The sequence below is a fragment of the Streptomyces sp. A012304 genome, from assembly GCF_026008495.1.
Classification (GTDB): Bacteria; Actinomycetota; Actinomycetes; order Streptomycetales; family Streptomycetaceae; genus Streptomyces.
In genome coordinates, this window is record NZ_BQUN01000013.1 from 97,580 (window position 1) to 143,595 (window position 46,016).

34 protein-coding genes, 1 pseudogene and 1 riboswitch are annotated in these 46,016 nt (G+C 72.8%); of the genes and pseudogenes, 21 read left to right on the forward strand and 14 right to left on the reverse strand.

What is annotated here, in order from left to right; all coding sequences use genetic code 11:
* The 3 genes and pseudogenes from ALMP_RS04570 to ALMP_RS04580 all read left to right on the forward strand — a co-directional run.
* Positions 1–1,029 (forward strand): annotated as a pseudogene (locus tag ALMP_RS04570) (serine/threonine protein kinase); the annotation flags it as partial.
* A gap of 127 nt (positions 1,030–1,156) precedes the next feature.
* On the forward strand, positions 1,157–2,770 hold the full coding sequence (locus ALMP_RS04575; RefSeq protein ID WP_264924879.1) for a succinic semialdehyde dehydrogenase: 1,614 nt from the start codon (positions 1,157–1,159) through the stop codon (positions 2,768–2,770).
* A gap of 75 nt (positions 2,771–2,845) precedes the next feature.
* On the forward strand, positions 2,846–4,624 hold the full coding sequence (locus ALMP_RS04580; protein ID WP_264924880.1) for a GMC family oxidoreductase N-terminal domain-containing protein: 1,779 nt from the start codon (positions 2,846–2,848) through the stop codon (positions 4,622–4,624).
* Between the two features lie 183 nt (positions 4,625–4,807).
* Here ALMP_RS04580 and ALMP_RS04585 read toward each other — a convergent pair whose 3' ends face one another.
* The gene (locus ALMP_RS04585) at positions 4,808–5,782 is read right to left on the reverse strand and encodes an LAETG motif-containing sortase-dependent surface protein (RefSeq protein WP_375803428.1); all 975 of its coding nucleotides are present in this window, start codon (positions 5,780–5,782) and stop codon (positions 4,808–4,810) included.
* A 364-nt stretch (positions 5,783–6,146) separates the two neighbouring features.
* Between ALMP_RS04585 and ALMP_RS04590 the strand changes: the two genes are divergently transcribed.
* Positions 6,147–7,247, forward strand: a complete 1,101-nt coding sequence (locus tag ALMP_RS04590) for a hypothetical protein (protein WP_264924882.1) — start codon at positions 6,147–6,149, stop codon at positions 7,245–7,247.
* Between the two features lie 837 nt (positions 7,248–8,084).
* Here ALMP_RS04590 and ALMP_RS04595 read toward each other — a convergent pair.
* Positions 8,085–8,387, reverse strand: a complete 303-nt coding sequence (locus tag ALMP_RS04595) for a chorismate mutase (RefSeq protein ID WP_264924883.1) — start codon at positions 8,385–8,387, stop codon at positions 8,085–8,087.
* Positions 8,388–8,678: 291 nt separating this feature from the next.
* Here ALMP_RS04595 and guaA point away from each other — a divergent pair, with 291 nt between their 5' ends.
* On the forward strand, positions 8,679–10,259 hold the full coding sequence (gene guaA, locus ALMP_RS04600) for a glutamine-hydrolyzing GMP synthase (protein ID WP_264924884.1): 1,581 nt from the start codon (positions 8,679–8,681) through the stop codon (positions 10,257–10,259).
* An 83-nt stretch (positions 10,260–10,342) separates the two neighbouring features.
* Here the strand turns inward: guaA and ALMP_RS04605 are convergent, their stop codons facing one another.
* Both ALMP_RS04605 and ALMP_RS04610 read right to left on the reverse strand, forming a co-directional pair.
* Positions 10,343–10,831, reverse strand: a complete 489-nt coding sequence (locus ALMP_RS04605; RefSeq protein ID WP_264924885.1) for a pyridoxamine 5'-phosphate oxidase family protein — start codon at positions 10,829–10,831, stop codon at positions 10,343–10,345.
* Between the two features lie 196 nt (positions 10,832–11,027).
* A complete protein-coding gene (locus ALMP_RS04610) occupies positions 11,028–11,657 on the reverse strand; it encodes a hypothetical protein (RefSeq protein WP_264924886.1) in 630 nt (209 codons plus the stop codon).
* Positions 11,658–11,767: 110 nt separating this feature from the next.
* Between ALMP_RS04610 and ALMP_RS04615 the strand changes: the two genes are divergently transcribed.
* The 3 genes from ALMP_RS04615 to ALMP_RS04625 all read left to right on the forward strand — a co-directional run bounded on the left by ALMP_RS04615 (position 11,768) and on the right by ALMP_RS04625 (position 14,840).
* Entirely contained in the window at positions 11,768–12,562 is a 795-nt protein-coding gene (locus ALMP_RS04615) for a class II aldolase/adducin family protein (protein WP_264924887.1), read from the forward strand.
* A gap of 329 nt (positions 12,563–12,891) precedes the next feature.
* Positions 12,892–14,169 carry a hypothetical protein gene (locus ALMP_RS04620; protein WP_264924888.1) on the forward strand — a complete coding sequence of 426 codons (1,278 nt, stop codon included), beginning with the start codon at positions 12,892–12,894 and terminating at the stop codon, positions 14,167–14,169.
* A 140-nt stretch (positions 14,170–14,309) separates the two neighbouring features.
* Positions 14,310–14,840: a DoxX family membrane protein gene (locus ALMP_RS04625; protein ID WP_264924889.1), complete on the forward strand. Its 531-nt coding sequence runs from the start codon at positions 14,310–14,312 to the stop codon at positions 14,838–14,840.
* A gap of 307 nt (positions 14,841–15,147) precedes the next feature.
* Here the strand turns inward: ALMP_RS04625 and ALMP_RS04630 are convergent, their stop codons facing one another.
* The gene (locus ALMP_RS04630; RefSeq protein ID WP_264924890.1) at positions 15,148–15,396 is read right to left on the reverse strand and encodes a hypothetical protein; all 249 of its coding nucleotides are present in this window, start codon (positions 15,394–15,396) and stop codon (positions 15,148–15,150) included.
* Positions 15,383–16,852 (reverse strand): PspC domain-containing protein, encoded by a 1,470-nt coding sequence (locus ALMP_RS04635; protein WP_264924891.1) that lies wholly within the window; start codon positions 16,850–16,852, stop codon positions 15,383–15,385. Before ALMP_RS04635 ends, ALMP_RS04630 begins: the two co-directional genes overlap by 14 nt.
* A 143-nt stretch (positions 16,853–16,995) precedes the next feature.
* Between ALMP_RS04635 and ALMP_RS04640 the strand changes: the two genes are divergently transcribed.
* Positions 16,996–18,324: an ATP-binding protein gene (locus tag ALMP_RS04640; protein WP_375803429.1), complete on the forward strand. Its 1,329-nt coding sequence runs from the start codon at positions 16,996–16,998 to the stop codon at positions 18,322–18,324.
* Positions 18,321–19,058 carry a response regulator transcription factor gene (locus ALMP_RS04645; RefSeq protein WP_264924893.1) on the forward strand — a complete coding sequence of 246 codons (738 nt, stop codon included), beginning with the start codon at positions 18,321–18,323 and terminating at the stop codon, positions 19,056–19,058. Before ALMP_RS04640 ends, ALMP_RS04645 begins: the two co-directional genes overlap by 4 nt.
* A gap of 19 nt (positions 19,059–19,077) precedes the next feature.
* Here the strand turns inward: ALMP_RS04645 and ALMP_RS04650 are convergent, their stop codons facing one another.
* Positions 19,078–20,148 (reverse strand): C40 family peptidase, encoded by a 1,071-nt coding sequence (locus ALMP_RS04650; RefSeq protein ID WP_264924894.1) that lies wholly within the window; start codon positions 20,146–20,148, stop codon positions 19,078–19,080.
* A 480-nt stretch (positions 20,149–20,628) separates the two neighbouring features.
* Here ALMP_RS04650 and ALMP_RS04655 point away from each other — a divergent pair, with 480 nt between their 5' ends.
* On the forward strand, positions 20,629–20,982 hold the full coding sequence (locus ALMP_RS04655) for a hypothetical protein (RefSeq protein ID WP_264924895.1): 354 nt from the start codon (positions 20,629–20,631) through the stop codon (positions 20,980–20,982).
* On the opposite strand, the gene ALMP_RS04660 is transcribed toward ALMP_RS04655, so the two are convergent.
* Both ALMP_RS04660 and ALMP_RS04665 read right to left on the reverse strand, forming a co-directional pair.
* Complete coding sequence (locus ALMP_RS04660) at positions 20,960–21,934, reverse strand: tellurite resistance/C4-dicarboxylate transporter family protein (RefSeq protein ID WP_264924896.1); 975 nt, start codon at positions 21,932–21,934, stop codon at positions 20,960–20,962. The genes ALMP_RS04655 and ALMP_RS04660 overlap by 23 nt on opposite strands.
* 114 nt (positions 21,935–22,048) lie before the next feature.
* The gene (locus ALMP_RS04665; RefSeq protein ID WP_264924897.1) at positions 22,049–23,239 is read right to left on the reverse strand and encodes a C40 family peptidase; all 1,191 of its coding nucleotides are present in this window, start codon (positions 23,237–23,239) and stop codon (positions 22,049–22,051) included.
* 8 nt (positions 23,240–23,247) lie between these two features.
* Positions 23,248–23,409: riboswitch (cyclic di-AMP (ydaO/yuaA leader) on the reverse strand.
* Between the two features lie 231 nt (positions 23,410–23,640).
* Here ALMP_RS04665 and pcrA point away from each other — a divergent pair.
* Positions 23,641–26,124: a DNA helicase PcrA gene (gene pcrA, locus ALMP_RS04670; protein ID WP_264924898.1), complete on the forward strand. Its 2,484-nt coding sequence runs from the start codon at positions 23,641–23,643 to the stop codon at positions 26,122–26,124.
* Positions 26,125–26,183: 59 nt separating this feature from the next.
* Here the strand turns inward: pcrA and ALMP_RS04675 are convergent, their stop codons facing one another.
* Entirely contained in the window at positions 26,184–27,773 is a 1,590-nt protein-coding gene (locus tag ALMP_RS04675) for a M23 family metallopeptidase (protein WP_264924899.1), read from the reverse strand.
* A 257-nt stretch (positions 27,774–28,030) separates the two neighbouring features.
* Positions 28,031–28,912 carry an alpha/beta fold hydrolase gene (locus ALMP_RS04680; RefSeq protein WP_264924900.1) on the reverse strand — a complete coding sequence of 294 codons (882 nt, stop codon included), beginning with the start codon at positions 28,910–28,912 and terminating at the stop codon, positions 28,031–28,033.
* A gap of 517 nt (positions 28,913–29,429) precedes the next feature.
* Here ALMP_RS04680 and ALMP_RS04685 point away from each other — a divergent pair.
* Positions 29,430–29,846, forward strand: a complete 417-nt coding sequence (locus ALMP_RS04685) for a cobalamin B12-binding domain-containing protein (protein WP_264924901.1) — start codon at positions 29,430–29,432, stop codon at positions 29,844–29,846.
* Between the two features lie 274 nt (positions 29,847–30,120).
* Here the strand turns inward: ALMP_RS04685 and ALMP_RS04690 are convergent, their stop codons facing one another.
* Both ALMP_RS04690 and ALMP_RS04695 read right to left on the reverse strand, forming a co-directional pair.
* The gene (locus ALMP_RS04690; RefSeq protein WP_264924902.1) at positions 30,121–31,743 is read right to left on the reverse strand and encodes a DUF5691 domain-containing protein; all 1,623 of its coding nucleotides are present in this window, start codon (positions 31,741–31,743) and stop codon (positions 30,121–30,123) included.
* A gap of 145 nt (positions 31,744–31,888) precedes the next feature.
* Complete coding sequence (locus ALMP_RS04695; protein WP_264924903.1) at positions 31,889–33,250, reverse strand: SWIM zinc finger family protein; 1,362 nt, start codon at positions 33,248–33,250, stop codon at positions 31,889–31,891.
* A 156-nt stretch (positions 33,251–33,406) separates the two neighbouring features.
* Between ALMP_RS04695 and ALMP_RS04700 the strand changes: the two genes are divergently transcribed.
* The 7 genes from ALMP_RS04700 (at position 33,407) to sucD (ending at position 43,499) form a co-directional block, all read left to right on the forward strand.
* The gene (locus ALMP_RS04700; RefSeq protein WP_264924904.1) at positions 33,407–34,537 is read left to right on the forward strand and encodes an AAA family ATPase; all 1,131 of its coding nucleotides are present in this window, start codon (positions 33,407–33,409) and stop codon (positions 34,535–34,537) included.
* 144 nt (positions 34,538–34,681) lie between these two features.
* Positions 34,682–37,156, forward strand: coding sequence for a DUF5682 family protein (locus ALMP_RS04705; protein ID WP_264924905.1), 2,475 nt, complete (start codon positions 34,682–34,684; stop codon positions 37,154–37,156).
* Complete coding sequence (locus ALMP_RS04710; protein ID WP_264924906.1) at positions 37,153–38,352, forward strand: VWA domain-containing protein; 1,200 nt, start codon at positions 37,153–37,155, stop codon at positions 38,350–38,352. The genes ALMP_RS04705 and ALMP_RS04710 overlap by 4 nt, the downstream gene beginning before the upstream one ends.
* 837 nt (positions 38,353–39,189) lie before the next feature.
* On the forward strand, positions 39,190–39,459 hold the full coding sequence (locus tag ALMP_RS04715; protein ID WP_264924907.1) for a hypothetical protein: 270 nt from the start codon (positions 39,190–39,192) through the stop codon (positions 39,457–39,459).
* Between the two features lie 168 nt (positions 39,460–39,627).
* Positions 39,628–40,998 carry a hypothetical protein gene (locus ALMP_RS04720; protein WP_264924908.1) on the forward strand — a complete coding sequence of 457 codons (1,371 nt, stop codon included), beginning with the start codon at positions 39,628–39,630 and terminating at the stop codon, positions 40,996–40,998.
* Positions 40,999–41,414: 416 nt separating this feature from the next.
* Complete coding sequence (gene sucC / locus ALMP_RS04725; RefSeq protein ID WP_264924909.1) at positions 41,415–42,593, forward strand: ADP-forming succinate--CoA ligase subunit beta; 1,179 nt, start codon at positions 41,415–41,417, stop codon at positions 42,591–42,593.
* A gap of 21 nt (positions 42,594–42,614) precedes the next feature.
* Positions 42,615–43,499 (forward strand): succinate--CoA ligase subunit alpha, encoded by an 885-nt coding sequence (gene sucD, locus ALMP_RS04730; protein ID WP_264924910.1) that lies wholly within the window; start codon positions 42,615–42,617, stop codon positions 43,497–43,499.
* 230 nt (positions 43,500–43,729) lie between these two features.
* Here the strand turns inward: sucD and ALMP_RS04735 are convergent, their stop codons facing one another.
* Positions 43,730–44,815, reverse strand: coding sequence for an RNA polymerase subunit sigma-24 (locus tag ALMP_RS04735; RefSeq protein ID WP_264924911.1), 1,086 nt, complete (start codon positions 44,813–44,815; stop codon positions 43,730–43,732).
* Between the two features lie 96 nt (positions 44,816–44,911).
* Between ALMP_RS04735 and ALMP_RS04740 the strand changes: the two genes are divergently transcribed.
* Positions 44,912–46,016: DUF6350 family protein (locus ALMP_RS04740; protein WP_375803430.1), on the forward strand; the 1,105-nt coding region annotated here is incomplete at its 3' end.

Here is a 46,016-nt window from a genome sequence, read left to right on the forward strand (position 1 = left end):
GGCGAGGACGATCCCCCCGCGACCGGCCCGGAGGACACGGTCTCCGCCCCGGAGGACACCCCGGCCACCGGCCCCGAGGGCATCAGGGTCACCGGTCCCGAGGGCATCCCGGTCATCGGCCCTGACAAAACCCCGGCCACTGCCCCCGAGGCCACCGCGGCGACCGCCACCGGCCCCGAGAGCACCCCGGACACCGGCCCCGGCGGAAGCCCTGCCACTGCCCCGCAGGAAACCCCTACGCCGACCCCCGCCCCCGGCGAAACCTCGGCGACCGCCCCCGGGAAAACCTCGGCGACCGCCCCCGACGAAACCCCGGCACTCGCCCCCCAAAGCGTCGCCGCACCCCCGTCACGCCCGGCCCCCGCGCGCCGCCCCCTCCACCGCCGCCCCCTCCCCATGGCCCTCCTCGCCGCCCTGCTCAGCGGCAGTGGTGCCTGGTTCGCCACAGCGGCGTTCGGGGGAGACGACCGGCAGGCCAAGGGGCTGACCGCGACCTACGAAGAGGCGCCACTGGCCGACGGACGCAGTCCGAGTCCGAGGCCGAGCGCGAGTCCGAGCACCAGCCCCACCCCCGACTCGTGGGTGGCGCACAGCGAGCCGGACCTGGACGCCGTCCTCTCCCTCCCCGCCCGGTACCGGGAGTCCGCCCGGCGGGGCGGCGCGAGCGAGCAGCCCCGGCAGGTGGTCTACTCGGCCGGCTCCGTCGGCGTACGCCTCACCCTGTGGGACCGGGCGCCCGCCTCCCCGACGGGCCGGGCGGCGCAGTCGCACAGGACCTGGGACGGCTATGACGGCGACGCGCGCACCCAGACCACCCGCACCAGCTTCCACGGCCACGAGGCCGTCCTCGCCGACACCACCTACGGCAGGGACGGCACCCCGAAGCGCGTCATGGAGCTGTTCGTCCGTACCGACGACGGCCGGCTGTACGAGCTGCGCGTCGACATGCCCAAGGGGACACCGGACGAGAAACAGGGCACGGCGGTCTTCAAGGCGGCCCGTGACCGCCTTCGGATCGGCACACCCTAGGAACCGGCCGCGTACGGCCCTGATCAGCGGGTTCTTGCCAGTGAACGCTGGCGTCATGTGTGCGGTCGGTGAATCCCTATTACCGGCGGGTACCCAAAGCCGACCCGCACGTCATACCCTGCGCGTCATGACGGACTCGCAGGCCCCGGAGAAGACCGGCACCAACCCCCTCGCCCCCGCCCCCGCCGGTGTGCGCACCGCCGCCGACGTGGTCACCCCCCAGCTCGTCGCCCAGCTGACCAAGGGCGTCGTCGGCTCCGGGCGCACCGCCAACCACACGCCGTTCACCGGCGAGAAGCTCGCGGACCTGCCCGAGTCCACCCCCGAGGACGTGGAGAAGGCGTACGCGGCGGCCCGTACCGCCCAGGCCGTCTGGGCCCGGACCTCGATACGCGAGCGGGCGGCCGTCCTCCTCCGCTTCCACGACCTGATCCTGGAACGCCAGGCCGAGGTGCTGGACCTGATCCAGCTGGAGACCGGCAAGGCCCGCCTGCACGCCCACGAGGAGGTCCAGGCCGTCGCCGTGGCGGCCCGCCACTACGGCCGCAAGGCCCCCGCCTACCTCAAGCCCAAGCGCCACGCGGGCGCCGTGCCGACCCTCACCAAGGTCACCGAACTCCGCCACCCGCGCGGCGTCGTCGGTCAGATCGCCCCCTGGAACTACCCGCTGGAGCTGTCGGTCGGTGACGCCCTCCCCGCCTTCGTCGCGGGCAACGCGGTCGTGATGAAGCCCGACACGGAGACCTGCCTCACCGCCCTGTGGGCGCGTGACCTGCTCATCGAGGCCGGGCTGCCCGCCGAGGTCTTCCAGGTCGTCATCGGCGACGGCCCGGTCGTCGGCCCCGAGGTCGTCCGGCACGCCGACTACGTCTCCTTCACCGGCTCCACCCGTACCGGCCGCGAGGTCGCCCAGGGCGCCGCCGCCCGCCTGGTCGGTGTCTCCCTGGAACTCGGCGGCAAGAACGCCATGCTGGTCCTGGAGGACGCCGACATCGAGCGGGCGGCCGAGGGCGCGGTCCGCGCCTGCTTCTCCTCCGCGGGCCAACTCTGCATCTCCATCGAGCGGTTGTACGTCCACGAGTCGATCGCCGCCGCCTTCCTGGAGCGCTTCGCCGCCCGCACCAAGGCCATGCGCCTGGGCACCTCCCTCGCCTACGGCGCCGACATGGGCTCCCTGGTCGGTGAACGCCAGCTGGAGACGGTCACCCGGCACGTGGAGGAGGCCGTGGCCAAGGGCGCGACGGTGGTGGCCGGCGGGGTGGCCCGCCCGGACATCGGCCCGTACTTCTTCGAACCGACCATCCTCGACGGCGTCACCGAGCCGATGGCGGTCTGCACCGAGGAGACCTTCGGCCCGGTCGTCTCGCTCTACCGCTTCCGGACCGACGACGAGGCGGTCGAACGCGCCAACGCCACGCCGTACGGCCTGAACGCCTCCGTCTGGACCAAGGACGGCCGCCGCGGCCGTGAGATCGCCTCCCGCCTGCGCACCGGCACGGTCAACGTCAACGAGGGCTACGCCCCCGCCTACGGCAGCGTCCAGTCCCCCATGGGCGGCATGAAGGACTCCGGCCTCGGCCGCCGCCACGGTTCCGAGGGCATCCTCAAGTACACCGAGGCCCAGACGATCGCCCAGCAGCGCCTGCTGCCGATGGCTCCCTCGCTGGGCATGGACGACGAGAAGTACGCGGCCTTCATGAGCCGCAGCCTCCGCCTGATGAAGGCGTTCCGGTTCAGGTGAGGGACTTCTAGGGGCGCGGCCCCGCGCGAGACACCACCAGAAGGCCCGCACGCGACACTCGAAGAGGAGAACGCCGTGCCTCAGGACACCTACGACTACGACGTCATCGTCGTCGGCTCGGGCTTCGGCGGTTCGGTGACCGCCCTGCGCCTCACGGAGAAGGGCTACCGCGTAGGCGTCCTGGAGGCCGGCCGCCGCTTCACCCGCGACACCCTGCCGAAGAACTCCTGGGACCTGAGGAACTACCTCTGGGCTCCCAGGCTCGGCTGCTACGGCATCCAGCGCATCCACCTGCTGGGCAATGTGATGGTCCTCGCCGGGGCGGGCGTCGGCGGCGGCTCGCTCAACTACGCCAACACCCTCTACGTACCGCCGAAGGCCTTCTTCGACGACCCCCAGTGGCGGGACATCACCGACTGGCAGGAGGAGCTGAAGCCGTACTACGACCAGGCGCGGCGCATGCTCGGCGTACGGCTCAACCCGACCATGACCCCCTCCGACGTGCACCTGAAGGCGGCGGCGCAGCGGATGGGCGTGGGCGACACCTTCCACATGGCGCCGGTGGGGGTCTTCTTCGGCGACGGCGAGGACGCCGACGGGTCGGTGAGGGCGCGGCCGGGGGAGGAGGTCGCGGACCCGTACTTCGGGGGTGCGGGACCGTCCCGGCGGGCCTGCTCGGAGTGCGGCGAGTGCATGACGGGCTGCCGTCACGGCGCGAAGAACACCCTGAACGAGAACTACCTGCACCTCGCCGAGAAGGCGGGCGCCACCGTGCACCCGATGACGACGGTCGTGTCGGTCACGGACGACTCACGCGGCGGCTACGCGGTCGCCACCCTGCCCACCGACCGGCCCCGCAAGGGCGAGGGGCGGACCTTCACGGCCCGCCGGGTCGTGCTGGCCGCCGGCACCTACGGCACCCAGACCCTGCTGCACCGCATGAAGGCGGGCGGCCTGCTGCCGTACCTGTCGGAACGGTTGGGCGAGCTGACCCGCACCAACTCGGAGGCACTGGTGGGTGCGCAGACCGACGACCGCCGCTACCGCAAGGCGACCGGGCGGCCGAAGGTCGACTTCACGCGCGGGGTCGCCATCACTTCCTCCATCCACCCCGACGAGAACACCCACATCGAGCCGGTCCGCTACGGCAAGGGCTCCAACTCGATGGGCGGCCTGTCGATCCTTCAGGTGCCGTACGCCGAGGGCTCGTCGAGAGTGGCCGGATGGCTGGCGAACGCCGCCCGCCATCCCCTGCTCGTGCTGCGGTCGCTCTCCAACCGCCGCTGGTCGGAGCGGACCATCATCGGACTGGTGATGCAGTCGCTGGACAACTCGCTGACGACCTATCTGAAGCCGGCGGGCGTCGGCAAGGGCCTGCTGACCGCGCGTCAGGGGCACGGCAGCCCCAACCCCAAGCAGATCAGGGCGGCTTCCGAGGCGGCCTCCGCGATCGCCGCCGACATCAACGGCTTCGCCGGGTCCAACGTGGGCGAGCTGATGGGCACCCCGCTCACCGCGCACTTCCTCGGCGGCTGCCCGATCGGCGACTCCCCCGAGACCGGCGTCATCGACCCCTACCACCGCCTGTACGGCCACCCCGGCATCTCGGTCGTGGACGGCGCGGCGGTCTCGGCGAACCTGGGCGTGAACCCGTCCCTGACGATCACCGCCCAGGCCGAGCGCGCGATGTCGTACTGGCCGAACAAGGGCGAGGAGGACCCGCGCCCGGCACAGGGCACGGCGTACGAGCGGCTGAAGCCGGTGGAGCCGAAGTCGCCGGCGGTCCCGGCGGAGGCCTTCGCGGCACTGCGGCTGCCGTTCCTGGGGCTGCCGACGGTGCCGCCGAAGCAGTAGACCGAGAGACATCCAGAGACTTCCCGCGAGCCCGTCCGCGAGACGTCCGCGTGGCGTCCGTGAGACGTCCGTGAGCCCGTCCGCGTGGCGTCTGGAAGCGGAGACGAGAAAGGGACCTGCGCCCCCCTCCGAGCGCAGGTCCCTCTGTCGCGATGAGGCTTACGCCTCCGTCTTCGTGATGGCTTACGCCTCCGCCTTGCGGCGACGCACCGCGAACACCGCGCCCGCACCGGCGACGACGGCGACACCGCCGACGAGGCCGATCATCGGCAGGGCGGAGCTGGAGCCGGTCTCGGCGAGGCTGCCGGTGACCTTCGGGGTGGTGCTGCCGGGCTTGGTGTCGGTGACGGGGGCCTTGCCGCCTTCCTGCGGCTTGGTGCCGTCCGTGTCGGTGCCCGGGGCGACGATCTTGAACTTGTAGGAGATGTCGCCGAAGCCGGTGCACTCCGCGGCGCTGTCGCCGTAGATCGTCGCGCCGAGCGAGAAGCCGGCGCCGACCGGGGCGGACTTCTTCACGTTGAGGCGCAGCGGGATCTCGACCTCGTACTCGGGCTTCAGCTCGTCGGCGTAACCGACGAAGCCGACCGCGTAGCCCTCCTCGTCCAGGGTCTCCCAGACCTTGTCGTCCGGGTTCCAGGCCTGGAGCTGGACCTGCTTGGTCTCGAAGAGCTCCTCACCGTACTCGTCGGCGGCCGCCCCGGCGAAGAAGGTCAGGTCCTGGAGGGTGGAGTCGGAGTTGTTCAGCACGTTCAGCGTGAACTTGTGCCAGCCGCTGCCGGCCGCGATCTTGCCCGGCAGGCCGTCGATGCTGACGTCGACCTTGGTGTCCGCGCAGACCGACGGCTCCGGGTCCGGCTCCTCCGTCTCGGACTGGGACGGGCTCGGGCTCGACGACGGGCTGCTGGACTGCGACGGGGAGCCGCTGCCCGAGGGGGAGGGGCTCGTCGAGTCGGACGGGGAGGGGCTGGGCGACGGGGAGGGGCTCGGCGACTGGGACACGGAGTCCGAGGGGCTCGGGGAGCCCTGGCCCGTCGAGGGCGAGGCGGTCACGGGCGGGGACGCGGAGTCGGACGCGAACGCGGCCGGCGCGGAGAGCAGCGCCAACGGCGCGATGACGGCCGTCGCGGCAGCCGCAGCCATGGCACGGCGAAGCTTCATGAAAGACCTCAAGGAGTCCAGTGGGAGGGCTCCGCGTGTGGGGCGCGGGTGTGGCCCTTGGTTCGAGAGGTTTGATCTACGAAACCTGTGAAGGGTTGTACGGTCTCTCACACGATTTTTATGTGGTCTGGATCACATCGTCTTGTGTGATGAGGGCCAGGTTCGTCCGGTGGGCCGGACGCGGCCCCCGGCTGCCGTACTGTCTTGCGCCTGACAATCGATCAAGAGGCCTGAGGGCCGGTGGAGAGGCCTTGAGGCCGGTCGAGAGGCCCGGGGGGCGATCGCGCGATCGCCCGGGGGGATCGACACACGCCTGGGGGTCGATCGGGACGCCCGGGGTCGGTCAAGAGAGGGGGCGCTCGGCATGTCCGGCATTTCCGATGAGGAGTGGGAGAAGTTCCTCCGCGACAGTGAGGACGGGGCGTCCGGCTCCGCTCCCAAGGAGCCGTCCGCCCGTGCCCGTATGGTCACCGAGCGGCTGCGGAACCAGGGGGAGCCCGAGGGCTGGCGGACCGGACCGGCCTGGCGGGAGACGGACGGCCGGGCGGCCCGGCGCCGACGGTGGTGGTCCGTCCTCGGGGTCGCCGCCGCGCTCGGTGTGGTCGCCGTGTCGCTGAAGCCGTCGCTGCTGCCCGGCGACCCCCTCGGCGCGGGCGAGCCGAAGGCGGTCGCCTCGCCCCTGCCCGCGGAGACCGCCGCCCCCACCGGGGCGCCGGGCGAGGCCCCCGACCAGGTCCCCACCCTCGACCAGCCCTTCGCCGGCTCCCCGGCCCTGCGCTGGGCCGACGGTGAGGCCGGCATCGTCCTGCCGCCCGCGAAGGCCGTCGGATCCGCGTCCGGGGAGCGGGTGGCGCAGGCCCTTCAGCTCACCAAGAAACTGCTGGTCGGCGCCAACCTCGACGCGAAGGTCCTGCGCGGCGGGCGCCCCACGGCCGCGCTCTCGGTCCTCGACCCCCAGCAGCCGGAGGTGCTCGACAACCTGAACACCTCCCTGCGCTCCCCGAGCGAGAAGTACGACCCCGTGCTGCTGTTCAGCCGCTTCGATCCCGACGAGGTCCGGCTGGTCGGCAATGTGGTCAAGACGCGCGGCCATATGACGGTCAAGAAGGGCCAGTACGCCGGCGTCGCCGTGCACGCCGATTACACCTTCGTCTACCCGGTCAGCCCTGCCGGCGGCTCCACGGAGGTCACCCGCACGATCGTGCGCCGCGTGATCGACGTCGAGCTCTCCGACCCCGCCCACTTCCGGGTCACCCCTGGCCGCCTGGTCCTCCTCGCCTACGACCAGGAGATCGGCAACTCGGCGTGCGACGTCTACGACGGTTTCCTGCACCCGCAGTTCGACAGCGCGGATCCCACGGGCCCCGCGCCGACCGGCCCGACCACGGATCCCTACGACCGCAGCAAGGGTCTCGGTGGGGCGGCGGCCGACTCCGGCGAGTGCGGGACGGTGTCCCGGGTCTGACGGCCCGGCCCTTCCGGGGGGGCGTCGGCTCTTCCAGGTGAGGGCGCCCGGCCCTTTCGTGGTGGGGGCGTCCGGTCCCGCCGGGGTGGGGGCGCCCGGTCCCGCCGGGGTTGGCGTCCAGGGAGGAGAAGGGGCTCGCGGGGCGCTCAGGCGAAGGGTTGCGCGGAGTGCACAGGCGAAGGGCCCCGCGGGACGGAACCGCGGGGCCCTTCTTTCGTCAGCACCGGCGTCAGGGCAGCGCCGGTGCCTGGGGAGCGGCGCCGGGGGGTTGCGCCGCTGGCCTGGCCTGTCGCCGAACTCGCCCGCCTCCTGCCCGCCGGGGCACGGCCTGCGTGCCGCCCTCGTGCCGCCGGCCACCACCAGATCTGGCACCCGGCTGAATCCTGTTGTCGTCCGGATTCGCGCCGGGTCGGCGCCCCGGCGCACATGGGGCGTGCGACAGGTCTGGACCTTTGGCGGTCGAGCGGGACACCGCACCACAAACCGGTGGCCCGGGAGGGGAGTTGGGTCGTTCGGGGCTTTCTACGCATCGTGCTGGATGAACGCGGCGCCCGCAACCGTTTGACCCAGCCCTTGTGCATTTTTGCAATTTCCGCCGGTCGGCCCCGGGCGTCCCCGGGGCCGACCGTTCTCTTGGGTGACCGGGCTGCTGTCCCCTGCCGTCCGGTCACGTCCCTGGAGCGAGGTCCCACGACGCACGGCACGATCCGTACGCCTCATCGCTCCAGCGAGCCACGCGTGGTTCTTCCGGGCCCGCCCCTGGCTGGAACGGACACCGGGACCAACGAAGCCGTCCGGAGCCGGTCACGCGCCGTACGGGTGAGAGGGATGCCGAACTCAGATGCGACCCCGGCACAGCTCGAGGAGCGTCATGGCGAGAGACGTACCCGGCTTGCCCAGCGCCTCGCTGTAGTGGCCGAGGACCTCCATCTCCCGGGAGAGGTTCACGCGCCGGCCGCCGGAGGCGATACGGGCGTCCTGGATCACGGCGGAGACCGCCATCCGTTCCTGGATGAGACCGATGATCCTGTCGTCCAGCGCGTCGATGCGCTCGCGGGCACCGGTGATCACGTCGGCGGCCTGGGAGGTACGGGCGCCGGTCACGTCGAGAGAGGTGTCGGTGGCGGTCGTTGCGGTCATCGGGGGCTCCTCGCGGTGGGTGGGGCGCCCGGAACGACAAGACCCGGAAAAGAACGACAGGCGCCCCGGACCTTGTCGGCCCGGGGCGCCTGGGAAGTCGCTTGTCAGTTGCTCAAGCAGCACGACCATGGCAGCCGGCGGGCCGGGTGCCATAGGTAAAGAGGAAGGTCGAGTGCGTGAGCATGCGGCGAGTATAACCCCCGCACGTTCCGGGCGACGGGACGCTCCCCACGGCCACCTCGGTAGAATTGGCCAGCACAGAGACCCCGCCCGAACCGCCGGAAGGCCCCCGTGTCATCAGCGACTCCCGCTGCCGCCGCCCCCGACACCGTCCTGGTCGTCGACTTCGGCGCGCAGTACGCCCAGCTCATCGCCCGTCGAGTCCGCGAGGCCCGGGTCTACAGTGAGATCGTCCCCAGCACCATGCCGGTCGCGGAGATGCTCGCCAAGAACCCGGCGGCGATCATCCTCTCCGGCGGCCCCTCGTCCGTGTACGAGGAGGGCGCCCCCCGCCTGGACCGCGAGCTCTTCGAGTCCGGTGTCCCCGTCTTCGGCATGTGCTACGGCTTCCAGCTGATGGCGCAGGCCCTCGGCGGCACCGTCGACAACACCGGCGCCCGCGAATACGGCCGCACCGACCTGCACGTCTCCAAGTCGTCCTCCACCCTCTTCGAGGGCACCCCCGCCGAGCAGGCCGTCTGGATGTCGCACGGCGACGCCTGCTCCGCCGCCCCCGAGGGCTTCGCCGTCACCGCGTCCACGGACGTCGTCCCGGTCGCCGCCTTCGAGAACGACGAGAAGAAGCTCTACGGCGTCCAGTACCACCCCGAGGTCATGCACTCCACGCACGGCCAGCAGGTGCTGGAGCACTTCCTCTACCGGGGCGCCGGCCTGAAGCCGGACTGGACCACCGGCAACGTCATCGAGGAGCAGGTCACCGCGATCCGCGAGCTGGTCGGCGACAAGCGCGCGATCTGCGGCCTGTCCGGCGGCGTCGACTCCGCCGTGGCCGCCGCGCTGGTCCAGAAGGCCATCGGATCCCAGCTGACCTGCGTGTACGTCGACCACGGTCTGATGCGCAAGGGCGAGACCGAGCAGGTCGAGAAGGACTTCGTGGCCGCGACCGGCGTCCAGCTGAAGGTCGTCGACGCGGAGGAGCGGTTCCTCAAGGCGCTCGCCGGGGTCTCCGACCCCGAGGAGAAGCGGAAGATCATCGGCCGCGAGTTCATCCGCGTCTTCGAGCAGGCCCAGGCGGAGATCATCGCGGACGAGGGCCCGGCGGTGGAGTTCCTCGTCCAGGGCACCCTGTACCCGGACGTGGTCGAGTCCGGTGGCGGTACCGGCACCGCCAACATCAAGTCCCACCACAACGTGGGCGGCCTCCCCGAGGACCTCGAGTTCAAGCTCATCGAGCCGCTGCGCAAGCTGTTCAAGGACGAGGTCCGCATGGTCGGCCAGGAGCTTGGCCTGCCGGAGGAGATCGTCCAGCGCCAGCCGTTCCCCGGCCCCGGCCTGGGCATCCGGATCGTCGGCGAGGTCACCAAGGAGCGGCTCGACCTGCTCCGCGAGGCCGACGCCATCGCCCGCGAGGAGCTGACGGCGGCCGGCCTCGACCGTGACATCTGGCAGTGCCCGGTGGTCCTGCTCGCGGACGTCCGTAGTGTCGGCGTCCAGGGCGACGGCCGCACCTACGGCCACCCGATCGTGCTGCGCCCGGTCTCCTCCGAGGACGCCATGACCGCCGACTGGTCGCGCCTGCCGTACGACGTGCTGGCGAGGATCTCGACGCGGATCACCAACGAGGTGCGGGACGTCAACCGGGTCGTCCTCGACGTGACGAGCAAGCCGCCGGGGACCATCGAGTGGGAGTGACCCCCCGTGAGCTCTCCTGAGCTCTGTGAGCTGCGAGGTGTGAACCCTGAGCTCGGTGCTCGGTGCTCGGTACTCGGTGAGCGCTATGTGCGCTTGATCGTGCGCACGGGCTCGCCGGGTTTCCAGACGTCGACGACCAGGTAGGTGTCGTCCTCGACGTAGGTCCGCACGACCTCCGTCAGCTCGGCCCGGAAGAGGTGGAACCGCTCAGGCGGTTCCACCTTTTCCGCGTATCCGGCCCGCGTTTCCGGGTCGTCGACCTCCACCGCCCGGCCGCTGATCCGGACGTCCCCGCCGCCCATGTCGGTCCCCTCACCGGGGTTGGCCTGGAGCGAGAAACGCGGGTCCCGGCACAGATCGAGGGCCTTGAGCGAGCCCGGCATCATGCCCAGCCACAGCTCACCGTTGAGAAAACGGATCTCCAGGCCGCTCGTGCGGGGCGAGCCGTCCTTGCGCAGAGTCGCGAGGATGTGGTGGGTGTAACCGCCGAAACGGTCCTCGACGGTCCGCGCCAGCTCGGGCTCCGCCGCCGCGAAAGCCGCCCAGTTCACTGTCGTGCCTCGTGCTGTCATACGACGAGTGTCCCGCCGATACCCGACATTTTCTGTCCGGTATCCGTCTCGGTCACCCCGACGGCTGCGGGAATCCGCCCCGCCCGCCGTCCGACACCGACTTCACACGCCGTAAGCCCCGTTCAACCGCCGTAAGGCCCCCGGTGTTCACCCGCCGTCGTAGGGCGCCGGACTCACACGCCGTAGCGCACCGGACTCACACGCCATAAGGCACCGGCCGCACGAACCGCTCCCGGCCCGTCTCCTCGTCCCGTACGGGGGTGCAGCCCGCCGCCGTGAGCTGCGCCGCGAGCTTCGCGCGCCGGGCCGTGTTGACGCGCAGGGCGCCCAGCATGCCCAGCGGCATCACGACGGCGAGCGGGAGCAGGACGACGTACTTTCCGGTCACCACCGCCAGCAGCAGGAACAGCGCCGCCGAGGCCCAGCCGAGGGTGAGGAGCTGCTTGCGGTTGCCGGCCGCGCTCAGGGCCCCGTACCGGATGAGGGCCGCGAGCAGGTCGACGTCCGCCTGCGCCTCCGGGACCGGCGTCAGCGAGCCGAGGTACATGCCGGGCACCGGGCGGCCGTGGCCCGGGTCGGGGAAGGCCGCCGAGTTGGCCGCCGCCCGCTGCCGGGCCGCCGGGCTCGGATCGCGGAACAGGTGGACGTGGACGATCCGCTGCTTGCCGATGAGCTGGACGCCCTCATAGCGGAACCCGTAGCACTCGGCGACGTAGGCCAGCGCGGCGAGGGTCTCCACCTCCGCGAACGGATGGATCAGTTCGATCGCGTCGCGCGTCGCGATCTGGCGCATGAGGGAGTCGAGGTGGCGGTCGGCGAGGCTCAAGACGTGCTCCATTGGTGACGGAAATCGTCATCTTTACATAACGGCTCTGCCCTTTTGCCCTGACCGACGGTAACTTCCGCCCCGTAAAGCCACCCAGTGCTGGAGGACCGATGCACGGGCCCACGCCGCCTGCCCCGCTGCCCACCGACCGGCTGCAGTTCGCGATGCCGCCGATGCACGAGTCGGTCGAGGACGAGCGCCGGCACCGCAAGGAACGCCTGGCCGGCGCGGTGCGCATCTTCGGACGGCTCGGCTTCGAGGACGGAGTCTCCGGGCACATCACCGCACGCGACCCCGAGTACAGCGACTGCTTCTGGGTCAACCCGTTCGGCATACCCTTCAAGCACGTCACCGTGAGCGACCTGGTGCTGGCCAACGCCGACGGGCAGGTCGTCGACGGCCGCTACCACGTCAACCAGGCCGCCTTCACCGTCCACGCCCAGGTCCACGCCGCCCGGCCCGACGTCGTCGCCGTCGCCCACTGCCACTCCGTGCACGGCCGCGCCCTCGCCGCCCTCGGCGAACTGCTCGACCCGATCACCCAGGAGAGCTGCGCCTTCTACGAGGACCACGCACTGTACGACGCCTACACGGGGGTCGCCGTCGACGCAGAGGAGGGCCGGCGCGTGGCAGCCGCACTCGGCTCCCGCAAGGCACTGGTGATGCGCAACCACGGGCTGCTGACCGTAGGCGACTCGGTCGACGCGGCGGCCTGGTGGTTCCTGTCGATGGAACGCTCCAGCCAGGTCCAGCTCACCGCACGCGCCGCCGGCCGCCCCGTCCTCATCGACCACCGGGCGGCGGTCGCCACCCGCGAACAACTCGGCGGCGACCTGGTGGCCTGGATCAACTACCAGCCGCTCTGGCAGGACATCAGCCGCAGCGAGCCGGATCTGTTGAGCTGAGTCGGTGCGTCGGTGCGTCGGTGCGTCGGTGCGTCGGCGCGCCGTGGGCGTTGGTTCGGTGCCGGTGCGCTGGGAGGCGTGGGCGTCGGCTCGGCGTGGGTTTGTTGAGGGCCGTGGAGGGCGACTCCTTGCGGGTGTGATGGGGGAATCTCGCCGCCGGGTCAACACGGCGGTCCCCGCTTCACCCGCGCTGACCACACCTGCCGATGGCCGACGGTGTGTCGTAGGGCACAATTCGCTGTCATCACTGGGGAGTTGTTCGCGGGGTGGTGGCCGGATTCCACAAGGGCCGCCGCCCGGTCGGTACGTGGGGAAGGTAGGCGTCGGACGTGGCGGTGCAGGAAGCGAGACAGGATGTGCGGCCGGGTGCGCACGAGGGCGGCTGCACCTGCGGGGACTGTCCGCACGGGGCGCGCGAGGGGCACCGGCGCGCGGTCGCCGCGTTCCTGACGAAGCGGGACGAGTTCGCCACCGGACAGGGACTGCCGGCCGCCGTCGCCCACTCGGCGTCCGCCTCCCGCCAGTGGGTGTCGGAGGAACTCGCCCAGTCCGCGGAACTCGTCGCCGAACGCGGTCGCGCCGAGGGCGAGGCCTGGCTCGCCCGCCTCTGGCTGCGGACCGCGTGCACCGTGTGGGCGGCGGTCGTCGTCCTGCTCCTCGTCCAGGCTCTCACCGCGATCGGCGCCGGCTGGAGCTCGGCCCGCACCGCGGGCCTGCTCGCCGCACTCGTCGTCGCCGGCGCGCTGAGCGCCGCCTCCTGGTTCCACCGGGCGCGCGGCGGGGTGCTCGCCCCCGTCATCGGTGAGGACAACCGCCTGTCCACCTCCCGCGCGGTCGCCGCCGCCTGGGTGCTGCTCGTGGCGTATGCCGTCCTCGTCCTGGCCGGCCGGCTGGCCGCCGCCTCCGGGCCCGCCGAGCGCGACGCTCTGCTCTCCGGACTCGACCTGGCCCGCGGCGCCGGAGTGGTGACCGTCCTCGCCGTGGTCTGTGCGATCGCCGTCCTGGTGCGGCGGGTGGTGGGGCTGCGGGTCCTCTCCCAGCGGCTGCAGAAGGTCCGCGCCCACCGTCCCCGCGCCGCCGACCTGCTGACCGACGACGCGGGCCGCGGCACCTTCGCCGACATCCAGTACGTCGTGATCAGCGCCGTAGCGCTGGCCTTCGCCGCCGTACGCCTGGCCCGCCGTCCCGACCAACTGCCCGACCTGCCCTGGGGGCTCGCCGTGGTGGTACTGGTCTCGGCCGCGACCTACCTCGCCGGCAAGTACGCGGAGGGCGGCCGCCCGGTGATCCTCTCCGTCGTCCGCTCCCGCGAGGCCGGTGATCTGGACGCCCCGATCCGCACCGGCGACGACATCGAGATCCGCGGCGCGGGCTTCGTCCCGCCCGGAGCCCAGGCCGCCGACCGTCTGTCCCGGATGGTCGTGCGCATCGGCACGGTCCATGTCCACGTGCCCCTCGTCCCCGTCACGGGCGGCTTCAGCAACCCCACAGACGCGGTCCTGACCGTGCCGGTCCCCGCGGAGGTCGAACCGGGACGGGTCGAGGTCCAGGTGATCACGGCGGCCGGAGTGGAGACGAACCGCTACACGATCGACGTGACGGACTGACCGCGCCGAGCGGCGCATCGCCCACCTGAGGGCCGACATGAGGTGAGAAAAGACCAGCCGAACCATTGAGCGCACATCCCCTTTCCTACGTATGGTCTGTTGAGGGGTCCCACCACGTCGGCGAGAGGCGGCTACGGGCGATGACTCACGGCATGCGAACGGACAGGCGCCCCCCTTACCTCGACGGCGACCGCGACTGGCGGGACACCGCAACCCGGTACGCCCTTCTCCCCCTCCGCGTCTTCCTCGGCGTCACCTTCATCTACGCCGGAGTCGACAAACTCACCGACAGCGCCTTCATCCAGGACAGCGGCGCCGGCTCGATCGGCGAGACCATGCGCGCCGTCCGGGACAGCTCCGCCATCCCCGCCCTGGTCGACCTCGCCCTGAAGAGCCCGACCGGGTTCGGCTACGCGATGGCCTTCGGTGAACTCGCCGTCGGTATCGGCACCCTTCTCGGCCTCCTCACCCGCCTTGCCGCCCTCGGCGGCGCGTTGATCTCGCTCAGCCTGTGGCTGACGGTGAGCTGGGCCTCGGACCCCTACTACTACGGCAACGACCTCCCCTATCTCATGGCCTGGCTCCCCCTCGTCCTGGCCGGCGCCCCCGTCCTCTCCCTGGACGCCGCCTGGCGCTCCAGGCGGCGACACCGAGGAGCGGCCCTCCGGTAGACCGGCCCCGAGGCCCATCGTGGTGGACCGGCCTCGCGGATCCATGAACCGGCCCTGAGGCGTCCCAATGACACGCCTTGCGGCTGCCACTGGACGCGCCTTGCGGCTTCCCTGCGGAGGGGCCTTGCGGCTCTGCCCCTGGACGCGCCTCATGGCTTCCAGCGGAAGGGGAGCCTTGCGGCTTCCCTTCCGGACGCGCCTTGCTGCCCATGGGCGGGCCTTGCGGCTGCCCTTGAACCGGCCATGAGGCTTGGGTGACCGGCTCTGCCGCTCCGGGACTGTTCCGGGTCCCGTCGTCGGGCAACGGTCAGGCCGTCGTCTCCGACCCCGCGGCCGTATCCGCCCCAGAGCCCCGGCGGATGCCGCGGCGTCTGCGCAGCGCGCGGGTCAGGACACCGGTGGCCCCGGCCAGGGAGAGACCGACCGCCACGACCGGGATGACGACGAACCACGGCGTCTCCCACAGGCCGCCCGCGTCGCCCACGTAGATGACGCCGGCCAGGGTGAAGGCCATGCCGGCGACGAGCCTGCCCGGCCGGAACTCATGACGCAGCACGGGCCACCTCCGCCTGTCCCGCCCCGACCTGGAGGTCGAGGTCGATCGTCCCGGTGTCCTTGCCGCCCTTGACCGGCGACAGGGTCACCTCCTTGTGCTTGCCCGGCTCCACGTCCACGTCCTTCTCGTCCTCGCCCGGCAACTGGATGTCGCCCAGGCCCACGTCGATCCGCACCTTCACCGTCACGTCCGGCGGCACCACCACCCGCAGCCGGCCGACCCCCACCTCGGCGTTGGTACTCACGGTCTGCCCCTTGCCCAACTCCAGCCGGGACAGGTCCAGGGTGGCTTCGCCGGTGCCGAGGTCGTAGCCCTCCCGCACGTCCGCCACCGCCGTGGGCTGCCAGGTCGTTTCCATCCAGTGCGTGCCGATGTCCTTCGGCAGGGTGGCCGCGCCGGCCAGCAGCCCCGCCGTGACGACCGCCAGGAAGATCGACCCCGCCCCGGTGCGCCCCAGGAACGAGCTGACCGCGATGCCGAGGCCCAGCACGGCGAGCGCGGTGGCCAGGCCGGCCTGGAGGCTGGTGCCCAGCGGCTCCTCTTCCCAGGTGCCCCGGGTGACGAGGCCGCCCACGAGCATCGCGAGCAGGAAGAACCAGCCGCCGATCCAGCGGGGGCCGCGCGGTCTGGCGGCTCCGCCGTGCGCCGCGCGGATGTCCTGGCGGACGCCGGTGTGGCCGGTGAGTCTGACATCGAAGACAGAGGTGACGTCCGGCGTGCGGGCGTCTCTCGGGCCCCACAGGTAGCCCGTGCCGCCGTCGTGCGTGCCGTCCTTGACTATGGGCTCGCGCCACCAGGAGGGGTAGGCGGCCGCGACCGGCGGCGCCTGGGCCTCCGGCGGGGCGTCGGCGACCGCCTGTGCGGCGAGCGGGTCGCTGTCGGAGGCGTCCCGGTGCCGCGACCAGTACCCGGCGCCGGCGAGGAGGAAGGAGAGGACGACGGCGAAGGTCAGCACGCCCCCGTTGCTCAGCATCGACAGGAACACCCCGCAGCCGACGAGCGCGAACAGCACGGCCGTGAGCGCCTGGCCGTCGACCCGGCCCGTGAGCAGCTTGCGGACCTCGTTCTCGTCGTCGTCGGCGTACGGGACGAAGAGCCAGGCGAAGCCGTAGAAGATGAGGCCGATGCCGCCGGTCGCCGAGAGCACGGCGAGCGTGATCCGGAAGATCACCGGGTCCATGTCGCACTGCCGCCCGAGGCCCGCGCACACACCGGCGAGCATCTTGTGCTCGCGGTCGCGGCGGAACCTGCGCGGGGGGTCGGCGGGAGCGGAGCCGGGGGTGGAGCCGGAGCCGGGAGCGGAGCCGGAGCCGCCCCCTTTTCCGTGCGCGCCCGCCTGCCCGTGCGCGCGAGGTTCCTCACCTGCGGCGCCCGGGGTGCCTGAGGACGGGGCGGCCGCGTCGGGCGCGGTGCCCCCGTCGGGCACGGCGTCCGCGGCGTGCTGGTGATCTGTCATGAGTCAATGGTGGCGGGCGAGACGCCCCGGCGGCAGTCGGAATGACCCTGGTCGGACCCTGATATCGGCCCTGAGCCCGGGCCCGGGAGCTGTTCGACCTGCGCGGGCCTCGAAGATCAGGGGCGTCTCGGGGGCAAACCCTGATGCCCGGGCCGGGCGCCCGTGTGACCATCGATGGCATGCCGGACGTCGCAGCAGCGCCACTCGTCGAACCGCGACCGCCGCGCAAGCTCTACCGCAGCAGCGACGGACGCTGGCTGGGTGGCGTGGCGCGGGGGCTCGCCGGGCATCTCGGGCTGCCCGTCATCTGGGTGCGGCTCGTCTTCGTCGGCCTGTTCCTGGCGGACGGCCTCGGCGCCCTGCTCTACGCGGCCTTCTGGTTCTTCGTGCCGCTGGGGATCGGCGGCGTCGGCGGACAGAAACCCCCCTCCCTCGTCACCACCGAAACCGCGCCCGACGGCCGCCGCAGACTCGTCGCCCGCAGACCGGACAAGGGCCAGATCGTCGCCCTGCTCCTCATGGTCGTCGTCGCCATGGTCTTCGTGGGCAATGTGAACCTGGGCAACGGTGCCAAGGCGTACCTCGTGCCCGCCGTCCTGGTCGGCGCGGGCGTCGCCCTGGTATGGCGCCAGGCGGACAACGCCCGCCGGGCCCGCTGGGTCGAGGTCGGCCGAAGACGTCGTACGCTCACGCTGCTGCGCGCGGGCGGTGGTGTCCTGCTGGTCACCGCGGGCGTCTCCGGCATCTTCGTCCTCCAGGGGTCCGCCGCTCACCTCGGCTCGGTCCTCCAGGCCGCCCTCGCCGTCCTCGTCGGCATCACCCTGCTCGCCGGGCCGTATCTGGTCCGGATGACGCAGGACCTCTCCGAGGAGCGTCTGATGCGCATCCGTGCCCAGGAGCGTGCCGAGGTCGCCGCGCACGTCCACGACTCGGTGCTGCACACGCTCACCCTGATCCAGCGCAACGCGGAGAACGCCGGAGAGGTGCGCCGCCTCGCCCGCGCCCAGGAGCGCGACCTGCGCACCTGGCTGTACAAGCCGGAAGGCACCGGGAAGGACGAGGCCGACGAGCCGACCACCCTCGCCGACGCGGTCCGGCGCAACGCCGCCGAGGTCGAGGACAAGCACGGCGTCCCCATCGAGGTCGTGGTCGTCGGCGACTGCCCGCTCGACGAGGGGGTGGCCGCGCAGATGCAGGCCGCGCGCGAGGCAATGGTGAACGCCGCCAAGTACGGTGGCGAGGGCGGTGCCGTGCAGGTCTACGCCGAGGTCGAGGGAAGGACGGTCTTCGTGTCCGTCCGGGACCGAGGCCCCGGCTTCGATCTGGACTCGATACCCGCCGACCGCATGGGCGTTAGAGAATCGATCATCGGCCGCATGGAGCGCAACGGCGGCACGGCGCGGCTGCGGTCGGTGCCGGGCGGCGGCACGGAGGTCGAGCTGGAGATGGAGAGGGCGGAGAAGACGTCATGAGCGACCCGACCGACACGAACGCGGCGGCGGGGGCGGCCGAGCCGGCGCGGACCTCCGACGAGGCCCCGGGCGGGCGCCACGCACGCGTGGTCCTCGTCGACGACCACCGCATGTTCCGTACCGGTGTGCAGGCGGAGATCGGCCGGACCGAGGAGACCGGCGTCGAGGTGGTGGGTGAGGCCGCGGACGTCGACCAGGCGGTCACCGTGATCACCGCCACCCGGCCCGAGGTGGTGCTGCTGGATGTGCACCTGCCAGGTGGAGGCGGTGTCGAAGTGCTGCGCCGCTGTGCGGCGTTGACGGCTGACACCGAGCGGCCCGTGCGTTTCCTCGCGCTGTCCGTGTCGGACGCGGCGGAGGACGTGATCGGGGTGATCCGTGGCGGCGCCCGCGGTTACGTCACCAAGACGATCACCGGCGCCGACCTGGTCGACTCCATCTTCCGTGTGCAGGAGGGCGACGCCGTCTTCTCGCCGCGCCTCGCCGGGTTCGTCCTCGATGCCTTCGCCTCCACCGACGCCCCGCCGGTCGACGAGGACCTCGACCGTCTCACCCAGCGCGAACGCGAAGTCCTGCGTCTCATCGCCCGTGGCTACGCCTACAAGGAGATCGCCAAGCAGCTCTTCATCTCGGTGAAGACGGTCGAGTCCCATGTCTCGGCGGTCCTGAGGAAGCTCCAGCTGTCCAACCGGCATGAACTGACGCGGTGGGCGACGGCTCGGCGGCTGGTGTGAAGGCCCTGCCGCGACCGGCTCATACGACCCGAGTGGCCCCCGCGTAAGGCATCTCGTCCAGCGGCGCCACTCGCACCGGGGCGGACGGGTTGGGAGCGTGGATCATGCGGCCGCCGCCGACATAGATGCCGACGTGAGTGATGCCTGAGTAGAAGAAAACCAGGTCACCGGGGAGGAGTTCGGAGCGGGAGACGCGGCGGCCGGCGTCGATCTGGGCGTAGGTCGTGCGGGGCAGGGAGACGCCCGCGGAGCGGTACGCGGCCAGCACGAGGCCCGAGCAGTCGAAGGCGTTCGGCCCGGTCGCCCCCCACACATAGGGGCTGCCGAGCTTGGAGTAGGCGTAGGAGACGGCGGCCGCAGCACGCGAGTGGGGGGCGGTGGCGGAGCCCGGAGCGGGGAGGCCGTCGCGGGTGCCCGTCGAGGTGCGGGAGGCGCGGGTCTCCGTCCCGGTGCCCGTGCCTCCCGTGACCCGGGCCCTTTCCTCCGCCGTCAGCTCGGACAGCAGCCGGCGTGCCGCGTCGAGCTTGCCGGTGACCGTCTTCTTGTGTCGCTTCAGCTCCGCCTGGCGGGTCTTCAGCGAGGTCAGCTCGACGCGGGCGGCGCCGCGCAGCTGCTCGATCTCCCGCAGCTGCTTGCGTACCCGGGTGACGGCGGCGGACTGGCGGTGGCCGGCCCGCTCGGCGAAGGCGGCGTTGTCCAGGTAGTGGTCGGGGTCGTCGGAGAGCGCCAGCTGCATCGCCGGGGCGAGGCCGCCGCTGCGGTACTGGGAGGCCGCCATCGAACCGAGCGCCTCCCGCGCCGTGTTGACCCGTGCCTCCCTGCGCGCGGCTTCGTCCCGCAGCGTCTTCAGCCGCCGCTGGGCCGCCGACACCTTCTCCTGTGCCCCGTTGTACTTCTCGGTGGCGGCCTCCGCCTCCTGGTACAGCTTGTCCACCTTGGCCTTGACCTGCGCCGGTGTCGGTTTCGGCTCGGCGTGTCCGGTTCCGTCGAACGCCGTCGCGCCTGCCGCGCCGGCGAGGGCGATGGTGACCGCCGTACGGGCCGAATGACCGCCGAGCGAGCGATGTCGGGGCTTGCGGTGCGCTGCCACGTGGGACTGCACGTCCTTTCGTACGACCGCCTCGTCGGTACGGCCGTCGGGTGGGTCCGGGTGGGGCCCGTGCCCGCCGGGGGAGCGGACGGACGTACGACCGCAGGGTGCGGCTGACGCGTCCGACGGCGGCCCCGCACAGGGGAGCGGGCCCGCCGCCGGACTTCTCGGCGGTGGTGTCCGACTGCCGCCCCTGGCCCGGGCGGCGGTGGGGAGCCGGTCACCTGGGGGAGGACGCTAGGCCCGTGAGTGTCACGTCGGTAACGCGATGTGCGGAAGTGACACGAGCGGACCGTCCGGTGACCGTAAGTGGTCATCGGCGCGGTTCGGGGTCGTCGACTTCGCGCGACGCGCTGACCGATGCGGCCGATCCGGGACACGGCGGAGCGCGACGGTGCTATGGCGCATATATGCATGTGGCCTCGGAGGGCCAGGGCCGGTGTCCGGGCGTGTCCGTGCGGCTGATTAGCATCCGGCTCCATGGACGTACTCATCCATCTTTTCGTCGGCCTGCACATCATCGGCATCGCGGCGCTGCTGGGCGGCTTCCTCACCCAGATGAAGGCGATGGGCCAGGGCACGGCCCGCTTCGTTCCCGCGATGCTGCACGGTGCGGCGACGATGCTGGTCACCGGTGTGATCCTGGTCGGCCTCAACCAGGCCGACGACCAGGAGGTCGACAACATCAAGATCGGCGTGAAGCTGGCCCTGCTGATCGTGATCCTCGGCCTCGTCTATGTGAAGCGGGACGACGAGAAGGTGGAGAAGCCGCTGTTCGGCCTGGTCGGCCTGCTGACCGTGGCCAACATCTTCATCGCGGTGCTCTGGACCTGACGGACGCGCGGCCGGACCGGACGGCCCTCGCGGCGACGACGAGCCATGCCGCCACCGCGATCCACAGCAGCGCCTGCCCGGGCCCCTTCAGCCACGGGACGTCGACGGCGGCGGCGACCGACAGTGTCGCCGCCGCCGTCATCCCCATCGGGAACACCGTCGCCCAGCGCCGCACGTCGTGGCGCGGGCGGCGCCACCGCACCTCGGCGGCCAGCAGAACGACATACCAGCTCAGGTCGAGCACCAGCAGTGCGACGGTCACCGTGCGCAGCACGCCGTGGTCGTCCGCGTTCCACAGGTACAGACCGCTGTCCTCGGCCGTGAGCAGCCTGGTCCCCGCGAGCGCCGAGATGGCGAGCGCGCCGCCCGCCACCCAGTGGTCCCCGGCGCCCCGGGCGACCTGCCGCGGATCGAAGCGGGTCAGCGCGAGACCGTAGAGCAGCAGCCCGAGCCAGAACAGCACGAGCGCGGCGTGTGCCAGCCAGGCCGCGGCCTCCGCGCGGGCGAGCGTCGCCCCCAGCACGGACAGCCCCTGTGTGGCCACACAACACAGGAACACCGTTCCCGGCATGCGCGGTCCCCAGTGGCGTACGACGTCCACGAGCAGTACGGGCCACAGCGCCGCCGCCAGGGCCAGCAGCGCGCCGGCGGTCGTCTGCCAGCCGAGCGCGGACAGGCGCGCGCCGAGCATGGTGGTCGCCGCCACGGCCGTGAGCGCCCCCGGCGAACCGGCCTCGGCCACCCACCGCTCCCGCTCCCACAGCAGCCGTACGGCGAAGTCCGCCGCCAGTGCCAGCCAGGCGACGCCCGTCAGCGCCAGGGCGACCCGGGAGAGGACCTCGTGCCCCGCCAGATCCAGACCGACCGACAGGACACCGGTCGCCAGCACGGCGGCCCCGGCTGCCGACGGACGTTGCGCCCGCCAGGCGCGGAGGTAAGAGGTGCCGGGCATGCCGCCGATGCTAAGGAGCACGGGGCGGCTTGCGCGGGGGCACGCGCGCGGGGGCGGCGAAATACGCGCGGGCGCAGCACAGGGGGCGGGCGGCGCGCGCCCGCCCCCTGTCGCTCAGGCCGGTCGCACCACGCTGTGGATCGACGACTCGCCGTCGTAGTAGATCGACTCCTCGCGGACGTACGTGCCGGGCTTCGGGGCGTGGATCATCATGCCGTTGCCGATGTAGATGCCGACGTGAGTGACGTCGTCGTAGAAGAACACCAGGTCACCGGGCTGGGCGTCGGCCAGGGAGACCGTCGTTCCGGCGTTCACCTGGTCGTAGGTGGTGCGCGGGAGGGAGACGCCGGCGGCCTTCCACGCGGCCTGGGTGAGGCCGGAGCAGTCGTAGGACTCCGGGCCGGTGGCGCCCCAGACGTACGGCTTGCCGATCTGCGCGCGGGCGAAGGCGAGCGCCTTCTCGGCCTTGCCGGCGTAGGTGGAATCCGTGGACGACGAAGATGACGAAGACAACGAAGGCGACGAAGGCGACGATGAGGACGACGTGCTGGAGCCGGTGGAGCTGTCGCTCTCCTGCTGCGCCGCCGCCTGTTCCGCCGCCTGCTGCCGCGCCAGTTCCGCCGCCTTGCGGGCGGCCTCCTCCTGCCGCTGCTTCTCGATCGCGGCCAGCCGCGCCTTCTCCTGGGCGGTCAGCTGTGACAGCAGCTCGCGCGCGGAGCTGAGTTTCCTCTGGACGGTGGCCTTGGCGGCCTTCAGCTCGCTCTGCGACTCGGTCAGCGTCTGGAGGCTCTGGGAGGCCTCCTGGCGCTTCTTCATCGTCTCGGCCTGCTCGGTGATGTAGTCGTCGACCGCGCCCTTCTGGCGCTCGGTCATACGGCCCATCAGCTGGGTCTGGTCGAAGTAGTCCTGCGGGGTGTCCGCGAGCAGGAACGTCGCCGTGTCGGGTGCGGAGGCGCCGGTGCGGTACTGGGCGGCGGCGAAGGAACCGAGTTCCTCCCGCGCCTCGTTCAGCTTCTGGGTGCGCTGCGCGACGTCCTGGAGGAGCGTGTCGACGCGCTTGCGCTGCTTGGTCGTCTTCTCCTTGGCGGCGTTGTACTTCTCGGTCGCCGACTCCGCCTGCCGGTAGAGGTCGTCGACCTTCTTCTCCACCTCCTCCAGGCTCGGCTTGCCGTCGTCGGCGGGTGCGGCCTCGGCTGTCTGGGAGAGGAGGGCCACCGAGGTGAGAGCGGCGGTGGCGAGGGCGGGCGTGCGTATGCCTGCTACGCGCGTGCCCGCGGGGCGCGGCTTGCGGTGCTGCGACGCCAAGAGAGGCGACTCCTTCCATGCTCCGCCTACCGGGTTAGCTGTCGGGTTCGGGCGGGAAGGGTTGCCCTACGGCCTGCCCCGATGGGGGAGGGGCCGATTCACCCCAAGGTCTCGGTGGGTCCCCGGCTCCGGCCGCCACGAGGGGGCGCCGGACTCGGCGGAGGCCGCGCGGCCCGGCGAGGCTCGCCGGTGGGGGTCGCACAGCCTGCCCGGCACGGTAGCCAACTGGTGTGGCCTCTGTGAAGGTTGATGGGTGATATGCCCGATACATTTTCGTGACCTCCGGTCGGGGCGTCGCAGCACGTGGTCGAGGGGCAGCGGGCCGTGGTGAAGGCGGTGCGTCGGGGATGTTCCCGGGACGGCGGCGGGTTGTCGGTGGGGCGCCCTAGACTCGGAGAGCGATGAGCAGCCTCTTTGACGACAGCTTCCTGGCGGACCTCCAGCCCCCTCGCGGGCACGAGGAGGAACCACCGCCGCCGCCCGAGGACGATCACACTCCGGAGCCGGTTCCGGACGATCTGTTCGGCGGGAAGTTCGACCTGCCCCCGGACCGGGACGCCTACTACCGCGACGGCGCCCCGCGCCCGGCGATCGACGCGGCAGCGCTCCTGGAGGGGCTCAACGACAACCAGCGCGCCGCCGTCGTCCACTCCGGCACCCCGCTGCTCATCGTCGCCGGTGCCGGCTCCGGCAAGACGCGCGTGCTCACCCACCGCATCGCCCACCTCCTCGCCGAGCGGCATGTGCACCCGGGCCAGATCCTCGCGATCACCTTCACCAACAAGGCCGCGGGGGAGATGAAGGAGCGCGTCGAGCAACTCGTCGGCCCGCGCGCGAACGCGATGTGGGTGATGACCTTCCACAGCGCGTGCGTGCGCATCCTCCGCCGCGAGAGCAAGAAGCTCGGCTTCACCTCCTCCTTCTCGATCTACGACGCCGCCGACTCCAAGCGCCTGATGGCCCTGGTCTGCCGCGACCTGGAGCTCGACCCCAAGCGCTTCCCGCCAAAGTCGTTCAGCGCCAAGATCAGCAACCTGAAGAACGAGCTGATCGACGAGGAGGACTTCGCCGCCCAGGCCTCCGACGGCTTCGAGAAGACCCTCGCCCAGGCCTACGCCCTCTACCAGTCCCGCCTCCGCGAGGCGAACGCGCTCGACTTCGACGACCTGATCATGACGACGGTCAACCTGTTGCGCGCGTTCCCCGACGTCGCCGAGCACTACCGCCGCCGCTTCCGGCACGTCCTGGTCGACGAGTACCAGGACACCAACCACGCCCAGTACGCCCTCGTCCGCGAGCTGGTGGGCACCGCCGAGTACGACGAGGACGTCCCGCCGAGCGAGGGCGACGTCCCGCCCGCGGAGCTGTGTGTGGTCGGTGACGCCGACCAGTCGATCTACGCCTTCCGCGGCGCGACCATCCGCAACATCCTCCAGTTCGAGGAGGACTACCCGGACGCGACGACGATCCTGCTGGAGCAGAACTACCGCTCCACCCAGACGATCCTCTCCGCCGCCAACGCGGTCATCGAGCGCAACGAGTCCCGCCGTCCCAAGAACCTGTGGACCAACGCGGGCGCGGGCGCGCGCATCACCGGGTACGTCGCGGACACCGAGCACGACGAGGCGCAGTTCGTCGCCGACGAGATAGACCGCCTCACGGACGCGGGCGAGGCCAAGGCCGGGGACGTCGCCGTCTTCTACCGCACCAACGCCCAGTCCCGTGTCTTCGAAGAGGTCTTCATCCGCGTCGGCCTGCCCTACAAGGTCGTCGGCGGCGTTCGCTTCTACGAGCGCAAGGAGGTCCGGGACGTCCTGGCCTACCTGCGGGTCCTGGCCAACCCGGAGGACTCGGTGCCGCTGCGCCGGATCCTCAACGTGCCCAAGCGCGGCATCGGTGAGCGCGCGGAGGCCATGGTCGACGCCCTCGCCCAGCGGGAGAAGATCAGCTTCCCGCAGGCGCTGAAGCGCGTCGACGAGGCTTATGGCATGGCCGCCCGCTCGACGAACGCCGTGAAGCGGTTCAACACGCTGATGGAGGAGCTGCGCACCATCGTCGAGTCCGGCGCGGGACCGGCGACCGTCCTGGAAGCCGTGCTCGAACGCACCGGCTACCTCGCGGAGCTACAGGCCTCCACCGACCCGCAGGACGAGACCCGCATCGAGAACCTCCAGGAACTCGCGGCCGTGGCCCTGGAATTCGAGCAGGAGCGCGGTGAGGGAGAGCCGGTCGGGCTGGCCGAGTTCCTGGAACAGGTCGCCCTGGTCGCCGACTCCGACCAGATCCCCGACGAGGACGAGGACGGCTCCGGCGTCATCACCCTGATGACCCTGCACACCGCCAAGGGCCTTGAGTTCCCGGTCGTGTTCCTCACCGGCATGGAGGACGGCGTCTTCCCGCACATGCGCGCCCTCGGCCAGACCAAGGAGCTGGAGGAGGAGCGCCGCCTGGCCTACGTCGGCATCACGCGCGCGCGGGAGCGGCTGTATCTGACGCGGTCCGCGATGCGCAGCGCGTGGGGGCAGCCGTCGTACAACCCGCCCTCGCGGTTCCTGGAGGAGATCCCGCCCACACATGTGGACTGGAAGCGGACGGGCGCGAGCGCACCAGTGTCCTCGGGACCGGCGGCCGGGGTCGCGGCCTCGCTGTCGTCGTCCCGTTCGCGTTCCTCGGCGTCCGGCGCCTCCGGCTTCGCCACACGGCGTACGGCGGAGAAGCCGGTGGTCGCCCTGGCGGTCGGCGATCGCGTCACCCACGACCAGTTCGGGCTGGGCACGGTCGTCGCGGTGAAGGGCACGGGCGCCAACGCCGAGGCGACGATCGACTTCGGTGACGCCAAGCCGAAGCGGCTGCTGCTGCGGTACGCGCCGGTGGAGAAGCTCTGACATGACAGGAGCCCCCGCTTCGACGGCGGGGGCTCCCGGGGAAGTCGCGGAGGCGTGGCCTACGTCGGGTCGAGCCCGTGGCTGCGCAGCCACGACAGCGGGTCGATCGGCGAGCCGCCCGGCCGGACCTCGAAGTGCAGGTGCGGGCCGGTGGAGTTGCCGGAGTTCCCGGAGTACGCGATGGGATCGCCGGCCTTCACCGTCGTACCGGAGGCGACGCGGTAGCTGGAGAGATGGCAGTACCAGGTCTCCGTGCCGTCCTTCGCCGTCACGATCATCATGTTGCCGTAGGCGCTGTTCCACTGGGTGCGGACGGTGCCGTCGGTCGCGGCCATCACCGTGGTGCCGTAGGCGACGGGGAAGTCGATGCCGGTGTGCTGGGACATCCAGTTGATGCCGGACTGGCCGTAGTAGGCGCTGAGCCCGTGCTGGGCGACCGGCAGGGCGTACTTCGGGCGCAGCCGCTCCTTGCGGGCAGCCTCCGCCGCCGCCTTCTTCTTCTCGGCCTCCTGCTGCGCCTTGAGGTCGATGCGTTCCTGCGTACGGCTGGCCCGGTCGGCGAAGTCGTCGGCCTCGGCGGTGAGGGTCTTCAGCTGGGTGTCCAGCTTGTTGTTGGCGGCGGATGGTTTCACCGGCTGCGCGTCCGACGCCGTCGCCGCGCTCTCCTTCTCGTCGCCGCCGGTCAGGGAGCCGACGGAGGCGGCGGCGATCCCGGCCACGCTCATCACGCACGCGGACGGCACGGCCACGGTCAGCAGCGCGGAGCGCTTCGCGGGCGCACGGCGCCGGGAGCGGTTCGCGTTGCGGGCCGCCGCGCGCGAGGAGGGGGCGGGGGCCGGTGTGGCCTCCTCCTGGTCGTCGAGGAGGGGGGCCGCGGAGACGACGGGCAGCTCACCCGTGTCGGCCGGCTCGCCCTCGTGCGACGGGTGTTCGTCGTAGGCGGAGGGTTCGGCGCCGGACTCGTGGTGGGCGGCGTCCTCGTACGGGGTGTGCTCGTCGTACGAGGGCTGATCGCCGTACGCCGTGTGCTCGTCGTAGGCCGTGTGCTCGTCGTACGGCGCGTGCTCGAAGCCGGTGGTGGGCTGCTGGTCGAAGGGCGGCTCGGTGGGGTGCTCGCCGTGCTGCTCGTAGGCCTCGTGGCCGGGAGCGGTGGCGTCGCCGGCGGAGTTCCACTGGGTGGCGTCGTAGGCGCCGGTGTCGAAGGCCTGCGTGCCCCATTCCCACTGCTGGGTCCGGTCGGCCGCGCCGCCGGTCTGCTCGGGCTGGGACCAGGCGCTCGCGTCCCACTGGCCGCTCGCGTCGGGCGCCGTGGCCTGCTGCGGGATGGCGGCCAGCTGCTGGTGGTCCGTGGACCAGGCGGCCGTGTCGTACGCGCCCGTGTCGTAGGCGGCGTGGTGCTGGGCCGCGTACGGGTCGTAGTTCACGGTCTGGTGGCTGCCCGTGGACCACTGGGCGGCGTCGTACGAGCCGGTGGCGGTGCCGTCGCCCGGCAGGTCGCCGAAGAGGGGGTCGGCCGCGAAGTGCCCGGTCGTGTGGACGCCGGTGTCGTAGCCGTGGTGGGCGGTGAAGTCGCCGTAGGAGGCTTCCTGGGTGCCGTACGACGCGTAGTGCGGGGAGTCGGCGTCGGAAGCCGGAGCCGGGGTGGTCATACTCCCCGACGGGTGACGGTCGTTCACCAACTTCTCTCTCGCCTCGACAACAGGGGCTGCCAGAGCAGTGCGGCGACTGTACCCGGCGGTACGCGGGCACGACAATCTTCCGTAGGTTTCGTGCCCGAGGGAAAGGGGCATTCGCTCCTGTTTCGGGGGAGGGCGGGCGTGAGTTTGGCCCTATGTTCGACGCTTGTTCGATTTGAGGGGTGGGCGTCGGTGGGTGGCCGGGGTCGTCCGGGGCGCTCCAGGGGGCGTCAGGCCACCGTCAGGTCGTCGGCGGATGCGGACTCCGCCGTCCAATCGGTGTCGAGGGCCTGGCGTATGCCTGTCGCGACGGCCGGGTGCACGGGCAGGGCGAGATGCCCGATGCCGCTCACCTGGACGTTCCGCGCGAGCAGGTCGGGGTGGTCGAGACGGGCGGTCTCCAGCGGGACCATGAGGTGATCGAGGTCACTCCAGAAGCTCACGAAGTGTGTGCGGCAGCCGGGCGCCGGGCGGGACAGCTCCTCCAGCACCTCCGAGCCGGGGCGCATCTGGCGCACGATGGGGTGCGCGTTCGCCAGGGGCACCACCCGGGTGCCGGAGTGCGGCGTCCCCAGCGTGACCAGGGTCCGCACGCGCGCGTCGCCGCCCAGGCACTGCACGTAATAACGGGCGATGAGGCCCCCGAGGCTGTGTCCGACGACATCGACCCGGCTGCTGCCCGTCCGCGTGCATATCTCCTCTATGTGCCGGCCGAGCAGCTCCGCCGCGATCCGGATGTCGCAGGTCAGCGGCGAGTAGTTGAGCGACTCCACCCGGTGCCTGCCGTGCTGGGCGAGGCTGCGGCGCAGGAGGACGAAGACGGAACGGTTGTCGATGAAGCCGTGCAGCAGGACCACTGGGGGCGGGCCCTGCGAGGGCAGCTGAACGGGTTCGGCCGGGCCGGTCGTGTCGTCCGGGGCGGGCAGCGCCGGCGGCGTCGGGCGGCGGCGCTCCTGGGCGATGCCGGAGGGGTAGAGGAGCAGGTGTCCCGCGAGGATCGCGATCTCCAGTGCCGTCGCCTTCAGCAGGGCCGCCGAGAGGCCCGCCAGCCTGCTCGGCAGCAGACGTCGGCACAACGGAAGAAAGGGCTCCACTGCCCGGGTGACCTGCATGGCCGACCTCCTGTCGGCACCCGGAATGACGCCGCCGCCCCCGTGTGCCCTCGGCCGGAAGTCGCGGCCGAAGTGGTCACGACGTGCACGAAGAGGCGCGTGGGGTGAGCGCGGCCCGAGTTCCCTGGCGTTCCTCCTTGACGCCGGTGGCCCGGCGAGGCTCCCCTGCCGGTGTGGCGACGAGGCTCCCCGCTGTCGTGCCGTACCTGCCCTGCGTGCCCATCGTGCCGGCGTCGATGCGCCGCACCGCCGTGGGGCGCGCCTGCGACGCGGCGGTGTGGCGACCTCGTTGCGGCTCCCGGTGCGGTTTTCTCCTCGAGTTCCCCGGTGGAGGAGGAGAAACCGCGTGTGGTGAACGTGTCCCACTGTGTGATTTCCCCCTCGGTCCGCACCATGAAACTGCCGGTTGCGGGATGCTGGCGATAACGTTCGTTCACTTCCCCCGGCCGGTGTGGTGGTACCTCTCGGTACGCAGGGAATCGGTACGGATGGATGTAGTCGCTTCATGGAGGCAGTGATGGGTGTGGCAGCCGGTCCGATCCGCGTGGTGGTGGCCAAGCCGGGGCTCGACGGCCACGATCGTGGGGCCAAGGTGATCGCGCGGGCGCTGCGCGACGCCGGTATGGAGGTCATCTACACCGGGCTCCACCAGACCCCCGAGCAGATCGTCGACACCGCGATCCAGGAGGACGCCGACGCGATCGGGCTGTCCATCCTGTCCGGCGCGCACAACACGCTCTTCGCCGCCGTGATCGACCTCCTCAAGGAGCGGGACGCGGCGGACATCCTGGTCTTCGGCGGGGGCATCATCCCCGAGGCGGACATCCCGCCGCTGAAGGAGAAGGGCGTCGCGGAGATCTTCACGCCCGGGGCGACGACGGCCTCGATCGTCGACTGGGTACGGGCGAACGTACGGACGCCGGCCGGCGCGTAGCGCGTGGCCCGGGGCCGCGTAGCCCGGGACCGCGTGGCGCGGGCGGTCCGGGATGACCGGCCTGGTGCCGCAGGCCGGTGGGTGGCTTCAGGCATCCGGGCTCTGCGGGGTAGTGGCTTGAACGCGGTCGGGTTCCGGGGCCGGTGGCCGCACGCGGCCGGGTCCTGCGGGCCGGCGGCCTGACTCGGCCCGGCTTCTGGAGGCCTGGTGGCTTCACGCGGCCGGGTCCTGCGGTCCGGCTTCACTCGGCCCGGGTTCCGTGGGCCCGGCGGCTTCACGCGGTCGGGCCCTGTGCCAGTTCCGCATTCATCACCGCCCGCAGCCGCAACGTCGTGCCCAGGCGCTGGAACGCCTCCGCCCAGTAGCCTCCGGCGCCGGGCGACGCGTCCTCCGGTTCGTCCGGCACCGCCAGCAGACCGTCGAGGCGGTCCGCCTCCGCGGGGTCCAGGCAGCGCTCTGCCAGGCCCATCACCCCGCTGAAGCTCCAGGGGTAACTCCCGGCGTCCCGCGCGATGTTGAGCGCGTCGACCACGGCCCGGCCGAGCGGCGGCGCCCACGGCACCGCGCACACCCCGAGCAGCTGGAACGCCTCCGACAGGCCGTGCGCCGCGATGAACCCGGCCACCCACTCGGCCCGTTCACCCGTCGGCAGCGTCCCGAGCAGCTTCGCGCGCTCGGCCAGGGAGACCGCGCCCGGACCGCCCGCCTCGGGCGCCGACGGCACCCCGAGCAGCGCCCGCGACCAGTCGGCGTCCCGCTGGCGCACGGCGGCCCGGCACCACGCGGCGTGCAGCTCGCCCAGCCAGTCGTCGGCCACCGGCAACGCCACGATCTGCTCCGGCGTACGACCGCCCAGGCGCGCCGGCCAGGCGGCGAGCGGGGCCGCCTCCACCAGCTGGCCGAACCACCACGACCGTTCGCCCCGGCCGGACGGCGCCTTGGGGACCACACCGTCGCGCTCCATGTCCGCGTCGCACTCGTGCGGTGCCTCCACGACGATCGTCGGTGTGTCCCGGGTGTGGTCGACGGCGACACAGGCGGCGGCCCGGACCGCCATCCGCGCGGCGAGCGCCGAGCCGGGCAGCGCCGACAAAAGCTCCGCGGCCGTGGCTCGGACGTTGCGGCTGCGGTCGGCCAGGGCCTGCTCCAGGAACGGTTCGTCCCGAGGGCCGAGGCCGGTGCGCAGCGAGTCGAGGAACATCAGCCGGTCCTCGGCGCGCTCCGTCGGCCAGGTCGAGGCGAGCAGCGCGCGGGCGGCGTCGGCGTCGCGGGCGCGTACAGCCGCCAGCAGGGCGACCCGCTCGGCGAACAGGCCCTCCTGCCACAGCCTCTCCACCCGGTCCGGCTCCTCGGGGCCCGGCAGGGACGCCCCTCTGCCCGGAGTGGCGCGCAGGGCGAACCGCCAGTCCGGGTTGAGCCGGGCCAGCCACAGGGCGCGCGGGCCCGCGAACTCCAGCGCCGCCGGACGCAGGTCCGTCCGTCCCCGTGCCGCGTCGAGCAGCGCGGGGAGGGCCGCAGCGGGTGCGGCGAATCGGCGGGCGTTCGCCGCCGCCAGCCACTGGGGCAGCAGCTCCATCAGATCCGGTGCCGTGCCTCTGCGGCCGCCCGAGCCCGCGCCGGGGCGGTCGGCCAGCAGCAAGGCGAGCCTGCGGGCGGCGGCGGCGGGCAGCGGCGCCCGCGGGTCCTCCGGCGCCGGTTCCGGCCGGGGCGCGGCCCGGCCGGGACGCAGCCCGGCCCGACGCCGTACGGTCTCGGCGGCCGCCGCGTCCAGCAGGGCTGTCGGGGCGCTCCGGCCGGGGGTGATGCCCGGGGGCGTACGCCGGTCCGTGCCGAGGAGGGCGGCGGTGACCAGGTCCTCCCAGGCGGGCGGCGGGGCGGCGGCCGGGGTGCCGTTCATGAGGTTCCCTTCCGTCCCATGGGGTGATCCTTTGTGGTCGGATGGTTTGGGGTGGGCGTGCCGGGGTCCACCGGCGGGTGCGAGCGGGGGCTCGGGGGCGGGCGCCGGTGCGCGTGCGGGCGTGGCGTGGTCGGGGTGCGGCCGGTCAGCACAGCCGTACCGCCTCTCCGGGGCCGGTCGGCCAGGCCGTCAGCGGGGTGAAGCCGCGGTGGCCGCACTCGCCGAAGACCTTCACGGGAGCGCCCCCCGAGAGGGCGACCAGGCGCCACAGACCGGGCCGGGCGGTCGCGGCCGGGGCGAGGGGCAGCGCCGTGTTCCCTGCCGCGTCCGCCAGTTGCCAGGCGGTGCCGTCGGGGGTCGGTATGACGTCGTCCAGGGTGACCGGCACGGAGTCCAGCCAGGGGTCGTCGCGCAGGGCCTCGCCGTAGCGGGCGGCGGCCTCGGTCGTCGTCACCCCCGGGGGGCGCACGCCGGTCGGGGCGGGCGGGGCGAACTGCTCACCCAGGGCGGCCCGCCGCTGCCCGGCGCCCGGGTAGGCGGCGACCTCCGCGTCCAGGGCCAGACCGACCGGCAGCGTGAGGTCGGGTGCGCGGCCGGCGGCGCCGTAGGAGAGGACGAGGGCCGTGCGGCGGGAGTGGGCGCCGTGGAGCCAGATGCGGCGGGTCGTCAACTTCGCGTCCGCCGTGTCGTATTGGGCGAGGACCAGCCAGTCGTCGCGCAAGGGCGGGCCGGAGGGGGACGCGGGCAGGCCGACGCGGGTGCGGACCGTCGCCGCGAGGGCCTCCGGCAACTGCTCGCGACGCAGCCAGCCCTGGTCGAGGAGGTGCAGCAGGGCGCACTCCTCCAGCAGCCGCACCGGCCAGCCGGGGCCGGACGACGGGATCGCCCCCAACTCCCGCACGCGCGACGCCAGTCCGGGAGCCTGGGCGTCGACCATGCGGGCCGCCGTCTCCTCCCACATGCCGTAGCCCGCCTGCTCGGCCGCGGCCAGGCCGGAGCGCAGGAGGTCGGCGAGGCGTTGCTCCAGCTCCGTCGCCCCCGCCGTGACACGCTCGGCCCGGCGCTCCGCTCTCCGGCGCGCGCCCTCCTGATCAGCGGAACCCGCACCCGAGCCGGAACCCTGAAGGTCCGTCGCCCGTTCTCCCCGCGCACGTCCGCGCCGGTCCGCGATCCACTGCTCGGCCCAGTCCGGTGCCTCTCCCGCGGGCACCGCGCCCTCCCCGCCCGACCAGAGCAGCAGCAGCCCGAGCGCGTGCTTACACGGGAATTTGCGGCTCGGACAACTGCACTTGTACGCCGGCCCCGACGCGTCCGCGACGTCGACGACCGTCTGATACGGCCTGCTGCCGCTGCCCTTGCACAGTCCCCACACCGCCCCCTCGTCCGAACTCCCCGTCCCCGACCACGGACCGGCCGCGCCGAGCCTGCTGCCCGCCTTGCGCGACACGGCGTCGGGCGCCAGTGCCAACACCTGGTCCGTGGTCCAGCGCACCCCCTGCTGAGTCATGTCGTCGAAGGTAGATCCACCCACTGACAATCGGCCCCGCGAACCCGCCCGCCAGCACGTTTTCGCAGGTCGGAACGGATTGTCAGTGCCGTGGTGCACGGTGGACACCAGATCCGAACCGGATCCGAAACCGGCCGAGCTGGAGGGGGCCTCAGCATGTCCGTGTCCGCCGACCCGACATTCGCGGAACCGAGCGAGCAGCAGCCGAGCGAGGCGCTGCGGCCGCACGCCGAGGACGCCTTCGCCCATGAACTCACCGCGCTGGCCGCGCAGGACGACCGCCCGCGCCCGGTCCGCTGGAAGCTGTCGCCGTGGGCGGTCGCGACCTACCTGCTCGGCGGCACGCTGCCCGACGGCACGGTGATCACACCGAAGTACGTGGGCCCGCGCCGCCTTGTCGAGGTCGCCGTCACCACCCTCGCCACCGACCGCGCCCTGCTGCTGCTCGGCGTGCCCGGCACCGCCAAGACCTGGGTCTCCGAGCACCTGGCCGCGGCCGTCAACGGCGACTCCACCCTGCTGGTGCAGGGCACGGCCGGCACCCCGGAGGAGGCGATCCGCTACGGCTGGAACTACGCGCAGCTGCTGGCGCACGGCCCGAGCCGCCACGCGCTGGTGCCCAGCCCGGTCATGCGGGCCATGGCGGAGGGGATGACGGCGCGCGTCGAGGAACTGACCCGTATCCCGGCGGACGTGCAGGACTCGCTCATCACCATCCTGTCGGAGAAGACGCTGCCGATACCGGAGCTGGGGCAGGAGGTGCAGGCCGTCCGGGGGTTCAACCTGATCGCCACCGCCAACGACCGCGACCGCGGGGTCAACGACCTCTCCAGCGCCCTGCGTCGCCGTTTCAACACGGTGGTGCTGCCGCTGCCGGAGAGCGTCGAGGCCGAGGTGGACATCGTCGCGCGGCGCGTCGACCAGATCGGCCGCTCCCTCGACCTGCCCGCCGGACCCGACGGCATCGACGAGATCCGCCGCGTCGTGACCGTCTTCCGGGAACTGCGCGACGGGATCACCTCCGACGGCCGGACGAAGGTGAAGTCGCCCAGCGGCACCTTGTCGACGGCGGAGGCGATCTCCGTCGTGACCAACGGTCTCGCTCTCGCGGCGCACTTCGGCGACGGCGTGCTGCGGCCCGGAGACGTCGCCGCCGGCATCCTCGGCGCCGTCGTCCGCGACCCGGCCGCCGACCGGGTCGTGTGGCAGGAGTACCTCGAGGCGGTGGTCCGCGAGCGGGACGGCTGGACGGACTTCTACCGGGCCTGCCGGGAGGTGAGCGCGTGAGGGGCGCGGACGTGGGGCCGGGGCGGTCGTTCGGACCTGAGCGGGACGGACGTGACCCGGACGGGACGGGGGACGGTGGTGCGCGGGGACGGCAAGGGGCGAAGGGCAGGGCTCGGTGGGGGAGCGCAGGCCAGGGAGGACGGGATGACCAGCGGTGACGGTGCCGGCGGGAGGGGAGCCGGCACGCGGTGGCCGATGTTGTTCGGGGTGCGGCATCACGGGCCGGGGTCCGCGCGGGCCGTGCGGCGGGCACTGGAGGCGGCCCGGCCGGGAGTCGTGCTGATCGAAGGGCCGCCGGAGGCCGACGCGTTGATCCCGCTGGCCGCCGACGAGGACATGCGGCCGCCGGTCGCGCTCCTCGGCCATGCCGTGGACGAGCCGGGGCGTTCGGCGTTCTGGCCGTTGGCGGAGTTCTCCCCGGAGTGGGTCGCGCTGCGCTGGGCGCTGGAACAGGGGGTGCCCGCCCGCTTCATCGACCTGCCGGCCACGCACACCCTGGCGTGGGAGGAGCCTTCCTCCGGCCAGGGGGAGGGCGACGACGGCGACGGAGGCGAGGGCGACGGCCTGCGCGTCGACCCCCTCGCCGTGCTCGCCGACGCCGCCGGGTACGACGACCCGGAGCGCTGGTGGGAGGACGCCGTCGAACACCGGGGCGCCGGGCAGCGGGACCCGTTCGCGCCGTTCACCGCGATCGAGGAGGCCATGGCAGCCCTGCGGGAGACGTACGACGGCACGGGGAGGGACCGGGACCCGGTGCGGGAGGCGTACATGCGGCTCCAGCTCCGGGCGGCGGGGCGGGAGTTCGGGGACGACGGGGTGGCCGTGGTGTGCGGTGCGTGGCACGTGCCCGCGCTGCGGCGCCGGACCACCGTCACCGCCGACCGGGCGCTGCTGAAGGGGCTGCCGAAGGTCAAGGTCGACGTGACGTGGGTGCCGTGGACGTACCGCAGGCTGGCCCGGGCCGGCGGATACGGCGCGGGCATCGACTCACCGGGCTGGTACGGGCATCTGTTCGCCGCGCCGGACCGGCCGGTCGAGCGGTGGCTGACCAAGGTGGCGGGCCTGCTGCGCGAGGAGGACCGGATCGTGTCCTCGGCGCACGTCATCGAGGCGGTCCGGCTGGCCGAGACGCTCGCCGCGCTGCGCGGCCGGCCGCTGCCCGGCCTGAGCGAGACGACCGACGCCGTGCGGGCGGTGCTGTGCGAGGGCTCGGACGTGCCGCTCGCGCTGGTGCGGGACCGGTTGGTCGTCGGGGACGTGCTGGGGGAGGTGCCGGTCACCGCGCCCGCGGTGCCGTTGCAGCGCGACCTCGACCGGGCGCAGCGCAGGCTGCGGCTGAAACCGGAGGCGGCGGAGCGGGAGGTGGAGTTCGACCTGCGCAAGGAGAACGACGCCGAGCGCAGCAGGCTGCTGCACCGGCTGCGGCTGCTGCGCGTCGAGTGGGGGGAGCCGGTCGTCTCGCGCGGCAGCACGGGCACCTTCCGGGAGACGTGGCGGCTGCGCTGGGAGCCGGAGCTGTCCGTGCGGGTCGCCGAGGCCGGGGTGTGGGGGACGACCGTGCTCGCCGCCGCGACCGCCAAGGCGGAGGCGGACGCCGTGGCCGCGCGGGGCCTCGCGGAGGTGACCGCGCTGGCCGAGCGCTGCCTGCTGGCCGGCCTGCCCGACGCGCTGCCGACGGTGATGCGGGTCCTCGCCGACCGGGCCGCGCTCGACACCGACGTCGGCCACCTCGCCCAGGCCCTGCCCGCGCTGGTCCGTTCCCTGCGCTACGGCGACGTGCGGGGCACCGACACGGGCGCGCTGGCCGAGGTCGCCGCCGGTCTCGCCGAGCGGGTCTTCGTCGGCCTGCCCCCGGCATGCGCCGCGCTGGACGCCGACGCGGCCGAGGAGATGCGCCGCCATGTCGACGCGGTGCACGGCGCGGTGGGGCTGCTGGAGGAGGCGCTCGACCCGGGGGAGGTTCCGGCTGTTCCGGCTGCCGGGCACGGCGGGCCGGGGGAGGCCCCGGCCGTCCCGATCGCCCGGTACGGCGGGCGGGAAAGTGCCACGGGTGGGGTCGCCGCATCCGTATCGCGCCGCGGTGGTCTGGGGAAGCGGTGGCGGGCGGTGTTGCGGGTGTTGTCCGGGCGGGAGGCCGTGGCGGGGGTGGTCCGGGGGCGGGCCGTGCGGCTGTTGCTGGACGACGGGGAGCTGGCGCGGGACGAGGCGGCGCGGCTGATGGGCCTCGCCCTGTCACCGGGGACGCCACCGGCGGAGGCGGCGGCCTGGATCGAGGGCTTCGTCGGCGGCGGCTCCGGCGGGCTGCTCCTGGTGCACGACGAGCGGCTGCTCGCACTGGTCGACGGGTGGCTGACGGGGGTGCCGGCGGAGGCGTTCACGGACGTGCTGCCGCTGCTGCGGCGGACGTTCTCGGCGTACGAGGCGGGAGTGCGCAGAACACTCGGGGAGCTGGTGCGGCGCGGCCCGGGGGAGCGGGGGAGCGCGGCGAGGGCGGGCTCCGCGACACCCGGGTTCGCGGACGGGCTCGACACGGCGCGCGCGGACGCCGTGCTGCCGGTGGTGCGGCTGCTGCTGGGGCTGGAGCGGGAGGACGACGACCTTGTGGGGGTGGGGAGATGACGACCGAGTCGACGGCGGCGGTGGAAGCGGACGCCGGACAGGAGCGGCTGCGGCGCTGGCGGCTGGTGCTCGGGGGCGACGAGGCGGACGGCACCGGACACGCACTGTCCGGACAGGACGCCGCCATGGACGGGGCGCTCACCGCGCTCTACGGGAAGGGAGGCGGGGCGCGGACGGGACGGGACCGTTCGGCGGGGCTCGGGGCGTCGGCGCCGTCCGTGGCGCGCTGGCTCGGGGACATCCGGACGTACTTCCCCTCCTCCGTCGTCCAGGTCATGCAGCGCGACGCCATCGACCGGCTCGGGCTGGCCACGCTGCTGCTCGAGCCGGAGATGCTGGAGGCGGTGGAGGCCGACGTGCACCTCGTCGGCACGCTGCTCTCGCTCAACAAGGCGATGCCGGAGACGACGAAGGAGACGGCACGGGCCGTCGTGCGCAAGGTCGTCGACGACCTGGAGAAGCGGCTCGCCCCCCGCACCCGGGCGACGCTCACCGGCGCACTCGACCGCAGTGCGCGCGTCGCCCGCCCCCGCCACCACGACATCGACTGGAACCGCACGATCGCCGCCAACCTCAAGCACTACCTGCCGGAGTACCGGACGGTCGTGCCGGAGCGGCTGGTGGGGTACGGGCGGGCGTCGCGGTCCGTGAAGAAGGAGGTGATCCTCTGCATCGACCAGTCGGGGTCGATGGCGGCGTCGGTGGTGTACGCGTCGGTGTTCGGGGCGGTGCTGGCGTCGATGCGGTCGATCAGCACCCGGCTCGTCGTCTTCGACACGACGGTCGTCGACCTCACCGACCAACTCGACGATCCGGTCGACGTGTTGTTCGGCACCCAGCTCGGCGGCGGCACGGACATCAACCGGGCGCTCGCCTACTGCCAGTCGCAGATCACCCGGCCCGCGGAGACCGTGGTGGTGCTGATCAGCGACCTCTACGAGGGCGGCATCCGGGACGAGATGCTGAAGCGGGTCGCGGCGATGAAGGCGTCGGGGGTGCAGTTCGTCGCGCTGCTCGCGCTGTCGGACGAAGGGGCGCCCGCCTACGACCGGGACCATGCGGCGGCCCTCGCGGCCCTCGGCACACCGGCCTTCGCCTGCACGCCCGATCTCTTCCCGGAGGTGATGGCGGCGGCGATCGAGAAGCGTCCGCTGCCCGTGCCGGACACGGACACCGGGGGGCCAAACGGGACATGACTACCCATCGGTAACGGGGGGCTTGCGCGACCGGCGGACTCCCGTGCAAGGATCGGCGTCTCGATCCGTCGCACGGAGGTCCCTCCCCCCTTGGCCCGGCCCCACAGCCTTCTCCCCGCTGCCGCTCTGCGCGTCCTGCGCGCGGCGGCAGGGCGGCATGCGCTGCGTGGCGCGCTGCTGGTGGGCGGGTTGTTCGTGCTCGGGATCCTCTTCGGAGGGCAGGCTCAGGCGGCGGACGGCAACGTGTCGGGGGTGACGGTCCCCCCGGCCTCCTCAGAGGCCCAGGGCCAGACCCCGACCCAGCCACAGGCCCCGATTTCGGCCCACCTCCGGACCCCGGCCCGGCCTCAGGCCCAAACCCCGGCCCCGGCCCCGGACCAAGCCTCGGCCCCGGCCCCGGTCTCCGACCCGATCGCCGCCCCGGCTTCGGATGTCGTGCGGCCGGTCGGGGAGCTGGTGGAGACGGTGGCCGAGCGGTTGGCCGAAGCGCGGGAAGACGTGCCTCCGGTGACGTCGGACCCGGCCCTCCCGACGCTGCCTTCGATCCCATCGCTGCCGCTGCCGCCCGCGACGACGCCGGCTGACCTGCCTGACGCCCCCTCCGCCCACTCCGTCCCCACCGTCACTGAGATCCCCTCGGTCCCCAGCGTCCCTACCTTCCCCACCATCCCGTTCCTGCCGTCCCTCCCGTCGCCCGGGCAGACGTTGCCCGCGCCCGTCGTGTCGGCGCCCGCGCCGGGGGGCGTGGTGACGCCGGTGTCCGGTGAGCGGGCTGAGGGGGTCACGGGGGCGTCGTACGGGCCGTCGAGGGTCGGTGCGGGGAGCGGCCTGGGAGCGGTGGCACAGCGTGGCGGTCACCGTGCCGGCCATGTCGCGCACAGTGGGCAGGCCGGGCAGGGGCCCGCGGACCAAGCGCCCGCCGGTGGCCCGCACGGGGCGCTGGGCAACGCGCCCGTCGTCGACCACGGCACGGGCCGGCACGGCGACGCGCACGCGGTGACGCCGTATCACCGGGTGCCGTTGCTGCTGGTGGCCGGCGGCGCCGTGGGTGCCGACGCGGCCGGGACCCGGGACAGGTACCGGGACATCCCCGTCTTCCCCGGTTAGGGCAGGCCTTCCCCCGCCGTAGACCTGCCGCGCGGGGGCGGAGACAGGTCTGCCCGCCGCCCGGAGCCCTCCCTGGCTCCGGAGCCGGAATGTCCCGACGGCGGCGCCTCAGGCAGCGCCTCAGGCCACGCCGCCTTTCCCGAGCCTTTCCAAAGGATCGATGTACGCATGAACAAGAACATCCGCCGTTCCCTCGTCATAGCCGCCGGTGTCACGAGTGCCTGGGCGCTCGGCTCGGCCGCCGCCAACGCCGATGAGCTGCCCGCCTCGTCCGTCTCCCTGCCGGACACGAACACCGGCGCCGACGACACCCACGCGACGGTCACCGAGACCGTCACCGGCACCGTCTCCGGCACGGCCGCCGACAAGGTCTCCGACACCAAGGTCACCACCCCGCAGACCCCCAAGGTCAGGGGCGCGGAGGCCATCCACGGCGCCCGTGCCGCACGGACCGCGACGGCCAAGGCCACCACCGCCGCCGCGGCCTCCACCGCCGCGGCCACCGCCAAGGCCACCACCGCTGCGGCCACCGCCAAGGCCTCCACCGCCGCGGCCACCGCCAAGGCCACCACCGCTGCGGCCACCGCCAAGGCCACCGCCGCCAAGGCCGGCGCCACCGCCACCGCCGCTGCGACGCACCGCGCCGCCGACTCCACCGTCGACTACCTCTTCGGCCCGCTCTCCGCCTTCGCGCCGGAGCTGGAGGCGGCGCCGGCCGCCGTCGGCACCGTCGTCGACGAGACCGCGGCGGCTGTCGTGCCGCCGGTGGCCGTCTCCGCCGTGGACGGGGCGGTCCCGGTCGCCGTCGGCGCGGTGCACGGGGTCACGCCGGTCGCCGCGCAGGCGGTGGCGGGGGCCACCCCCGTCGCCGGGCACGCCGTCGGAGCGGCGGCCGCGCTGGCCTACGGGGTCGCCGGCGAGGTGCGGCCCGTCGTGGAGGGGGCCGTGCAGGGGCTGAGCCCGGTCGTCGGTGGCGTCGTCGCGGACGTTCCGCCGTACGCCACCGGGCTGGTCGGCGAGGTCGCGCAGGACGGCACGGCCGCCGTGCTGCCGCCGGTCGCGCACACCGCGGTGCGGGCCGCCGCACCGGTCGCCGGGCAGGCGGTCACGGACGCGGGCGCGCTGGGCCACGGTGTCCGCGGCGACGCGACCTCCTTCGCGCACGGCGTGACCGGCTCGACGACCTCCTTCGCGCAGGACGTCAACGGCACCGTGGGCGCCCTCGCCGGGCAGGTCACCGGCACCGTGGACGCTCTCGCCGGGCAGGTCACCGGCACTGTGGGCGCTCTCGCGGGGCAGGTCACCGGCACCGTGGACGGTCTCGCCCGGCAGGTCACCGCGCCGGTCGGTGCCTTCGCGCAGGACGTCACCGGTGACGCGGGCTTCTTCGCGCGGGACGTCACCGGCGGCGCGGGCTCCTTCGGACAGGACCTGACCGGCACTGTCCGTTCCACCGCCCAGCCGCTGGCCGGGCACGCCGTCGGCGGGGTCACGGGCGTCGCCGAGGCGGTCACTCCCGGGTACGCGCACGGCGTCTGAGCCCGCGAGAAGCCCTCCGCGGGGCCGAGCGGCCCGGACGGCCGAAAGCCGTCGGACGCGTCCGGCCGTACGCCCCGCGGAGCGGGCCGGGTCGTCCTCATTGGGGTGAGGACGACCCGCCCGGAGCCCTTCGGGGCCGTTCACGGGGTCTCACCGGGCCAACCCCAACCCGGTGAGGCCCCTCACCCGCGGCACGCCGTGCCAGTGATCCCGACATCATGTGACAGGTATCACCGCTCAGGTGTGACCCGCGATTTAGAGGGCCCCCGGAAGCAGCGATAACCTGCGAGACGGACATGCCGCGCGCTCGGACACCGTGTGCGCTTCCCTTGTGACACATGCGGTCGTCACGTTGCCCTTCGCGGCACGCCCACGCATCCAACGAACCGCGAGATCACTGATAGGGACGGAAGCGCGTGGACCTGTTCGAGTACCAGGCGAGGGACCTCTTCGCCAAGCACGATGTACCGGTGCTGGCCGGTGAAGTCATCGACACGCCTGAGGCGGCGCGCGAGATCACCGAGCGTCTGGGCGGCAAGTCCGTCGTCAAGGCGCAGGTGAAGGTCGGTGGTCGCGGCAAGGCCGGCGGCGTCAAGCTGGCCGCCACCCCGGACGAGGCCGTCGCCCGTGCGACGGACATCCTCGGCATGGACATCAAGGGCCACACGGTCCACAAGGTGATGATCGCCGAGACCGCTCCGGAGATCGTCGAGGAGTACTACGTCTCCTTCCTCCTCGACCGTGCGAACCGCACCTTCCTCTCCATCGCGTCCGTCGAGGGCGGCATGGAGATCGAGGAGGTGGCCGCCACCCGCCCGGAGGCCGTCGCCAAGACCCCGATCGACGCCAACGCGGGTGTCACCCCCGAGAAGGCGCGCGAGATCGTCGCGGCCGCCAACTTCCCGGCCGATGTCGCCGACAAGGTCGCCGACATCCTGGTCACGCTGTGGAAGACCTTCGTCGCCGAGGACGCCCTCCTCGTCGAGGTCAACCCGCTGGCCAAGGTCGCCTCCGGTGACGTCATCGCCCTCGACGGCAAGGTGACCCTGGACGACAACGCCGAGTTCCGTCACCCCGACTTCGAGGCGCTCCACGACAAGGCCGCGGCGAACCCGCTCGAGGCCGCGGCCAAGGAGAAGAACCTCAACTACGTCAAGCTCGACGGTGAGGTCGGCATCATCGGCAACGGCGCCGGTCTCGTCATGAGCACCCTGGACGTCGTCGCGTACGCCGGTGAGAAGCACGGTGGCGTCAAGCCCGCCAACTTCCTCGACATCGGCGGTGGCGCCTCCGCCGCCGTCATGGCGAACGGCCTGGAGATCATCCTGGGCGACCCGGACGTCAAGTCCGTCTTCGTCAACGTCTTCGGTGGCATCACCGCCTGCGACGAGGTCGCCAACGGCATCGTCCAGGCGCTTCAGCTGCTCGCGGACAAGGGCGAGGAAGTCACCAAGCCGCTGGTCGTCCGTCTGGACGGCAACAACGCCGAGCTGGGTCGCAAGATCCTCTCCGACGCCAACCACCCGCTGGTGCAGCGCGTGGACACCATGGACGGCGCGGCCGACAAGGCCGCCGAGCTCGCGGCTGCGAAGTAAGGGACGAGGGACACCACAGCCATGGCTATCTTCCTCAACAAGGACAGCAAGGTCATCGTCCAGGGCATGACCGGTGCCACGGGCATGAAGCACACCAAGCTCATGCTGGCCGACGGCACGAACATCGTCGGTGGTGTGAACCCGCGCAAGGCGGGGACCTCCGTCGACATCGACGGCAACGAGATCCCGGTCTTCGGCACCGTCGCCGAGGCGATGGAGAAGACGGGCGCCAACGTGTCCGTCCTCTTCGTCCCGCCGGCCTTCGCCAAGGCCGCCGTCGTCGAGGCGATCGACGCGGAGATCCCCCTCGCGGTCGTCATCACCGAGGGCATCGCGGTCCACGACTCGGCGGCGTTCTACGCCTACGCGGTCGAGAAGGGCAACAAGACCCGCATCATCGGTCCGAACTGCCCCGGCCTGATCACGCCCGGTCAGTCGAACGCCGGCATCATCCCCGGTGACATCACCAAGCCGGGCCGTATCGGCCTGGTGTCGAAGTCCGGCACGCTGACGTACCAGATGATGTACGAGCTGCGCGACATCGGCTTCTCGTCGGCCGTCGGCATCGGTGGCGACCCGGTCATCGGCACCACCCACATCGACGCGCTGGCCGCCTTCGAGGCCGACCCCGACACCGACCTGATCGTGATGATCGGTGAGATCGGTGGCGACGCGGAGGAGCGGGCCGCGGCCTTCATCAAGGACAACGTGAAGAAGCCGGTCGTCGGCTACGTCGCGGGCTTCACCGCGCCCGAGGGCAAGACCATGGGCCACGCGGGCGCGATCGTCTCCGGTTCGTCCGGTACGGCCGCGGCGAAGAAGGAGGCCCTCGAGGCCGCCGGCGTCAAGGTGGGCAAGACGCCCACCGAGACGGCGAAGCTGGCCCGGGAGATCCTGGCCGGCTGAACGGCGCTCGGCTGAGCGTCGGTGGGCCCGTTCCCCTCGGTGGGGACGGGCCCACCGGCGTTTCCGCGCCCGCGTTCACCCACCTGCTCCGGCGCGGTGCCCACCCGCGTCGCCGCCCACATGGCCCTCGTGTCGCCGCCCACGTGTGCGCCGCTGAGATCACCCCCGGCCCCGGCGGGCGATGTGCCCGCGTCGCCGCTGGCGCCCCGAGCCGGTGGTGTCCCGTGGCCTCATCTCGGTTCCGGTGCGAGTCTCTCCGGGCCGTGGGACGTGTGGGCGCGGAGTCGGGCCCGGAGTTTGAGGTCGGCGTCCGACAGGGGGCCGGGGACGGCTCGCGGGATGCCCGGGACCGTCTCGCCGGGCGGGACGGGGGGCTCGTACCGGGTGGGGGCCGTGCGGAGGGTCAGGGCCGTCGCGCCGATGATCGTCACCGTGAACGCGATCGCCGTGCGGGTCCAGAGGCGGGCCCGGCGTTCGCTGCCGAGCCGCACGGCCGGCGGCTTGGCCGCGCGCAGCCGCTCCGCGGACGCCAGCTCCGCCAGCCGGCGGTGCAGGGCGGCGGGGTCGGCCAGGTCGGGCAGGCGCGCGGCGACGGCCTGGCGCGCGTGGGCCAGCCTGCTCGCCGCCGCGAGCGTGCTCGCCTCCGTCTCCGCCGCGGTCTCCGGCAGCCCGAGGCCCAGCCCGTCGTACAGCAGGAGGGTGCGGCGGTAGGACGGCGGGAGGGCCAGCAGGACGTCGAGCAGCGCGCGGTCGGCGGCGTCGGACGGCGGCGGTTCGGGGTGACGGTAGCGGGGCCGGAACCGGTGCCAGGGGGAGAGGGCGTACTCGTGCGCCGTCATCCGCACCCAGCCCGGCGGGTCGGGGTCGACGGCCACCTTCGGCCAGCGCTGCCAGGCGAACTGGAACGCCCGTTCCACCGACTCCCGCGCGAGTTCCCGGCGGCCGGTGAGGAGATACGCCTGGCGCACCAGGGCGGGGGCGCAGTGGGCGTAGAGGGCGTCGAACGCCTCAGCCGGCGTCAGGGGGGCGGACGCGGAGGTCTCCGCGTCCTCGTCTTGGTCCTCGTCTTCCGGGCCTTCCCAATCTTCCGGATCTTCCGGACGCGCCGTCGCCGAGCCGGCCAGCGTGGCCAGCAGGGCCGCGTACGCCTCCCGCTGCCGGCCGCGAGGAGTCGAACGGCCCGACTCCCACGCGCGCACCGTCTTCCCGCTGACGCCCACCCGCGCCGCGGCCTGATCCGGTGTCAGGAACCCCGCCTCGCGCAGGCGCCGACGCTCCTTGGGGGAGGGAAGCGGGGTGCCGGCGCTCCGCGTCACCGGACACCCCTCCGCACGAAAAAGTACATAAACGTATATTGAGCGACACAGCCGAAGTTCTCCTGTTACGACGGGAAAGCGCGTGTCGTTGGGAGCATGGCCGGCATGATCCAGCTGACCGCTCGCCGGCTCTCGTCGCAGTCCCTGTTCTCCGTGTCCTCCGTGTCCTCCGTGTCCTCCGTGTTGTCCCTGTTCTCGCCGTTCTCTCTGTTCTCGCGGTTCTCCCGGCTGCGCGACCGCACGCCCGGGCTCGCCGCCGGCCTGCTGAGCGGCGCGCTGGCCGCCGGGCTGGGGCTCGGTTCGTTCGCCGTGCTGGTGATCGCGCTGTGGATCAGTTCGCCGTATCCCGACAGCGGACTGGGGGGCGCGCTGCACGTCGCCGCCGCGCTGTGGCTGTTGGCGCACGGGGCGGAACTGGTGCGCGCCGACACCCTGTCCGGGGTCCCGGCACCGGTCGGGGTCACCCCGCTACTGCTGCTCGTGCTGCCGGTGTGGCTGCTGCACCGGGCGGGGCGGGACGCGGCGGACGGCGGCGACGAGGACGCCCCGCTGGTGAACGCCCGTACGGCCTGGACGGGCGTCGTCCTCGGATACCTCGCCGTGGGCGGGGCCGCCGCGGGCTATGCGGCGGGCGGGGCGTTGCGGCCCTCGTGGCTGTGGACGGCGGCGGGGGTGACGGCCGTCGCCGTGGTGGCGGGCGGGGCGGGCGTGTGGACCGCGTACGGGCGTCCGGGCGGGCCCGTGGAGCAGGCGCTTCTCGCGCTGCCGCGCGGCGTACGGCGGCTGGTCCTCGGGGCGGACGGGCGGGAGAGCCTCGGGGTGGCCCTGCGGGCGGCGGGGGTCGGGGCCGCGGTGCTCGTCGGCGGCGGGGCGCTGCTGGTGGCGGGGTCGTCGGTAGGGCACCTCGGTGCGGCCCGGGAGGCGTTCACGCAGCTGACCGAGGGGTGGTCCGGGCGGGTCGCGGTGCTGATGCTGTGCGTGGCGCTCGTGCCGAACGCGGCGGTGTGGGGGGCGGCGTACGCGGTCGGGCCGGGGTTCATGGTGGGCGCCGGGCATGTGGTGGGGCCGACGGCCTCGGATCCGGCGCCGGAGCTGCCGCCGTTTCCGCTGCTGGCGGCCGTGCCGGAGGCGGGGGCGGGGGCGGTGGTGAACTGGGTCCTGGCCGGGGTGGTGGCCGTGGTCGGCGGGGGGATGGTGGGGG

Excerpts from the sequence above, each read along its gene's own strand:
- ALMP_RS04575 (WP_264924879.1), top strand. The coding sequence starts at position 1,157 with ATGACGGACTCGCAGGCCCCGGAGAAGACCGGCACCAACCCCCTCGCC.
- ALMP_RS04585 (WP_375803428.1), bottom strand. The coding sequence starts at position 5,782 with ATGAAGCTTCGCCGTGCCATGGCTGCGGCTGCCGCGACGGCCGTCATC.
- ALMP_RS04590 (WP_264924882.1), top strand. The coding sequence starts at position 6,147 with ATGTCCGGCATTTCCGATGAGGAGTGGGAGAAGTTCCTCCGCGACAGT.
- ALMP_RS04595 (WP_264924883.1), bottom strand. The coding sequence starts at position 8,387 with ATGACCGCAACGACCGCCACCGACACCTCTCTCGACGTGACCGGCGCC.
- ALMP_RS04605 (WP_264924885.1), bottom strand. The coding sequence starts at position 10,831 with ATGACAGCACGAGGCACGACAGTGAACTGGGCGGCTTTCGCGGCGGCG.
- ALMP_RS04615 (WP_264924887.1), top strand. The coding sequence starts at position 11,768 with ATGCACGGGCCCACGCCGCCTGCCCCGCTGCCCACCGACCGGCTGCAG.
- ALMP_RS04625 (WP_264924889.1), top strand. The coding sequence starts at position 14,310 with ATGACTCACGGCATGCGAACGGACAGGCGCCCCCCTTACCTCGACGGC.
- ALMP_RS04635 (WP_264924891.1), bottom strand. The coding sequence starts at position 16,852 with ATGACAGATCACCAGCACGCCGCGGACGCCGTGCCCGACGGGGGCACC.
- ALMP_RS04640 (WP_375803429.1), top strand. The coding sequence starts at position 16,996 with ATGCCCGGGCCGGGCGCCCGTGTGACCATCGATGGCATGCCGGACGTC.
- ALMP_RS04645 (WP_264924893.1), top strand. The coding sequence starts at position 18,321 with ATGAGCGACCCGACCGACACGAACGCGGCGGCGGGGGCGGCCGAGCCG.
- ALMP_RS04655 (WP_264924895.1), top strand. The coding sequence starts at position 20,629 with ATGGACGTACTCATCCATCTTTTCGTCGGCCTGCACATCATCGGCATC.
- ALMP_RS04660 (WP_264924896.1), bottom strand. The coding sequence starts at position 21,934 with ATGCCCGGCACCTCTTACCTCCGCGCCTGGCGGGCGCAACGTCCGTCG.
- pcrA (WP_264924898.1), top strand. The coding sequence starts at position 23,641 with ATGAGCAGCCTCTTTGACGACAGCTTCCTGGCGGACCTCCAGCCCCCT.
- ALMP_RS04675 (WP_264924899.1), bottom strand. The coding sequence starts at position 27,773 with ATGACCACCCCGGCTCCGGCTTCCGACGCCGACTCCCCGCACTACGCG.
- ALMP_RS04680 (WP_264924900.1), bottom strand. The coding sequence starts at position 28,912 with ATGCAGGTCACCCGGGCAGTGGAGCCCTTTCTTCCGTTGTGCCGACGT.
- ALMP_RS04685 (WP_264924901.1), top strand. The coding sequence starts at position 29,430 with ATGGGTGTGGCAGCCGGTCCGATCCGCGTGGTGGTGGCCAAGCCGGGG.
- ALMP_RS04690 (WP_264924902.1), bottom strand. The coding sequence starts at position 31,743 with ATGAACGGCACCCCGGCCGCCGCCCCGCCGCCCGCCTGGGAGGACCTG.
- ALMP_RS04695 (WP_264924903.1), bottom strand. The coding sequence starts at position 33,250 with ATGACTCAGCAGGGGGTGCGCTGGACCACGGACCAGGTGTTGGCACTG.
- ALMP_RS04700 (WP_264924904.1), top strand. The coding sequence starts at position 33,407 with ATGTCCGTGTCCGCCGACCCGACATTCGCGGAACCGAGCGAGCAGCAG.
- ALMP_RS04705 (WP_264924905.1), top strand. The coding sequence starts at position 34,682 with ATGACCAGCGGTGACGGTGCCGGCGGGAGGGGAGCCGGCACGCGGTGG.
- ALMP_RS04710 (WP_264924906.1), top strand. The coding sequence starts at position 37,153 with ATGACGACCGAGTCGACGGCGGCGGTGGAAGCGGACGCCGGACAGGAG.
- ALMP_RS04720 (WP_264924908.1), top strand. The coding sequence starts at position 39,628 with ATGAACAAGAACATCCGCCGTTCCCTCGTCATAGCCGCCGGTGTCACG.
- sucD (WP_264924910.1), top strand. The coding sequence starts at position 42,615 with ATGGCTATCTTCCTCAACAAGGACAGCAAGGTCATCGTCCAGGGCATG.